Annotated in this window: 49 protein-coding genes and 7 pseudogenes (1 of these 56 running past the window's edge); 31 read left to right on the plus strand and 25 right to left on the minus strand. The window is 71.6% G+C overall.

The features are described 5' to 3' along the window. Nucleotides 1–162: 162 nt before the first annotated feature. Together ACFYOB_RS32750 and ACFYOB_RS32755 are read right to left on the minus strand one after the other, a co-directional pair. Complete coding sequence (locus tag ACFYOB_RS32750; RefSeq protein ID WP_388566218.1) at nt 163–1509, minus strand: tetratricopeptide repeat protein; 1347 nt, start codon at nt 1507–1509, stop codon at nt 163–165. An 85-nt stretch (nt 1510–1594) separates the two neighbouring features. Continuing rightward, nucleotides 1595–4441, minus strand: a complete 2847-nt coding sequence (locus ACFYOB_RS32755) for a CHAT domain-containing protein (protein ID WP_388566221.1) — start codon at nt 4439–4441, stop codon at nt 1595–1597. Between the two features lie 49 nt (nt 4442–4490). Here ACFYOB_RS32755 and ACFYOB_RS32760 point away from each other — a divergent pair, with 49 nt between their 5' ends. The 11 genes from ACFYOB_RS32760 (at nt 4491) to ACFYOB_RS32810 (ending at nt 18455) form a co-directional block, all read left to right on the plus strand. Next, nucleotides 4491–4847: a hypothetical protein gene (locus ACFYOB_RS32760; protein WP_388566224.1), complete on the plus strand. Its 357-nt coding sequence runs from the start codon at nt 4491–4493 to the stop codon at nt 4845–4847. A gap of 2 nt (nt 4848–4849) precedes the next feature. Beyond that, nucleotides 4850–5812 carry a hypothetical protein gene (locus ACFYOB_RS32765; protein WP_388566227.1) on the plus strand — a complete coding sequence of 321 codons (963 nt, stop codon included), beginning with the start codon at nt 4850–4852 and terminating at the stop codon, nt 5810–5812. Nucleotides 5813–6392: 580 nt separating this feature from the next. Next, nucleotides 6393–6545, plus strand: a complete 153-nt coding sequence (locus ACFYOB_RS32770; protein WP_280918985.1) for a thiazolylpeptide-type bacteriocin — start codon at nt 6393–6395, stop codon at nt 6543–6545. 186 nt (nt 6546–6731) lie between these two features. Next, on the plus strand, nt 6732–9194 hold the full coding sequence (locus ACFYOB_RS32775; protein ID WP_388566230.1) for a lantibiotic dehydratase: 2463 nt from the start codon (nt 6732–6734) through the stop codon (nt 9192–9194). Further along, nucleotides 9188–10201, plus strand: a complete 1014-nt coding sequence (locus tag ACFYOB_RS32780) for a lantibiotic dehydratase C-terminal domain-containing protein (protein ID WP_388566233.1) — start codon at nt 9188–9190, stop codon at nt 10199–10201. Before ACFYOB_RS32775 ends, ACFYOB_RS32780 begins: the two co-directional genes overlap by 7 nt. Nucleotide 10202: 1 nt before the next feature. Then, nucleotides 10203–11726 (plus strand): hypothetical protein, encoded by a 1524-nt coding sequence (locus ACFYOB_RS32785; protein ID WP_388566236.1) that lies wholly within the window; start codon nt 10203–10205, stop codon nt 11724–11726. Continuing rightward, the gene (locus ACFYOB_RS32790; RefSeq protein ID WP_388566239.1) at nt 11723–13672 is read left to right on the plus strand and encodes a YcaO-like family protein; all 1950 of its coding nucleotides are present in this window, start codon (nt 11723–11725) and stop codon (nt 13670–13672) included. Before ACFYOB_RS32785 ends, ACFYOB_RS32790 begins: the two co-directional genes overlap by 4 nt. A 49-nt stretch (nt 13673–13721) precedes the next feature. Further along, nucleotides 13722–15110 carry a hypothetical protein gene (locus tag ACFYOB_RS32795; RefSeq protein WP_388566241.1) on the plus strand — a complete coding sequence of 463 codons (1389 nt, stop codon included), beginning with the start codon at nt 13722–13724 and terminating at the stop codon, nt 15108–15110. Further along, complete coding sequence (locus tag ACFYOB_RS32800; RefSeq protein ID WP_388566244.1) at nt 15107–16105, plus strand: thiopeptide-type bacteriocin biosynthesis protein; 999 nt, start codon at nt 15107–15109, stop codon at nt 16103–16105. The genes ACFYOB_RS32795 and ACFYOB_RS32800 overlap by 4 nt, the downstream gene beginning before the upstream one ends. Next, nucleotides 16102–16821: an ABC transporter ATP-binding protein gene (locus tag ACFYOB_RS32805; protein ID WP_388566247.1), complete on the plus strand. Its 720-nt coding sequence runs from the start codon at nt 16102–16104 to the stop codon at nt 16819–16821. The genes ACFYOB_RS32800 and ACFYOB_RS32805 overlap by 4 nt, the downstream gene beginning before the upstream one ends. After that, nucleotides 16812–18455, plus strand: coding sequence for a DUF6297 family protein (locus ACFYOB_RS32810; RefSeq protein ID WP_388566250.1), 1644 nt, complete (start codon nt 16812–16814; stop codon nt 18453–18455). Before ACFYOB_RS32805 ends, ACFYOB_RS32810 begins: the two co-directional genes overlap by 10 nt. A 325-nt stretch (nt 18456–18780) precedes the next feature. Here ACFYOB_RS32810 and ACFYOB_RS32815 read toward each other — a convergent pair whose 3' ends face one another. Continuing rightward, nucleotides 18781–19833: a ferritin-like protein gene (locus ACFYOB_RS32815; protein ID WP_388566252.1), complete on the minus strand. Its 1053-nt coding sequence runs from the start codon at nt 19831–19833 to the stop codon at nt 18781–18783. A gap of 391 nt (nt 19834–20224) precedes the next feature. Between ACFYOB_RS32815 and ACFYOB_RS32820 the strand changes: the two are divergent. The 3 genes and pseudogenes from ACFYOB_RS32820 to ACFYOB_RS32830 form a co-directional block, all read left to right on the plus strand. Further along, nucleotides 20225–20735, plus strand: a pseudogene (locus ACFYOB_RS32820) (transposase); the annotation flags it as partial. Between the two features lie 99 nt (nt 20736–20834). Beyond that, nucleotides 20835–22190 carry a tyrosinase family protein gene (locus ACFYOB_RS32825; RefSeq protein WP_388566541.1) on the plus strand — a complete coding sequence of 452 codons (1356 nt, stop codon included), beginning with the start codon at nt 20835–20837 and terminating at the stop codon, nt 22188–22190. 1 nt (nt 22191) lies between these two features. Further along, the gene (locus ACFYOB_RS32830) at nt 22192–22692 is read left to right on the plus strand and encodes a hypothetical protein (RefSeq protein ID WP_388566255.1); all 501 of its coding nucleotides are present in this window, start codon (nt 22192–22194) and stop codon (nt 22690–22692) included. Between the two features lie 560 nt (nt 22693–23252). Here the strand turns inward: ACFYOB_RS32830 and ACFYOB_RS32835 are convergent. Continuing rightward, a complete protein-coding gene (locus ACFYOB_RS32835) occupies nt 23253–24299 on the minus strand; it encodes a GlxA family transcriptional regulator (protein WP_388566257.1) in 1047 nt (348 codons plus the stop codon). Nucleotides 24300–24639: 340 nt separating this feature from the next. Further along, complete coding sequence (locus tag ACFYOB_RS32840; RefSeq protein ID WP_388566260.1) at nt 24640–26355, minus strand: PKD domain-containing protein; 1716 nt, start codon at nt 26353–26355, stop codon at nt 24640–24642. A gap of 615 nt (nt 26356–26970) precedes the next feature. Here ACFYOB_RS32840 and ACFYOB_RS32845 point away from each other — a divergent pair. Continuing rightward, the gene (locus ACFYOB_RS32845) at nt 26971–27261 is read left to right on the plus strand and encodes a hypothetical protein (protein WP_388566262.1); all 291 of its coding nucleotides are present in this window, start codon (nt 26971–26973) and stop codon (nt 27259–27261) included. 233 nt (nt 27262–27494) lie between these two features. On the opposite strand, the gene ACFYOB_RS32850 is transcribed toward ACFYOB_RS32845, so the two are convergent. Together ACFYOB_RS32850 and ACFYOB_RS32855 are read right to left on the minus strand one after the other, a co-directional pair. Further along, nucleotides 27495–28343: a MurR/RpiR family transcriptional regulator gene (locus ACFYOB_RS32850; protein ID WP_388566264.1), complete on the minus strand. Its 849-nt coding sequence runs from the start codon at nt 28341–28343 to the stop codon at nt 27495–27497. After that, nucleotides 28340–29011 (minus strand): nitroreductase family protein, encoded by a 672-nt coding sequence (locus tag ACFYOB_RS32855; protein WP_388566266.1) that lies wholly within the window; start codon nt 29009–29011, stop codon nt 28340–28342. The genes ACFYOB_RS32850 and ACFYOB_RS32855 overlap by 4 nt, the downstream gene beginning before the upstream one ends. A gap of 68 nt (nt 29012–29079) precedes the next feature. On the opposite strand from ACFYOB_RS32855, the gene ACFYOB_RS32860 reads away from it, so the two are divergent. The 3 genes and pseudogenes from ACFYOB_RS32860 to ACFYOB_RS32870 all read left to right on the plus strand — a co-directional run. Next, nucleotides 29080–29502 (plus strand): winged helix-turn-helix transcriptional regulator, encoded by a 423-nt coding sequence (locus ACFYOB_RS32860; RefSeq protein WP_388566269.1) that lies wholly within the window; start codon nt 29080–29082, stop codon nt 29500–29502. 19 nt (nt 29503–29521) lie between these two features. Next, nucleotides 29522–29989, plus strand: a complete 468-nt coding sequence (locus ACFYOB_RS32865) for a GNAT family N-acetyltransferase (protein ID WP_388566272.1) — start codon at nt 29522–29524, stop codon at nt 29987–29989. A gap of 43 nt (nt 29990–30032) precedes the next feature. Next, nucleotides 30033–30125 (plus strand): annotated as a pseudogene (locus ACFYOB_RS32870) (transposase family protein); the annotation flags it as partial. A gap of 431 nt (nt 30126–30556) precedes the next feature. On the opposite strand, the gene ACFYOB_RS32875 reads toward ACFYOB_RS32870, so the two are convergent. After that, the gene (locus ACFYOB_RS32875; protein ID WP_388566274.1) at nt 30557–31195 is read right to left on the minus strand and encodes a TetR/AcrR family transcriptional regulator; all 639 of its coding nucleotides are present in this window, start codon (nt 31193–31195) and stop codon (nt 30557–30559) included. A 145-nt stretch (nt 31196–31340) separates the two neighbouring features. Between ACFYOB_RS32875 and ACFYOB_RS32880 the strand changes: the two are divergent. Continuing rightward, nucleotides 31341–31982, plus strand: a pseudogene (locus ACFYOB_RS32880) (DsbA family oxidoreductase); the annotation flags it as partial. A gap of 106 nt (nt 31983–32088) precedes the next feature. Continuing rightward, nucleotides 32089–33024: an NADP-dependent oxidoreductase gene (locus tag ACFYOB_RS32885; protein WP_388566277.1), complete on the plus strand. Its 936-nt coding sequence runs from the start codon at nt 32089–32091 to the stop codon at nt 33022–33024. A gap of 476 nt (nt 33025–33500) precedes the next feature. On the opposite strand, the gene ACFYOB_RS32890 is transcribed toward ACFYOB_RS32885, so the two are convergent. The 3 genes from ACFYOB_RS32890 to ACFYOB_RS32900 all read right to left on the minus strand — a co-directional run bounded on the left by ACFYOB_RS32890 (nt 33501) and on the right by ACFYOB_RS32900 (nt 36947). Next, nucleotides 33501–34631: an FAD-dependent oxidoreductase gene (locus ACFYOB_RS32890; protein WP_388566280.1), complete on the minus strand. Its 1131-nt coding sequence runs from the start codon at nt 34629–34631 to the stop codon at nt 33501–33503. A 382-nt stretch (nt 34632–35013) separates the two neighbouring features. Then, a complete protein-coding gene (locus tag ACFYOB_RS32895) occupies nt 35014–35610 on the minus strand; it encodes a cysteine hydrolase family protein (RefSeq protein WP_388566283.1) in 597 nt (198 codons plus the stop codon). Nucleotides 35611–35705: 95 nt separating this feature from the next. Next, a complete protein-coding gene (locus tag ACFYOB_RS32900; RefSeq protein ID WP_388566285.1) occupies nt 35706–36947 on the minus strand; it encodes an MFS transporter in 1242 nt (413 codons plus the stop codon). 138 nt (nt 36948–37085) lie between these two features. Here ACFYOB_RS32900 and ACFYOB_RS32905 point away from each other — a divergent pair, with 138 nt between their 5' ends. After that, the gene (locus tag ACFYOB_RS32905) at nt 37086–38048 is read left to right on the plus strand and encodes a LysR family transcriptional regulator (protein ID WP_388566288.1); all 963 of its coding nucleotides are present in this window, start codon (nt 37086–37088) and stop codon (nt 38046–38048) included. A gap of 174 nt (nt 38049–38222) precedes the next feature. On the opposite strand, the pseudogene ACFYOB_RS32910 reads toward ACFYOB_RS32905, so the two are convergent. Further along, nucleotides 38223–38681: pseudogene (locus ACFYOB_RS32910) on the minus strand (site-specific integrase); the annotation flags it as partial. Nucleotides 38682–39620: 939 nt separating this feature from the next. Here ACFYOB_RS32910 and ACFYOB_RS32915 point away from each other — a divergent pair. The 3 genes and pseudogenes from ACFYOB_RS32915 to ACFYOB_RS32925 all read left to right on the plus strand — a co-directional run bounded on the left by ACFYOB_RS32915 (nt 39621) and on the right by ACFYOB_RS32925 (nt 41595). Beyond that, nucleotides 39621–40238 carry a hypothetical protein gene (locus tag ACFYOB_RS32915; protein ID WP_388566290.1) on the plus strand — a complete coding sequence of 206 codons (618 nt, stop codon included), beginning with the start codon at nt 39621–39623 and terminating at the stop codon, nt 40236–40238. Nucleotides 40239–40308: 70 nt separating this feature from the next. Further along, nucleotides 40309–41211 (plus strand): annotated as a pseudogene (locus ACFYOB_RS32920) (IS5 family transposase). A gap of 36 nt (nt 41212–41247) precedes the next feature. Then, nucleotides 41248–41595 carry an ASCH domain-containing protein gene (locus ACFYOB_RS32925; protein ID WP_388566292.1) on the plus strand — a complete coding sequence of 116 codons (348 nt, stop codon included), beginning with the start codon at nt 41248–41250 and terminating at the stop codon, nt 41593–41595. Between the two features lie 42 nt (nt 41596–41637). Here ACFYOB_RS32925 and ACFYOB_RS32930 read toward each other — a convergent pair. The 4 genes and pseudogenes from ACFYOB_RS32930 to ACFYOB_RS32945 all read right to left on the minus strand — a co-directional run bounded on the left by ACFYOB_RS32930 (nt 41638) and on the right by ACFYOB_RS32945 (nt 44703). Continuing rightward, nucleotides 41638–42656: pseudogene (locus ACFYOB_RS32930) on the minus strand (IS630 family transposase). Between the two features lie 249 nt (nt 42657–42905). Next, nucleotides 42906–43442, minus strand: a complete 537-nt coding sequence (locus tag ACFYOB_RS32935; protein ID WP_388566294.1) for a YcxB family protein — start codon at nt 43440–43442, stop codon at nt 42906–42908. 190 nt (nt 43443–43632) lie between these two features. Then, nucleotides 43633–43773: pseudogene (locus ACFYOB_RS32940) on the minus strand (DUF1963 domain-containing protein); the annotation flags it as partial. A gap of 78 nt (nt 43774–43851) precedes the next feature. Continuing rightward, nucleotides 43852–44703 (minus strand): LysR family transcriptional regulator, encoded by an 852-nt coding sequence (locus ACFYOB_RS32945; RefSeq protein ID WP_388566296.1) that lies wholly within the window; start codon nt 44701–44703, stop codon nt 43852–43854. Nucleotides 44704–44783: 80 nt separating this feature from the next. On the opposite strand from ACFYOB_RS32945, the gene ACFYOB_RS32950 reads away from it, so the two are divergent. After that, complete coding sequence (locus tag ACFYOB_RS32950) at nt 44784–45290, plus strand: cupin domain-containing protein (RefSeq protein WP_388566298.1); 507 nt, start codon at nt 44784–44786, stop codon at nt 45288–45290. Next, nucleotides 45287–45649 (plus strand): DoxX family protein, encoded by a 363-nt coding sequence (locus tag ACFYOB_RS32955; RefSeq protein ID WP_388566301.1) that lies wholly within the window; start codon nt 45287–45289, stop codon nt 45647–45649. Before ACFYOB_RS32950 ends, ACFYOB_RS32955 begins: the two co-directional genes overlap by 4 nt. 96 nt (nt 45650–45745) lie before the next feature. Here the strand turns inward: ACFYOB_RS32955 and ACFYOB_RS32960 are convergent, their stop codons facing one another. Together ACFYOB_RS32960 and ACFYOB_RS32965 are read right to left on the minus strand one after the other, a co-directional pair. After that, nucleotides 45746–46849, minus strand: a complete 1104-nt coding sequence (locus ACFYOB_RS32960) for a winged helix DNA-binding domain-containing protein (protein ID WP_388566303.1) — start codon at nt 46847–46849, stop codon at nt 45746–45748. A 167-nt stretch (nt 46850–47016) separates the two neighbouring features. Further along, a complete protein-coding gene (locus tag ACFYOB_RS32965; RefSeq protein ID WP_388566305.1) occupies nt 47017–47439 on the minus strand; it encodes a VOC family protein in 423 nt (140 codons plus the stop codon). A 164-nt stretch (nt 47440–47603) separates the two neighbouring features. Here ACFYOB_RS32965 and ACFYOB_RS32970 point away from each other — a divergent pair, with 164 nt between their 5' ends. Next, nucleotides 47604–48575, plus strand: a complete 972-nt coding sequence (locus tag ACFYOB_RS32970; protein WP_388566308.1) for a helix-turn-helix transcriptional regulator — start codon at nt 47604–47606, stop codon at nt 48573–48575. A gap of 337 nt (nt 48576–48912) precedes the next feature. On the opposite strand, the gene ACFYOB_RS32975 is transcribed toward ACFYOB_RS32970, so the two are convergent. After that, nucleotides 48913–49257, minus strand: coding sequence for an STAS domain-containing protein (locus ACFYOB_RS32975; RefSeq protein ID WP_388566310.1), 345 nt, complete (start codon nt 49255–49257; stop codon nt 48913–48915). A 275-nt stretch (nt 49258–49532) separates the two neighbouring features. Between ACFYOB_RS32975 and ACFYOB_RS32980 the strand changes: the two genes are divergently transcribed. From ACFYOB_RS32980 to ACFYOB_RS32990, 3 genes are all read left to right on the plus strand, one after another. After that, a complete protein-coding gene (locus ACFYOB_RS32980; RefSeq protein ID WP_388566313.1) occupies nt 49533–49733 on the plus strand; it encodes a hypothetical protein in 201 nt (66 codons plus the stop codon). 168 nt (nt 49734–49901) lie between these two features. Next, nucleotides 49902–50366 (plus strand): ATP-binding protein, encoded by a 465-nt coding sequence (locus tag ACFYOB_RS32985; protein WP_388566315.1) that lies wholly within the window; start codon nt 49902–49904, stop codon nt 50364–50366. 67 nt (nt 50367–50433) lie between these two features. Next, entirely contained in the window at nt 50434–50556 is a 123-nt protein-coding gene (locus tag ACFYOB_RS32990; RefSeq protein WP_388566318.1) for a hypothetical protein, read from the plus strand. A gap of 25 nt (nt 50557–50581) precedes the next feature. Here the strand turns inward: ACFYOB_RS32990 and ACFYOB_RS32995 are convergent, their stop codons facing one another. Both ACFYOB_RS32995 and ACFYOB_RS33000 read right to left on the minus strand, forming a co-directional pair. Then, the gene (locus tag ACFYOB_RS32995; RefSeq protein ID WP_388566320.1) at nt 50582–51661 is read right to left on the minus strand and encodes a mechanosensitive ion channel family protein; all 1080 of its coding nucleotides are present in this window, start codon (nt 51659–51661) and stop codon (nt 50582–50584) included. A 157-nt stretch (nt 51662–51818) separates the two neighbouring features. Further along, nucleotides 51819–52412 (minus strand): VanZ family protein, encoded by a 594-nt coding sequence (locus ACFYOB_RS33000; RefSeq protein WP_388566323.1) that lies wholly within the window; start codon nt 52410–52412, stop codon nt 51819–51821. Between the two features lie 127 nt (nt 52413–52539). Here ACFYOB_RS33000 and ACFYOB_RS33005 point away from each other — a divergent pair, with 127 nt between their 5' ends. Further along, nucleotides 52540–53460, plus strand: coding sequence for a YihY/virulence factor BrkB family protein (locus ACFYOB_RS33005; RefSeq protein ID WP_388566325.1), 921 nt, complete (start codon nt 52540–52542; stop codon nt 53458–53460). 3 nt (nt 53461–53463) lie between these two features. Here the strand turns inward: ACFYOB_RS33005 and ACFYOB_RS33010 are convergent, their stop codons facing one another. The 4 genes from ACFYOB_RS33010 to ACFYOB_RS33025 all read right to left on the minus strand — a co-directional run. Beyond that, nucleotides 53464–53946, minus strand: a complete 483-nt coding sequence (locus ACFYOB_RS33010; protein WP_388566328.1) for an ATP-binding protein — start codon at nt 53944–53946, stop codon at nt 53464–53466. A gap of 235 nt (nt 53947–54181) precedes the next feature. Continuing rightward, nucleotides 54182–55216 (minus strand): iron-containing redox enzyme family protein, encoded by a 1035-nt coding sequence (locus tag ACFYOB_RS33015; protein ID WP_388566331.1) that lies wholly within the window; start codon nt 55214–55216, stop codon nt 54182–54184. Further along, nucleotides 55216–55437 carry a CDGSH iron-sulfur domain-containing protein gene (locus tag ACFYOB_RS33020; RefSeq protein ID WP_388566544.1) on the minus strand — a complete coding sequence of 74 codons (222 nt, stop codon included), beginning with the start codon at nt 55435–55437 and terminating at the stop codon, nt 55216–55218. Before ACFYOB_RS33020 ends, ACFYOB_RS33015 begins: the two co-directional genes overlap by 1 nt. 31 nt (nt 55438–55468) lie before the next feature. Then, nucleotides 55469–56021: the 3' portion of a HemK2/MTQ2 family protein methyltransferase gene (locus tag ACFYOB_RS33025; RefSeq protein ID WP_388566334.1), read on the minus strand. It continues 134 nt past the right edge of the window; only the last 553 of its 687 coding nucleotides appear in the window; its start codon lies beyond the right edge, outside the window; it ends in the stop codon at nt 55469–55471.

The raw sequence follows: 56021 nt of genomic DNA on the forward strand, positions 1-56021 counted from the left end.
GCGACCACAGTTCATCCGACACGATCCACGGCCGCGACTGACGTTTCCCCACGGCCAAACCAACGAACATCCGAACCGAAGGTCACATGATCAACGGCTTCTGTTAGGACCTCTAAGCCGCCGCCGTCGACCTCGTTGGCGACTACCCGTACCCGTCGCCGATCACGTGCCGTCCAGGAGGTCCAGGGCGGCTTGGGCGTCGGCGTCGCCGGCGCGGGCGGGGACGCTGAGCCAGTCGGCCACGGCGGCGAGGTCGGGCACGTCCGGGTGAGCCGTGGCGGGAGGAGTGGGATCGGCTGAGCCTGCGACGGACCGAGCCCAGCGATCGGCCTCCTCCGCACGCCCCCTGCGCATCAGGGCCTCCGCGAGATTGATCTTCGCAGCGGCGTGGCCTTCTGCCCCGGCACGGCGCCACAGCCGCTCGGCCCCGTCCCAGTCGCCGCGACTGGAGAGGACGGCACCGTAGCTGACCAGGGCGTCGGTGTTGCCCGCGTCGGCCGCATCGCGCCACCAGCGTTCGGCCCCGTCCATGTCGCCGCGCTGGCGCAGGAGGTTCCCCAGGTTGTTCATGCCGGCGGTGTCTCCCGCCTCGATCGCCTTGCGGTAGTACGACTCCGCGCCGTCGAGGTCGCCGCGCCTGCGCAGCAGGACGCCGAGGTTGACGTAGGAGTCCACGTGGCCGGCATCGGCGGCGAGCCGGTAGTACCGCTCCGCACGCTCCACGTCGCCGGTCTCCGCAAGCAGCGCTCCCATGGTGTGCCGGGCCACCGGATGCCCGGCGTCGGCCGCCCGCTGGACATGCTCGCGCGCTCCTTCGAGGCCGACCTCGGCCACGTGCATCTGGGAGATCCAGAACAGGACGTCGGAGTCGCCGGAGTCCAGCGCGGCGGCGAAATGGGCTCGGGCCTTGCCCCAGTGGCCTTCGTGGGCCTCGAGTACGGCCATGGCCATGTGCACATGGGGATGGCCGTCGTCCAGGTGGAGCATCAGCTGTCGGGCGGCCCATTCGACGGCGGACTCTGGCGGGGTCGCCGGGGCGGGGCCGACGGTCGGCGCCTGCGTGGGCCGTGGGGGCTGGGCGGGCTCCGGGGGGCTGGTGCGGGCCGCGGCGGCGCGTAGGGCCCGCAGTTCCTCCAGCGCCTGGCGGGCCATGGCGTTGCCGGTGTCGGCCACCGGTCGGAAGTACCGCTCCGCGTCGTCGAGGTCGCCCCCGTCCATACGTATCGTGCCCAGCACCATGGAGGCCATCGGGTCACCCGCCGCTCGCGCCCGCTGGAGCCAGCTTTCCGCTTCGGCCATGGCTCCCCTGTTGCCGAGCCCGATGCCGTACACGGTCATCGCCTCGACGTTACCGAGCTCCGCCCCCTCGCGTGCGAGGTCTTCCGGTATCGGAAGGCCCTGGTGGTAGGCCGCGCTGATCAGTTCGTCCCGGGTGGCCGGACGGCCGCCCGCTCCCCGGCCCGTCGTTCCGCCGCGGCCTTCTCTGCGTCTCTTCCACCACGCGCTCATGGCCCTCCCCGTCCGACACCGTGCCGTCATTGTGGCCTTCCGGGCGCCCCGTACGAGGCTCGGAGCAGGTTTGGCTCGAATGAGTTCACGGTCCGGCGTGCATGTGGGCCGCCCAGAGCGAAGGGGTCGTCGGATACCGGTCACGCATCGCCCGGACGGCCGCGCGCACGGCGTACGCGGCGCGGTCGGCCACCGGGTGCGGAGCGCCGAGGCCCCCGTACACCCGCTCGGCGATCCGTACGGCCACCGTGTCGTCGATGGCCCACGAAGTGCCCACCACATGGCGGAATCCCGCGAGTTGGAGGGCGCCGGCGAGGTGGAGCGCCTCGTCCATGACAGTGAATCCGGTGCGGGCCGTTGTACATGCGGACAGGTAGGCCAGCTCGGCCTCGGGCAGGTCGAGGCGGGAGATCCCGGCGACGGTGAGCGGATGGTCGAGGTGGTCGTGGACGAGCAGCCGGCTGCCCGAGGGCGTGGCCGGTTCGGCGGTGCCGTGGCCGCAGAAGTGCAGCCAGGCGTGGTCGCCGAGGCCTGCGACGACAGCGTCCCGGGTGGCCGCTTCCCCGGTGAGCCGGCGTGCTCCGGGCAGCATGCGGGCGAGGACGGCGGCCTCCTCGGAGGCTCCGGGCAATGGCCGGGCCGCGGGTGCCTCCGGCACGGCTACCACCAGGAAGGAGGACGCGGAGCCCGCCGAGCGGCGGCGGGCCTGCGCGAGGGCGCGCACGGTGGGGGCGTAGGACGGCACCGTCCGGTCGAGCACCGTACGTCCGGCCCCCTCTCGGTGGTGCCCTGCGGCGTGCAACGGGAGGAAGGTCAGCGGCCCGGTGGGAATCCACCACACGCGAGGAGGCTCGGTACCGGACGTGCCGGTGATGCCCAGGGCGTCGAGCACCGGACCGGTCAGGCGGTCCCACAACCATCCGAGGTGCCCATCGATCTCGTCCTCGTCGGACACCTGGGCCGTGAGATCTGCGCCGTCCGGTTCGTCGAGCCGGCCGAGAGCGCCGAGGAAGGCCGCCGCACGGTCGACCACCTCGGCCAGGGTCAGGCGGGGAAGCGGTACGACGCGCAGGCCCCCGGTATCGATCACCAGGGCGTCGCAGCGGAAGCGGCTCACGTTGGCGAGAACGACGGGGCCGTGTGCGCCGTGCGGCAACAGCCTGGCAGGGCGCGGTGGCCGCAGGAAGTCCTCGAAGCCGTCCCTGGCCCGGACCTCGGCGAGGAGGCAATCCCACTCGGCCGCCAGGGCATGACGCTCGTCGGACGTCCCCGCACCGCCGACGACGTCGAGTCGGGTGCGCAGCCACGCGAGGCGGTCGGCCGTCTCCGGCGCGTGGGGCCGCAGTTCGGCCAAGTCGTCGTGGTGTTTCATACCCTGTCCGAGCAGCACGCCGCGCCCCAGCTCCAGCAGACCGAGCGCCCCCATGGCGTCCCCGGCGGCGAGCGCGCAGGCCGCGGCGTCACTTGCCAGCCCGCGGGTTTCGGAGAGCGCCTGCTCGGCATCGGCGGGGGCCAGGTGGCGGGGCACCAGGGCGGGCAGCTGGGCGACCGCCTGTGCGTAGGCGGTGACGGCCTCTTGCGGGAGCCCCGCCTGCATCGCTCCCAGACCCCAGGCGTGGGCCGCCCGCAGCCGCAGCCGGGGCGCGGCGACGGGATGGAAGGCGGCGGTCCGCAGACAGGCCGCCGCTCCGGGGCGGTCGCGAGTGGCCAGCATGCGGCCGAGCTGGTACTGGATCGCGGCCTGGAGCGGGTGCCCAGCGGGCACTGCGGCCTCCGCGGCGCGCAGCAGCTGCTCGGCGCGGGCCACGTCGCTGTCCCGGGGGGTCAGCTCATACCGTTCGCACAGCGCGGAGGCCAGGTTGAGCACGGCGCCGGGCCACGGTCCCAGCCCGTCCAGTTCCGCGTCGGCCGGTCCCGCGCCGTCCAGTCCCGCGTCGGCCGGTCCCGCGCCGCGGGCGTCGTGTGCCGCTGCCGCCCCGACCGCCGCCTCGAGGGCGTCGACGCGCGCCCGGAAATCCTCTTCGTCGGCAGTGAGTTCGAATCGTACGCGGAGCGCGCCGGCCAGGCCCTGCTGGAGTAGGGAGTGGTCGCGGTGGCCCGGCGGGGTGAGCGCGACGGCCTCACGGTGTGCGGAGACGGCCTCCGCCAGGTCCGACGGGTCGCCCGTGCGTTCATGGCGCACCCGGAGTGCCAGACCGAGATTGTGGAGCCGGCCCCCGCGGTCGGTTTCGCCGCCCGCCTCCACGGCCGCGCGGGCCACCCGTACCGCCTCCAGCAGGTCCTCCAGCGCCCCCGTGCGCTCGTGGCGTTCGCGCAGTGCGGCGCAGAGGCCCGACAGGACGGCCGCCCGGTCGGGGTGACCGCTGCCCGCTCCGGTCTCGGCCTCGCGCAGCGCGGAGATGGCGTCGCCGAGGTCCCGCGGGTCGCCTTCGCGCTCGTACCGAAGCCGCAGGGCCCGACCCCACAGGGCCAGGGTGGACGCTCTGAGCGGCCGGGCATGCACGGGGGTCCCGTCGACCGCGGCCCGGGCCGCCCGGAGGGCCAGCTCCAACAGCGCGGTGTCCCGGGAGCGTTCGGCCGCCGCGACCCGGTCCGAGGCCTCCTCGTACAACGAGGTCACGCGCCGCACGGTCTCCACGGCCCCCGCCGCCGACGCCCCCTCGGGGCCGGCATACCGTGCCAGAGCGGCGGCGATGGCGGCGTCCTCGCGTCCCTTCTCCTCCCCCAGCAGCAGGCTCCGGCAGAGGTGGAGGTCGGCAATGGCCCGGACCGCCTCCGGATCGGTGGAGGGATCGGTCACCAGCCGCATCAATTCCCCGACTTGCCAAAGGGCTTGGGGTGCCAGTACGGCGTCGCGGTCCATGGACGACCGGAACAGCAGGACACGGGCGGCGAGAGCCCGCACCAATTCGTCCCGCGCCGCAACCGCCATAAGGGTTACGGTACTTGGCGGGGACGGCGCCGAGCGAGGGGGCAGACGGATGGTGGAACACAGGCACCGGCTGGCGCGGTTGTGCGAGCAGCTCGCCGATATCCGTGTGGTCGTGGACCGGGCGGGACAGCTGGCGGTCCTGGAGGCCATCCTGACCGAGTTGCGAGCGGGTGCCGATACCGCGGAGTTGACCAGCGGAGCCGATGAGTTGCTCCGCCGTTGCGGGGTCGCCCGCGGACTCGGGGACCGTCGTTCCCCCGGAGGGGGCCGGCTCCCCTACCTGGGCGGCGGGCACCCCGTGGAGGAAGCCCGTGTGTGCCCGCTCGACCGCTGCGACCGCGTGGCGCTCGACGGCGGTGGGACGTGCCGGCTGTACGGTGAGCCGCTGCGCCCGGTGCGGCTCTGAGCATGACCGCGTTCCTCGCCACGCTCGGTGGCAAACTCGCCGACACCTGGCTCTCGTTGCTCGTCCTGCCCGGTCTCCTATACCTCGCCGTGATGTCGGCGGCCTCGGTTCTCGGCCATGGCCACGCCTTCGACCACGGCCGACTGACCGGGCGGATCGACACCCTGGCCGGCGGTCCCGCCGCCCACTCGCCCGGCTCCGTCGTCCTGGTCGCGGCTCTCGTCCTGGCGGCCTCCGCCGGCGTCAGCCGGCTCGCCGCCGCGCTGGGGGGCGGAGTCGAGCGGCTGTGGCTCGGTGACTGGCCGGCGCCGCTGCGGCCGGCCGCCCGTGCCCTGACCCTGCGGCGCGTACGGCGGTGGATCACGGCGGACGACCGATACCGTCAGGCGCTGACCGCCAGGGCCCTGCGGGCGGCCGCCGACCCCCTCGGTGTGCACGTACCGGAGGCGGACGAGGACGTCGCCCCCGGTACGCCCCGGAACGAGGGGGCCGTCGACACCGTGCAGTTGAACGAGGCCCGCAACCTCATCGCGCTGACCCGCCCGGCCCGCCCCACCTGGATGGGCGACCGGTTGATCGCAGCCGATGCCCGTGTCCACGAGTCGTACCGGATCGACCTCACCGCGGCCTGGCCCAGACTCTGGCTGCTCCTGCCCGACACGGTGCACCAGAACGTACAAGCCGCCCGAGCCGCGCTGACCGCGGCGGCCCGCCGAGCGGCCTGGGGCCTGCTCTACCTCCTGCCCGCCCTGTGGTGGTGGCCGGCCGCCCTGATCGTCGCCGTCACCTGGGCCGGAGCGTGGCGGCAGGGCCGCCTGGCGGTCGACGAGTTCGCCGAACTCGTCGAAGCCGCCGTCGACCTGCACGGCCGGGATCTGGCGAACGCCCTCGGCGTTCCGTGCGAGGAGCGACTCACCACCGCCGAAGGCCTGGAGATCACCCGAATCCTCCGCAAGGGAGCCTGACCGCCCGGCGCAGGACCCGCCACGCCTCCCGTACGCCACCCGCCGGGCGTGGCAGGTCTGCCGCAATGAAGCCATGACGGAGGCTCAGGCTGCGGTGACGGAGGGCGGGTAGACCGCTCCCCCGGGCCTCTCCACGCTCTGGCTGCACCTGCCAATTCGCGGCCGGGGGCAAGACGATCTCCGCCACCTGACCCCCGGGAGGCCACGACCTCCGAACAGGTCCGGTCGGACCGGAGCCGGCAGGAGACGACGGCCGCCCGCCGGCCGGCGCCTGGAACACGGGGCCTGCACCGGATCCCCGAGGAGACAGGCGCGACATATTCGCCTGTCCGGGGCAATGCGTTTTTTCCGGCCAAACGACGTGTCGTCGACCGCCGTTGTCCCGCATGGACTCAGGGATGTCCGCCTCGGTCCGGCCGCCCGCTGGCGGGGTGGAGCCGGGCGTCAGGAGTGGCCGAAAGCAGGCTGGAACGTTCTGATCAACCGTTCATACGATCGAAATGTACCCACCAGTTCTGGTCATTCGGCCGGGCGTCGACAACCTCTGACGTGTCCGGCCGACCGACGAAAGGGAGGCGTTATGAACGCGCTCGACATCGATTTCGAAGAGTTCTCTCTTGAGGAAATCTCCGTGGAAGACGTTCCCGACACCACTGGTCTTCCGGTGATGGGGGCTTCTGACGGCGCTTCTTGCTGCCGCGCCAGCTGCTCCTGCTGCAGCAGCAGCAGCTGATCCGTCGCCGGGGGCCGCACGGCGGCCTCCGGCGTACCGGACGGCACGGAACGGAAAACGGCCGGCCGCCAAGGGCGGCCACGTCGAGCAAGCAAGAAGGGCACCGCCTGCATGCGGCGATCGCGGCGATTCGTCATGGCCGAAACGGCCACTACACGGGTCAACCCCATGCCTTACACGCCCCTGGTGAGCCCACCGGCAGCGGCCGCCTGGGACCGGCTGCTCACCGCGGCCGCCCAGACCCTAGCCGCTGCCCGCGAGGCGGACGCCGAGCTGGAGGCCCGTACGGGGCAAGAGCAGGACGAGGCCCGTGTCGCCTGCCTGCGGATGCGGCGCAGGATCCGGGACAAGCCGCTGACCCCGCCGACCGGACCGGCGGCGGACGCGATCGGCCCGGTACCGGCCGTGCACCGCTGGGCCGCGGCGGCACGCGCCTACCGGAGCCTCCTGCTCTCCGTGACGCGCGAACGCGAGCACGCACTGATCCATGAGCGACTCGTCCTGAGCGGCTTGTGCGCAGACCCCGCACTGTCTTCCTCCATCGAACTTGTGAGCCCCGACATGGGTGCCGCCGTACGCCGCTACGCCGCCGGCCGGGGCTCCGTGGACCGGGCCGACCGCAAATCAGAACCCCGCATCACCGCGTACGTCCTGCGCGGCATGACCCGTACGAGCCCGCGGTCACGCTTCACCGCCGTCGCACACTCCGCCCTACCCGACGACGCCACAGCGGACGGCACAGCACGCTGGGAGGCCGCGCCGCCGTCGGAACTCCTGCGCGGCGTGGATGTCCAGCGCGGCGCACTGCTGTCCGCCCTCGAAGCGGGCCTCGAAGCCGACGCCGACGCTCCCGGACACGTACGACTCGCCCCCCTGTTGACCGCCGGGCCCTCGGAGCTGGCCTTCATGGCCATCACGCCGGCGCACCCCAGGCCCCGCAAGGTGACCCTTCGCCGCGGCCGTGAACTGACCGAGCTGGTGGCCGCCGCCCGCTTCGGCGTACACGACTGGGCGACGCTCGTGGACACCCTCGCCACCGCACTGGACTGCCCGCCCGGCCGGGCCCGGCAAGTGATGCGCGCCGCGCTCGGAGCCGGCCTGCTGGCCCCCGCCCTGGCGGTGGACGACCAGGACCCGGACTTCCTGCGTGCCTGCCTCGAAGCGCTGCCCGACGGCGGCGGACTGCGCAGCGTGGTGGCGGAGATGGCCGAGGTGGCCGATCGCCTGGCCTTGGACGACGTGACGACACGGCCCGATCTGCACGGGCGTCTGCGCACGGCGGCCGCCAGGCTGCCCCACGCGGACGCGCTGGCCCCCCAGGTGTACGAGGACGCCGTCGCCACCCTGCCGGCCGCCCCGCGCCCAGCGGCCTCGCTGCGTTCCGCCGTGGAGCTGCTGCCCGTGCTCCGGGCCTTCGACCTCAAGGCCGACTTCCGCCTGGCCCTGCAGGCCGCGGTCCGCGCACGCGGCGGGAAGGTCCGGCTGCTGGACGAGGCCGAGGGCCTGGCCGAGGAAGCTGCCCGGCTCGCCACCGCGGCGGCGGCCGGCCAGGCGCTGCCCGACCCGGACACCCAGGCGGCCATGGCCGACCTGTGGGGGTTCCGGCACCGGGTCCTGGCAGACACGGCCCAGGTACTGGCGTCGGCCTCCGCCACGGGCGACGGCGTCGACGCCGTCCTCGGGGAGGAGCTCGTCCGCACGTGGACCGCGAACCTGCCCGCCTGGCTGGACGAAGAGAGCACCTCCTACGCCCTGATGGCGCAGCACGCGGCGGGGACCTGGGTGGTCAACAGCTGCTTCGGCGGATACGGCGCCACCGCATCGCGCTTCCTGCGGCTGGACGGGGCCGCGGGCGGCGACGCCACCGACCGGTTGCGCCGACGGCTTCGGCGCGTCCTGGGCCCGGGAGTGGCCGAGGACCGTGCCGCACACGGCTTCAACACCGGCTGCCACCCCCGGCTCCTGGACGAGACCATGGAACCGGCCGACTGGTCGGGTACTTTCCTCGTGGATGACGGATCCCCCGGCCGTCTCGGCTGGCACACCCCGCGCGGCCTGCGCCCGATGACCATCACCTCGACCCGGTGGGACCTGCTGCCCGCGCCCAGCCGGATCGTGCTGTGGCTCCAGGGTGGCGGTGCGATCAGCTGTGCCTACGACCACTTCTTCCGCGAGAGCGCCCGGCCCGGCCCTGACGGTGTCGTGGCGGTGCCCCGCCTGCTCTACGGGGATCTGGTGCTCCAGCGGCGCCGCTGGTACCTCCCGGACACCGACGTGCTGACGGGGGCGCATCGCGGCACGGCCGACGACCTGCACCGGCTGGTCCGGGTGCTGGCCGAACACGGCGTACCCGCACGGTTCTTCGTCAAACAGCTGCCGGCCTGGCAGCGAGGCGAGGCGCTCGTACCGGATGTCACGACGCGCCCCGCACCCCAGCCCAAGCCGCGGTTCGTGGACACTGCCGGCGCACTGGGCCTGGCTTCGTTCGCCAAGGACGCCGCCGACTTCACCCACCCGTACCTGGAGGAGTGCCTGCCCGAGCCGCTCCCCGGCCGATCCGTCCGCGAGGCGGTCTACGAGTTCGACGCGGCGGAGGCACAGGCGGAGGCGGACGCGGGCGCGAACGCGGAACAGGAGCCGGGATGCTGACTACGGTACGGGTCCACGACTACCGGACGGACCCCTTCCCCCTGCTCACCGCCGGAGTGCTGCCCCTCCTCGCGCAGCTCGCCGATGAGCGTGCCCTGACCGTGTGCTTCCCCACCCGGCACTGGGACGGCGGCCCGCACCTCGCGCTGCACCTGGGGTACGGGGAGCCCGCGCCGACCGCTCTGACGGCCGTCCGCGAGCGGCTGGCCGCGGCTGCCGGAACGGGCACCGCCTGGTCGCCCGAGGAGTACCGCCGGCGCGTGCGCGCACTGGCACGGGCCGAGGGCGCCGAGGTCCGCCAGCCCCTGCCAGAGCCGCACGCAGCCGTGGCCGTCACCACCGATCACGCCGCCGTCACCCCGCTGGAGACCGTACGGCACCGGTTCCTCAGCGGGCTGGTCCGGGACCTGCCCGACGCGCTCACCTCCGACGCGACCACAGCCCGGTCCCGCGCGCCCGGTCTCGCCCTGCGGTGGATGTCGGCCGTGGCGGCCGCGTACCCGGGTGGCGCGCGGTTCGGCTCCCTGTCGTTCCACTCCCATGCCGAGGCGTTCCTGGCCTCCCGCCCTGACGGCGAGGAACTGCGGGCGCGCTTCACCGAGGCGGCAGAGCGCCACCGGCCGCGAACCGACCTGCTGGTGGACATGGCGCTGAGCCGGCCGGAGGAGCTTCCCGGCTACACGGTGTGCCGGACCGCCCTGGAGGACCTGGGCGATCCGGCGCTGCGCGCGGACCTCGACGCCCTCCTCGCCCCCGCGGGGCGAGGCCCCGCGACCGGGCGCCCGCCGAGCCCCTTCCACCAGCGCCTGGCCGACCTGGGCTTCGCCGAGCACGCACCGGACGGTTTCGCCGCCTTCCGGACCGTCGTGAACTGGCTGTACGAGGCCCTGCAATGGATCGGCGTCACCCCCCTCAACCGCTACCTCTACTGCCACTGCCTGGCCAACGCCGTCGACACGCGACTCGGCGAGCCGTGGCAGGACCGACTCAAAGCGAGGCCCGTCTGACATGCTCGTGAAACTCCGCCCCAGCACCGTCTACGGGGCCTTCGCGGGCGGCGTGTTCGTCCAGACGCCGCGCGAATCCTTCACGCTCAAACTTCCCCCGCCCCTGGTCGAGCCGGCCTGTGCGTGGATCAGGGCGCTGGAGGAGCCCCGTACGACCGCCGATCTGGTGGCTGCCGCCGGCAACCCCAAGGCGGCGCCGTTCATCGAACGGGTGGTGGCCCAGTTGCGCGATCACGGCGCGCTGGTGGACGCGTACGACGTGCCTTCGGGTGTGCCGGCGGCCGCGGTGGCGTATGTGGAGAGCTACAGCGACCGGCCCCAGGACGCGCTGCGGGCGCTCGTGGCGGCCCGGGTCACGGTCACGGGCCCGGAGCGTCTGGCGGAGGTGGCTCGGGCGGCCCTCGCCGGACGGGGTGTGACCGCGACGACCGCACCCGAGGAGCGCGCGCCGGGCGCGGGAGAGTGGGAGCTGACCCTCACCCAGCCGGGGCTGTCCGTGCGCCTGGAAGCCGCCGGGAACCGGCTGTGGATCGCCTCCTCCGGTCTCGACGATCCCGCGCGGCTGGCCGCTCTGCGCGCCCGCCTCACCGCCTCGTCGCCGCCGACCGCCGCGTCGGCGGTACCGGATGCGGTGGCGGCGGACCTCGCCGCGCAGCTCGCCGCCGAGCAGTGCTTCCGGGAGCTCGCCGGGCTGGGCGACGACGCCGTGCACACCGTGCACGTCGTGGACTCCCGCCCGCTGGGCTGGCGTTCGCTGGAGCTGCGTCCTGCTCGGGAGCCCGCTGCCGGCCCCGCAGCGAGCGGCCCCGACGCGACCGAACTGGTCGGCTGCCACCGCCTCGACACCCCTGGCGACTGGCCGCAGCTGCCGCTGTGCCTGAGCCGCGTGGTACCGGGTCCGGGGCTTCCCGACGCCGCGCAGGCCGCGGGCTGGGGCCGCACCCGGGCAGAGGCCGACCACGAGGCGCTGCGGACGTTCCTGCGCGGCGGCGATCCGGCTGCCGGAGCGGGCGCGACGCCGGACGCGGCGCTGCTCGACGCGGCACTGCGGCTCGCGGCGGAGCGGCTGGGCCACGCCGGACCGCAGTGGGCAGCGGGCGGGCTCGACGGGTTCGCACAGGACGGCGCGTCCTGGCGCCACCGGGTACACGAGCCGGTGCAGGGGCTGGTGTTCGCGGAGGTGGAGTACCGCCCCGCCGCCGATGGGGAAGGCAGCGGCGGCGGGGCGGTCGCCTGGCCGGCCGGAGCCTGGGGACAGGACCGGTCCGCGGCGCTGGCGGCGGCGGTCGCCGGCGCCCGAGCGCGCGCTCAACTAGGCGCTAGCGAGGCACAGTTGTCGTCATCACTCAGCGTGGACTGCCGCATCACCGAGGACGTGGCGGACCGGGTTCCCGATGTCCGGGCCGTCGCGGCCGGCCTCGTCGGGTACGCGTGCGAGTTCCACCCTGCGGAGCCTGATGTGCTGCTGGGTGCCTTCCCGCTGGTGCGCGGGACGCTGGTACGGGTCCCGCGAGGTGGGCGATGACGGCGCTGCTCGCGGTCCACGACGCGTGCCGGACGTCGCAGCGGGGCACGGACCTGCTGGAGGAATTCGCCTCCGGCCAGGGTGCCCTGGTCATGGTGATCACAGGGCACGACGCCGCCTGGGAGCAGGAGCGGATGGCGGAGGCCACCGCATCGGGACTGCCCCTGCTGCCCGTACGCCTGTGGGGCAACGGGGTCGAGATCGGGCCGCGGTGGCAGCGGGGCGCGCCGGGCGGCTGCCCGCTGTGCCAGGTGGCCGCCCACCTGCGGACCAGGGGCATCAGCGAACCGCCGCGCAGGCTGGACGCGGGCGCCGGGCAGGCGGAGGCGGCCGGTTACGCGTTGGCCGCCGCGATCACCCTGGCCGAACGGGAGCCGCTGGGGCCGGGCGGCACGGTACTGGTGTCCTCCCACGGCAGCTCACGGCACCGGGTGGCGCAGCAGACCGGCTGTCCGGCGTGCGACCTGCCGGACGGCGCGGGTTCTGACGCGGCCCCCGACGCGGACCGGCGGGCCACCGACGGGGAGCGCACCCCGTACCCCGGCCCCGGCCCCGGCCCCGGTGCGGACCCGTACCCCGCCCCCGGTGCGGACACGGAGCTCGACCTCGACCTCGGCCTCGACGCGGACCTGCGGCAGGTACCCGGCCCCGACCTCGCGCTGCGGACACTGACCGGTCTCCTCGTGGACGGCCGCTACGGCCCGGTCGTGGGCCTCCAGTCGGTCCCCGACAGCCCCGCCTCACTGGTGGCCGCCGTACACGCGCGGGACGGCAAGGCCTCCGAGGCGGCGGGTTACGGCCGCGGCCGCACCATCGAGGCGGCCTCCCGACTGGCGCTGCTGGAGCGTCTCGAACGGTCGGGCTCGGAAGCGGTGGTGCGTGCCGCCCGACCCCTGCACAGCGCCTACCACGCGCTGCCGGGCCGGGCGCTGGACCCCCGCCGGCTCGGGGTCCTCGCGCCGGAGCAGTACGCGCACCCTTCTTGCCGGGTCGACCCGTTCTCCCCCGATGACGTCCTGCGGTGGATACCGGCACGGGTGTGGGGTACCACCGAGGACTGCTGGGTCCCGCTGGAGGCGGGCTCGTACCACGTGCACCCGGAGCCGCGGCCGGGCCGAACCTGGGGCCGCGTGCTGTACGAGTCCTCCAACGGCTGCGCGCTGGGCGCGAGCCTCGACGAGGCGGCGCTGCACGCCCTGCTGGAAGTCGTCGAGCGGGACGCCTTCCTGCTGACCTGGTGGGGCGGGCGGCCCGTGCCGCGGATCGACTGGTCCTCGGTCGACGACCCCACGAGCCTCGAACTGCGCGCCGCGATGCGCGCCGTCGGCTACGACGTGCACCTGCTGGTCCTCACCCGGGACGTGCCCGTGCCGGCGGTGTGGGCCCTGGCACTCAATCCCGGTTCCGCGGACAAGTACAGCCTCACGACGGCGGCCGCACATCCCGACCCGGCCAAGGCCGTGCGTGCGGCGGTCTCCGAACTGGCGCCGCTGGTGCTCGGGGACGTCGTCGCCCCGGATCCGCAGCGCGCCCGTCGGCTGCGCGCCGACCGCTGGAACGTGACGGGGCTCGACGACCACATCCAGTGGTACGCCGTCCCCGAGGCGGCGGACGCCTTCGAGCCCTATCTCGACGGCCCGTCGCTGCCCCTGGCCGAGGCCTTCCCCTCGTCGCCGCTGCGCGGCGCGCGGACCCTGGCGCAGGCACGCGCGACCATGCTGGACCTGCTGGCGGCGGCGGGCATGGACGAGGTGCTCGTCGTGGACCAGACGGGCCGCGAGCACGACGCCGCGGGCCTTCGGTCCGTACGCGTGCTCGTGCCCGGTTCCGTCCCGCTGACCTTCGGCTTCGCCCACCAGCGTGTCCTCGGCCTGCCTCGGCTGTCGGCGGCGAGGGGGCCGGAGGGCTCGTCCCTGGAACGGCTCACCGTCCATCCGTTCCCCTGACCGGCGCGTACGTGCCGTGTCCGTCCTACGAAAGAAGTGGCTGCCGTCCGTGGTCGTTCCCTCTGCCCCCGCCGGCTCACCGGCTCCCGCCCGCGCGGCCGAACTCCGCGCGATCCTCGGCGCCGCCCCCTCCGGTGACACCCGGGTGGACCCCGAGGCCCGGCCCGAGCGGCAAAGGGTGCGCGCCGCGGTGGCCGCGCTCGCCGACGGAGGTGGCCCCGGCCCCGCCCGCACGGGGATGCCCGCCCGCTGGGACCTGCTGGAGCGGACGCGCTGGCCGGCTGCCGCTCCGCCGGCCGGCGTCCCGCTGCACGAGCTCGCCGCCACGGTCTGCGCGCCGGTGCGCTTCGAAGCCGACAACCCGTACAGCGAGCACCGCGCCTACCCTTCGGCCCGCTCGAAGTTCTCCGTCCGGCTGGTGGCCCAGGAGTCGGGCGTCGCGCGTTTCCTGCTGCCGGAGGCGGGCGGATCGCTCGAAGTGCCCGCCTCGGCGGGCCGCGCGGGGGACTTCATCGAGACGTTTTCGCTGCTGTCCGCGTTGCCGTCGTTCTACGGACCGCTGCGTCCGGTGCTGGCCGGCCTGGAGACGGGGCACGTGCTGGCCTCGGCGGCGCTGCTGGGCCGCGCGCTCGGTCGTCCTCTGACGGTCGCAGGACCGGCCGAGGTCGTTCCGGCGTGGGCGGCCACGTTGCCGGAGCCCGCGCTGCCCGGCTACCTGATGGCGGACGACCAGGACGCGCCGTCCACGGCGCCCCGCACGTCCGTTCCGTCCGTTCCCGCCCCGACCTGGAACGACGTGGTCTGGAACCGGAACAGCGGTCGCGTGCCGCGCGGCGTATCCGGTTTCACCGGCGCGCACCGGCCGGCTCCGGCGGCGCTCTGGCGGGACGCGCTGGACACGCTCGTGGCCTGCTCCCGAGGCCTCGGGCCACTGCTGACCGCCCGCTCCGCCCTCGGGCTGTACTGCTGGGTACGCGGCGTCGAGGGCGTGGCGGACGGCTGCCACCGGGTCCACTTCGACGGGTCGGCCCTGCGCGTGGGCGGCCTGGAGCCTGCGCGCGGAGCCCTCCTCATCGACTCAGGCGCCGCCCCCGGCCTCGCCTTCGAACTCGACGCCTGCAACCTGGTCTGGATGTTCACCGTGGACCTGGAGCAGGCCTGCGGGACTTCGCGGGCGCCCGCTCCGCGGCTCGCCGCCGACCTGCTGGCCGCGACCGGCTGGACGGCGCAGCACCTGTCGTACGCGATGGCCGCGCACGGCCTGTTCGCGCGTCCACTGCGCAGCTACGACGGTGAGGGCGCCGCCGAGGCCCTGGGGCTCGACGCGGCACAGGTGCCGGTGTACCAACTCGCCTGCGGACCGAACCGGTTCACCGAACCGGCGCTGGACGTACGACGCTGCCCGTCCCCGTCCGGCGCGCAGGGCGGTGCGTCGTGAACGCACCGCGCCCCAACGCCGCCGGTTGGCTGTCCTGGCACGTCCACGTGCCGGCGGACGGCCTGGGAACCGACCGTCTCTCCCCGCTGGTGCGGGAGAACCTGCCGGCCCTCATCACGCCGCTGCACGAGGCGGGCCTGCTGCGCCGCTGGTTCTTCATCCGCTACTGGGAGGGCGGCCCGCACCTGCGCCTGCGGCTCCTGCCGCAGCCCGGTACGCGGTCGGCCGACCTGGACGCGGCGGTGCGGCAGGCCTTCGCCGACCTGCCGCAGGACGGCCACGCCCCACAGGACTACCTGCGTTCGGTGGGAGACCTCGCCGCCGCCTCCACGGCGAGCGACCCGACGGTGGACCGCAGGGTGGCGGCCACCGTGCTCGCGCCGGGTGTCCATCCGGCGCTCTACGAACCGGAGACCGCACGCTACGGAACCGGGCCGGCACTGGAGGCGGCCGAGGAATCCTTCATGCTGTCCAGCCAACTGTCCCTGCGCGCCGCCGGATCCGCTCTGGACGAGCTCCGGCTGAGGCTGCTGGGCCTTGAGGTCCTCCTCAAGGCCGCAGCCCTCGCCCCACGGCCGGAGTCGTCCGGTGACCCGGTCGAGCGCCAGCTGAGGCTGCACGCCGCCTACTGGCGCGGCTGGTCCCGGTCCGCTCCCCGGGAGGTCTTCCCGGCGGGGGAACTGGCCCGCAGAGCGGCCGACTGGGCCGGAGTGCTCACGGGACGCGCCAAGGTGAGCGCGACCGCGCTGGCGGGGCGTACGTCCGCGGTGTCCCCGTGGGCGCGCTCCCTGGCCACGGCGCTGCCGCTCGCGACCGCTTCCCTGGGCGACGACGCCACGCCCGGCCTGATCGTCTCCCACACCCACATGACGCTGAACCGCCTGGGTATATTCGTGCACGATGAATATATTTTGGCGGAGGCGGCCGCTGGGCTCTGCGCCGCGCAACGGGAAGCGGCCGGACGGGCGAACGGGCATGAAGGCGACCGGACATGAGCGATGAGGCGGACACCGGTCCGGCGGCCGTGCTGCGGGCCACCGGCATTCACATCGCCTACGGCGACGAGATCGTGCTCGACGACGTGAACCTGGATCTGCGAGCGGGCCACTGCCTGGCCCTCGCCGGCGCCAACGGCTCCGGCAAGTCGACGCTGCTGCGCGTCTGCGTCGGCCGGCAACAAGCCGACGAAGGTGAGGTGTTCTTCGCCGATCGACCACCGCGCGAGGCGGACGCCGCCTTCCGGCGCGACGTCGCGCTGCTGCTCGACGGGGCCGAGTGCTTTCCCGACCTGACGGTCGGTGAGCACATCCGCATGGTCGCCACCGCGCACGGCATGGGCAAGGACGCCGGGTCCGCCACGGAGCGGGTGCTCGCGGAACTCGGACTGGACCACCGGACCGACGCGTTCCCCGACGCGTTGTCTGCGGGACAGCGCCAGATGCTTCTGCTCGCCGCGGTCCTGGTGCGTCCGGCCCGTCTGATCGTCGTGGACGAGCCCGAACAGAGACTGGACACCGGCGCCCGGCGCCGACTCGCCACCGCACTGCGGGCAGCGAAGGCGGTCGGCACGGCGGTCCTGCTGGCGTCGCACGACCGGGCGACCGTGGAGGAGGCCGCCGACCGGGTCCTGCTCCTGGACCGGGGACGCGTCGCCGCCCTCGGCACGCCTGCCGAAGTCACCGGTGCGGCGGTGGCGTCGCCATGGCGGTGACCACCGGCCTCGCGAGGGACGAGGAGAACGCCACCGCCGATGCCATGGCACAGATGGCACGTGCTCGGCGGGCACGCGGTTCGGGACGGCCGCGTTTCGACGACGTGTGGTCGTGGGTGTGCGTCGCCGTCTCGACCGTCGTGGTGCTCGCCGGTCTGGTACGGACGGCCCCCGCCATCGGCCAGGCCCTCGGCACCCCCGGAGGCGCCGCCACCCGTGCCGTCCTCGTCGCCTCGGGTCTGCTGCTGTGGGCGGGCCAAGCGGCCACATGCATACGACTGGGCCCGGTACTGCTGGGCACGGCCGAGATCACCTGGCTGCTGCCGCTGCCCGGCGACCGGGGACGGCTGCTGCGCCCCCGCCTGGCACGCGCCGTGGTCGTCGCCACCGTCGTGGGTCTGCTCACCGGCACCCTGACGGCCGCCCTCGCGCTGCTGCTCGAAGGCCGCCCGCGGTTCACCGCCCTGCCCGTGGCCCTCGGTGCGCATCTGGCCCTGGCCTGGCTCGCGGTGGCCGTGGGGACGCTGATCGAGGTCCGGCCGGACCTGGCCGGGCGGGCCCGCGCCCTCGGCACCTGTTCGGCCGTCGTCGGCTGCGCGATCGTCTTCGTCGGTCCGGCCGTTCCCTCCGTCACCCCACTGGCCGCCCTGTGCGGGCCCGGGGGGTGGGCGGCTTGGGCGACGGCCGGCGCGGCCCAAGGGGACCTGCTCGCCTGGTCGGTGGCGCTCGGTGCCCTCTTGCTCTGCGCGGCCGTCGCGCTGCGGGCGGCCTTCGGAGCGGCTGCGGCCATCCCGACGGCCGAGTTGCTCCTGCGCAGCCGCACCAGCCGCCAGGCAGCCCAGGGCGCGACCCTGCTGGACCTGCGCGCGCTGACGCTCGTCCTGCAGTCCGCTGGACGGCGACGCGGCCGCCTGCGCATGCCGCGGTCCCGGTGGGCGGTGATCGTGTGGCGGGACGCCGTCGTGCTCCTGCGCCACCCCGGGCGGCTGATCGCGTCCCTCGCGGCCCTGGTCGCCGGCGCCACCGCGACCCACCTGCTCGCCCGATGGCTCACCGAAAGCTCCCACGGTCCGGTCGGGCCGCTCCGGTCCGCGGCGATGGGCCTGATCCTGGTCGTGCCCCTCTACCTGGCGGCGGTCGCTCTGGCCGAGCCCGCCTACCAGGACACCGACCGGCCACGGCGCGCCCTGCTGCTGCCCTTCCCGCCCGGTGTGCTCGCGGTCGGACACCTGGCGGTACCCGTGCTCCTGCTGTGGGCGGCGGCCGCGGTGACCTGGTCGGTCGCCCACCTCCCAGGCATGCCCACCGGTGACCTCAGCGCCTACGCGACGGCCCTGCTCCTGGCGGGACCGTCGCTCGTCGGCAGCACGCTGGTCGGCGCCTATCGGGGCGCGCCCCGATACGACCTGCTGGCCCTGTCTCTCGACTGGTACGCCGCGGTGCCCTTCGTCCTGTGGCGGCTCGCCCCGGCCCTGGCGGCCGGCTTCGTCATCGCCCCGTGGCTGTGGCACACGGTGTCCGCCGCGCCCGGCGCCTCGGACGGCGCCGCGATCCTGTGGCTCGCCGCCCGCTCGGCCGCGGTGCTCGCCTGGTCGGCCCACCGCGTCAGCCGCCAGGCGCGTGACCTGTCCTGAACGGCCCTGAACCGGGGGCGGTTCACCGCCTTGCCGCGCATCGCCACCACCGGACGGGGCGCGTCAGGCCGGGTCCGCCGACTCGGGCGGCCGCGGAACACTGCTCTCCGCCTACGCGCAGGGCCGCCCCGGGCCTCTCCGGCGACGCCCGACGGGTGCTGCCGGCCGCGGCGGGCGTCGCGGTGGACGGGCGGCTCCCGCGAAGGAGCACGCCGAACGACTCCTGTCGCTGCGGCTCTTTGCCCGCGCCGGCTGTCCGCCCCGGTCGGCTCCCTGTCCGTCGGACAGCGGCAGCGGCTGGCCCTGCGGGAGGCGGTGGAGCATCTCACTCCTCGACGTACAGGAACTCCGGCCCGTAGGTCTTCCCGCTGCCGTCGGGCAGCTCCAGCTGAACGAGCTTCCGCGCCTCGGTGCGCATCCCGCCCATGTGGGAGATCGCCGGGAACAGCAGGTCCGAGTCACCCGTCAGCCAGGCTTCCTCCAGCGAGCGCAGCATCGCGCTGAAATGCGTGTTGAACGCTCTGAGCACCTGCTGGACCTCGGGCGTGGGCGCGTTCGGCCCGCCGTTGGCCCAACCGCCCTCGGGCACCCGTCCCATGGGGAAGGCCGGGGGCAGCGGGACGTCGTCGCCCTTGAAGTCCCAGACGACCGGATTCTCCGACACCTTGATCAGTTTCTTGCCGTGGAACATCTCCCGGAACACGTAGAAGTGCGCCAGCTCGCCGGGCTTACCGGGGAAGGGGTTCTCGGGTGAGGCAGAGGTGCCCTCACCCTGCTCCTTGATGATCTCGATCGCGGCTCGCACCTTCTCGATGCTGTCGAGCGGAACGATCTTGTTGCCCTGGCCGTGGCTCTCAAGGGAGAAGTCGATCTGCCGGTCGCCGCTGATCAGGCCCTGGTGCGTCTCGAACGCCTCCTCGATCGCGGCATAGAAGGCCCCGATGGTGGCGAAGGTCTCGAACTGGGCGACCGGGTGCTCCGGGCGCTCGATCTCGGAGAACATCTCGACCGAGTCCTTGGTCAGCCCCTCCAGGAAGACGATGAGTTCGGGCCGCACGCCGCCCGGCAGCGCATGCTCGTACTTCGGCACCACCTTGGGGTCGGCGAGGACTGGCGTCCCTCCGATGGTGGTGAGCATGTTGCACACCAATCCCATATGGGTCATCTCATCGAAGATGATCTCCCGGATGTCCCTGGCTACCGCCGCGTTCGACTCCTTGATCGACCACAGGGCACTGGCGTACGGACCGATGGTCGCGATCTCCACCATGATCGCCTGCTGAAGGGAGTTCTTCAGCCACTCCGCATCGCGGTCCGCCGGGAGGACGCTCAGCAGCTCGACGATGGCGTTGCTCTCATACTCAAGGACCTGGGTCATGCCACACCTTTCTCATTTCTATACAGACGGGATGAAACGCTATCCATCCGGCAGGCCGTTCGAGCGAGGTGCGGGCGAGCCCCCGGACGGTCCACCCGATCGGGGCAGGCCGCCTCGAAGCCCGCGACCAGGAACCCACCTCGGCTCGCCCCCTCCATTACCGTCTTCGTCGGCCTGGCAATGGGAGTCCCGGCCGCCCTCCCTGCCGGCTTGTTCGCAGGTCAGGAGGTACTTCGTACTGTGGATGTGGCGATCGGTGCCGTGGGTGAGGCCGGCGAAAGCGCGACCGGAGGACGCAGGTGATCGACACCGGCGACATCGACCTCTGCCTCGGCCTGGACGTCGGCAAGGGCGAACACCACGCCGCCGCCGTCACACCGGTCGGCAAGAGGGCGTTCGACAAACGCACCCGGCCGTCCCGGCCCTGCTCGAACGGTTCGGGTCACCGGCCCATATCCGCAAAGCCGACTGACGCCGGCTGGTCACGCCGCTGCAACCGAAAGCACCGCGGATGGCCGAGCGCCTGATCGAGGCCTCTTCAGCGCCCTGGACGAACAGACCTGGCGTGCCTGGCACCGAAGCAGCCGCACCGATCCTCCCGAGCCTGGTCGGCTCCCCCTCGCCGCCGTCCTTGACCAGCGCAAACTCCTGGCTGGGCGAATAGAGGAACTGCTGGAGGCCCACCCTCTTTCCAAAGTCCTGATCTCGATGCCCGGAGTCGGCAGCAGAACCGGAGCCAGGATCCTCATCGACGCCGGCGACGGCAGCAACTTCCCCTCCGCCGCCCACTTCACCGCCTATACCGGGCTCGCCCCGGCAACCTCAACCCAGACTCCTCGATCCGCGGCGAACGCCCCCGCCACCCTCGCCGCCCTGCCTCCAGGGCCCACCACGACAAGAAAGCCCCCCTGTGCCTCTTCACGCGGACACGCCACAACTGTGACACGCGCCACAGCGCTCCTGCTGATACGTATAGGGAGAGCCGAACCGAAGGTGGAGCGATGGTCAGAAGCCGACGGGACATCAACTCCCTGAGCCCGAGCGAGCTGAGCGACTACATCCACGCGATCGAAATCCTGCGCGCACGCTCGGCCGCCGATCCGGACGACGCGAGCGGATACGACTTCCAGGCTGCGCTCCACAACGACGGGTCCGTCGGCCCGTGCGAACACGGCAGCGACCTGTTCCTGCCGTGGCACCGGGCTCACCTGCACTACTTCGAGAAGCTGCTGCAGGCGGCGGACCCACCCAGAACGGCGAATGTCACCGTGCCGTATTGGGACTGGATCCATCCCCAGGCGACGGGCAAGTTCCCGGCCGCGTTCTCGCAGCCCGGGCTGGACTCCAGCCGTAACGAGAACCTGTCGACGCCGCTGCCGGCGAACACCCTCGACATCGTGCTCCACGAGAACAACCAGGCCGAGTTCGGCGGCTACGTGAAGGGCTCGCCGATCGGCAACAAGGGCCGGCTGGAGCGGGGCCCGCACGACTACATGCATCCCAACTTCATCGGCGGCCTGATGTCGGTCCCGACCACGGCCGCGATGGACCCGATCTACTTCAGCTTCCACTGCTTCATCGACCTGCTCTGGGCCGAATGGCAGCGGCGCCACGCGATGCCCGCCCCGACCTCTCCGCAGAGCAAGCTGCGCGGCTTCCTGACGCAGCCCAAACACAAGGTCGCGGACTTCGCCGACACGCTCGCGCTGGACTACCGGTACGAGTACACCGATCGGCTCAACGCCGCGTTCGACGTACTCGCTCCGCCCACCCCGCTCCCCCTCACGCCTCCGCTGCTGGAGACGGTCCCGCTCACTCCGGTGTCCGACGCCGGTCTCGTAACGGAGCTGCGCGAGAAGGGGCGGGTGCAGTTCGGCATCGCGGCGGCCGCGTCACACGCGGCACGGGGCAGGCGCGTGGGCCTGTGCCTGGAGAAGGTGAAGATCCCCCTGACGGGGAGCTATGTGCTGCGGGCGTTCTTCCATCCGGTCGACATCCCATACCTGCGCGACGAAGAGGAGTTCGCGAAACGCTTCGACATCGGGTACCTGGCGATGTGGCAGGCCCACCCGCACGGCGAGGGCACCGGACACCCCGGACACGACCACGGCCACCCCGGGACGGACACGCACGACCACGGCCACCCGGGACACGGAACGGAGCCGCACGACCACCCGACCGTGGTCACCGCGCGCTTCGACGTGACGACCGTGCTCGCCGCCACGGCCGAAGCCGAGGAGCACTTGCTGACGCTCCAGTACACGGCTTCACCCACGCCGCAGGGTGAGCCACAACAGCCACCCGAGCTGATCGGGGAGATCACACTCAACAGCGTTCTGGTGGAGGTGTACGGCTAGCATGCGCACTCCCGTGTTCGAGCTCCACATCCAGCCGATGTTCCGCGCCACCGACAAGGCCCACATGGGCTTCGCAGTCGATCTGTGGGACTACGACGACGTCGTGGCGAATGCCGACGCCATCCTGGCGCGGCTGCAGAGCGACATGCCGCCCACAGCGACCGGCGGCCCATGGCCGGAGGAGTGGATCACGCTCTTCCAGCGCTGGAAAGACGGCGCCCGCAAGCGTCTGGACCTCGGCACAGCCGCCTTCGCCTTCCAGCAGGGCACCACGAAGACCACCATCACCGCGACCGGTACCTTTCCGGCTGCCGGCGTCGTGGGCTGGCTGCAGCTGGAGAGCGAGTCGGTCACCTCCAAGACCTACGTCCTGTACTTCGAGGCCCCGGACGCCCCCGCGGGCGGCACGCCCCAGGCCTTCACCATGAAGGAGAGCTACCGTTCCACCGACACCCGGTCCGTCTTCGTCCACGACAGCGCCGGCACCCAGCAGCTTCACTGAGAGCTCCGCCCAGGCCTGCTGAGCATGGGATCGAACGGCACTGTCACGTTGACTGCCGGGCGTGGGATGATCTTGTGGTTGCACACAGAGCCACCGGAACTCGGTGGAGGTCATCTCCCACTGCGTGTGGCTGCACTTCCGGTTCCCGCTCAGCCCGACTCCGAACACGCCGAGGCCAACACCCCGTGGAGATCACGACCGGCCTGGGACGCCTGGACGTTGCAGCACCGGACCTGCGCTCCCGCATCGAGCGGACCCTGGACAGGTCCTGGCCGCGTTTGGTCGGGAACTTGGACTCGACGACGGCCCGGATGCGTCGAAGTAGCCATCCACCCCTGGAGCAACCACGAGGGCCGCGACGCCTTCGAGCAGCACGCCGACTCCCTCACCGACACCAGCGACTGGTACTACCGATGGGCCGAAGCCGACGGCTGCGTCACGGTCAAAGCCGTACCACGGCTCCCGAGTGCGCCGACCTGGCCCGCCACTCCCCCGCCGCCTTGGCCCCCGCCTTCGCCTCGGACTGCCTGCCCTCCGCCGTCGAACACTCCTCACCGTCCCTAGCCGCCGCTGTCCGGGGAGGACGCCCGCTCCGTGCGGCGGAAGGCAGCCCGGTAGGCGCTCGGGCGATGGCCGGTGTGGCGGGCGAAGAGAGCGGCGAAGGTGCCGGGGTCCTGGTAGCCGACGGCCGCCGCGACGGCGGCGACGGTGCGGTCGGTGGTCTCCAGAAGATGGCGGGCGCGGCGGACCCGTGAGGCCTGCAGATGGGCCAGCGGGCTTCGTCCGGTCTCTTCGGCGAAGCGGCGCAGCAGCGTGCGGGTGCTGACCCGGAAGGCGTCCGCGAGGGTGGCGAGGTCGTAGCGTTGGGCGAGGTTCTGGTCGAGCCGCCGCATGACCCGCTGGGAGAACTCCCGGCCGGGTTGCGGGAGGAGCCGAGGGTCGACGTACGGGGTCTGTGAGGTCCGCGCGTCGTCGACGAGCGCTACCCGGGCAGTGGTCCGGGCCACCCGGGCGCCGTTGTGCCGACGGATCAGGTCCAGTGCGAAGTCGTACATGGCGCTGAAGGCGGCCGTGGTCGTCACCCCTGTGTCGGTGACGACCAGGTGCTCGGGCCGTACGTCGGCGTCCGGGCAGCGCGCGGCCAGCTCGCCGGCGTGCAGCCAGGAGGTGGTGGCCCGGCGCCCGTCGAGGAGCCCGGCCTCCGCGAGCAGGAACGCGCCGACGCAGAGGGAGACGACGGCGGTGCCGGCGGCGGCCTGCGCGCGGATCGCCGCGATCTCGGGGGCGAGCCGGGCGAGCCGCGCGTCGAGGTCCGTATCCGGGTGCAGTTCGAAGCCGGGGACCACGAGGACGTCCAGCTCGTGCAAGGGACGCACGTCCAGGCTCGCGCCGCCCGACGCGGTGACCCGGCGGCGCGGCGAGATGACCGACACCAGGTAGCCGGGCGCGTCCGGTCCAGCGACGTGCCCGGCCATCGTCAACAGGTCGGGGACGCCAAACACTTCGGACGCGAAACAGCCCGGGTACGCCAGGACCCCGACCCGCAGCGCACCCGGTCCGGAGCCCGGACCCACGGCGTCCTCCGCCTGCGGCGCTGCCTGTGCCATCGCTCCCGTACCCCCTGGTCGCCGGCCGGACGCCGCTCGCGCACCTCGCGTGTGGCGAGATTACCCCCGACCTTGGCGAATCCCGCCCCTCAGCCGGCAGCCGACCCCAGGGACCAGGCGGCCCGCGCCGAGGACCCCACCTCCACTGTCATCGGTGCGCCGCCCGGGGCGTACAGCGAGACGTCCCCGTGTCCCATCAAAGGGCCATCCTGTACGCCGCGTTCGGGTGGGTCTGCGAAGGAGGGTCTCCGAGCCGGTCCTTGAGGGCATCACCGTCGTGAAGCTGAACCGGCGGCCCCGGCCCCGTGGGCGGCACGCACGGGCGTGCCGCCCGCGGGGATCACTTCGACTGGTAGACGCCGAAGACGTCGAGCACCAGGTCGGCGTCCTGATAGCCCTGGTTCCAGAAAGTGATGACGCCGTGGTCGCCGTCGCTCGCCTGCACCAGGTTCGGGACGGTCTCGCCGGACGTCCAGTTCAGGGTGGAGGAGCCGGGGCGCGGCCCGGCGGGCGCGGCGGGCTCGCCCTCCGCCGGCAGCGGGTAGGGGCTCGGCGCCACCGAGAGGTATCCGGTGCCGCCGGTCTCGGTGACGGTGGTGTTCAGCACGTACGCCTCGACACCCGTCGCTGCCTCGGGCGTGAACCCCTGCGTGATGTACTCCCGGGCCCGGAACCGGCCGCCGGGCCAACCGTAGGCCTCCACGCGGGTGTCGAGCGTCCGGAACGGGGTGAAGGGCAGGAAGGCGGCCCTACTGTCCTTGCTGTAGTAGCCGACGACGTCGACCACCACGTGGGCCGGCATCCACGACCCGTTGAAGACCTTGATCGTCCCGTCCGCGGCCACGGGCACGATCACAGCGTTGGCCACCGTCTGACCGGGCGCGAAGTTCAGGTTCGACGCCGTCGGGACCGGCCCGTCGCCGGAGAAGACGGTCAGGTGGCCCGGCCCCTCGGGTTCGGTCACCGTGAGGTTCAGCGCCACGGCTGTGATGCCCTGGGGCACCCCGCGCAGGCCACCGATCCGGGTCGTGAACGCGCTGCGGGCGGGGAGCCTGCCCACGGGCGCGCCGAGGCCCTCACGGGTGTCCACGAACCGGGCGGGCGTCATCGAGGTGTAGCCGCCCGCCGAGGCCCGGGTGAAGTAGCCGGTGACGTCGGCGATCAGGTCGACCGGCTTCGGTCCTCCGTTGTAGAGCTCCACGTAGCCGTCCTCGCCGACCGGCACGATCACCAGGTTCGGGATGGACCGGCCGGCTGTGTAGTTCAGGTTCGAGGTCCCCGGGCGGTCGTAGCCCGCGCCGGGCCACGCGGTCACGTACCCGCTGTCGACGGTCTCCGTCACCGTGACGTTGAGGGCGACCGCGGTGACGCCCGCCGGGACGGAGGCGTTGCCGGCCACTTTCACCCGGGCCGACCCCTGCCCGGCGACCTTGCCCGCGGGCGCGCCGGTGCCGTTGCGGGTGTCGAGGAGCCGGGTCGGGGTGTGTGGCGTGAAGTCGGAGCCGGGGGTGAGGAAGGCACCCCCGTTGGCGGCCTGGACGGCGTTGGCGGTGTCGGTCACCGTCACCTTCACCTGGTACTCGCCGGACTTGTCGTACGTATGCGAGTGGTGCAGCTCGGCGTTGCCCTGGGCGGTGACCGTGTCGGTCTTCCCGTCGCCCCAGTCGATGACGACGTCGAGCGCGAAGTCGGCGCTCGTGATCAGGGCGGTGAGCTCGATCCCGTGCGCGGTGTAGCTGGTGCCGCTGACGTCCACCGCGAGTGCGGGGTTGGCCCCCGCGTCCGGTGCGGCCTGCGTGGTCTGCGCGGTCTGCATGGTCTGCGCGGCCTGCGTGGTCTGCGCTGTCCGCGCGGTCTGCGGTGCGGCCGTCTTGGCGTTCCCCTCGGCGGCGGGCAGGGCGGTACGGATCGTGCGGTCGGCCGGGCTGTGAAAGCCCTCGGATGTGGATGCCTTGGCTATCGCCTCGGCCACGCCAGCCGCGACGGGTACGGGATCCGCCGCCTGCGCGGTGCCCGGGATGATGCCGAGACCGGCCGCCACGAGGGCAGCGGTCATTACGAGTCGGTGGTTGCGCACCGGCCCCCCAGTTGTGGTGATGAGCGAAGAGGGGCCAACGTACGGAAGGTCCCGGCCGAGGGTCACGGGCTTCTGGGCGATTCACCCCCTAAGGGCTAAGGCTTTACCGGCCGTGCGGTTTGCGATCGACAGGAGGCCGCCGCAATGGCGGCCCTGCGGGTGGGCCTGGGCGTACTGCCCGGTTGACCACGACATCCTGATCGCGCTGGACGCGGGATAGGGCGCACCCCGCATCGCCCGCTTCCTCAGCGACCTGCCCGCTGAAGTCCTCGGCGAAGTCCTCGGCCGGCGACGCCCGGATTGGGCCATGCCCGGCCGACGCACCCCCGCGTCTACGACTTCAAGGGCGGTCGACAACCGCCATCGAAGTGACCTGGGCCCGTCGATGCGGCCTCGTCACCGGGGGCGAAGAGGAAGCGAAGATCCTGAGGGCCTGGAGCGGTGGCTGCATTCCGTGGCGTCTGAGGCATGTGGATGGGGCGGGGCGGGCTGACCCGCGTGGGACGGCAACGCCGTGAATCGGTGCGGATGCAAGCGGTCCATCGGTCCGGCGGCGCTGCTAGCCAGGCGGGTCTTGCCGCTTAAGATTCAGGAGTGGAAATCGAACTGTCTGACTATATGAACGAACTGATCGGGCTGCAGGAAGCGAGCGACGAAGCGCATGCCGCGGTGAAGCGCCTTCAGGAGGAACGCGACGACTCGGGTCATCAGACCGAGGAGCAGCGCGTGGCCTTTCGGGACGCGTGGGAAGAGTGGCGTGAGGTCTGGGAGCCGCTGCAGGACACCCTGACCTACTACGCGGAGACGATGGGTCTGGACCGCGGCGAGCTGGAGGCCGCGGTGCAGAAGGCGGCAGGCCACGTCCCGCTGCCAGTCGAGGACTGACGGGCCCGCCGGCGGTCGAGGCCTGACGCGCGTTGCTCCGTACGCAGCCGCCGCGAAGGGGCGGTGACACCCACGGTGCCGCCCCGCTACCCGGGCCGGTAGGAGCCGTTCCAGATGACTGGAACGGGTCCCCGTCGGCGTCAGCGGTGCGCTGGGGACAGACCGCTCGCGAATCTGAGCCAGCAACAGGTCCATGAACTCGCTGTAGCGGTGCACCCCCATGCCTCGCACCGTCAGTACGAGTGGTCGACCGTGACGTCGGCCGACAGCCGCAGCGCCGCTTCGGCCGGCGCCCCGCGCAACCCCAGCAGGGTGAGGGCGACGGCGTCGATCACCGTGAGGTGGGCCAGCCGGCTGGCAACGGTTTCGAGTCCGAACACCAGGTCCTGGCCGCCGGCAACCAGCGTGCAGTCGCTGGACTCGCTCAGCGGCGAGCGGGCGTAGCTCGTGAGGGCGACCACCTGGGCCCCGGCCCGCCGCGCGCCCCGGGCGGCCTCCACCGTGCTGCGCGTGGCGCCCGTATGACTGATGGCCAGGCAGGCATCGGCGGATGTGAGTTGCGATGCGGCCAGCTGCGCAGTCAGCGGGTCGGCCGGAGCGTCGACCGCGCAGCCGAGCGCGCGCAGCCGGTAGGCGGTATCCAGCGCGACCGCGCCGGACAGTCCCGCGCCGACCACCAGTACCCGAGCGGCCGCGTCGATCAGTCCGGCCGCAGTGCGCAGCCGTTCCGGGGTCACCGTCGCCGCCACCCCGTCCAGCGCTTCCCGGGCGGCGCGGACCGTGTCGGCCAGGGCGCGGGCGGCCGGGTCCCGGTCCTGGGAGGGCTCATGCGCGGGTGCCTGCCGGGCGGCGGCGATCTTCAGCTCCTGGTACCCGCGGAACCCCAGTCGCTGGCAGGCCCGTACGACGGAGGACGGCGCGGTGCCGGCCAGCGCCGCGACATCGCTGACGCTGAGGTGCACCAGCTCCGAACCCTTGTCCAGGACGACCTGCGCCACCCGTGCCTCGGTGTCGCGCAGCTCGGACAGGTGGGCCCGGATGTGAGCGGCGAGCACCCCTCGCGTGCGCGCCGCCGACGTCATCCGTCCTGGGACGGCGTTGCAGCGGCTCCGTACGACTCGTAGAAGACGGTGCGCCGCCGGGGGCGCCGGCCCGGATGAGGCCGTTCCTGGGCCGGGTAGCCGACCGATACGAGCAAGGCGACGGCCAGGTCGTCGCGGTCGGCGATCCCGATCACCTTCTTCACTTTCGCCTCGTCCCAGCCGTTCATGGGCGAGGTCGCCAGGCCCATCCCGGTGGCGGCGAGCATCACGAAGGATGCGGCTATCACGGCGTCCTTGACCGCGTACTCCCGCAGCAGCCCACGCCGGTCCAGATCCTCCTGGAACGCCTGCGACGCGGCGGAGAACCCCGCAATGAACTCGTCGTTCCACGCTCCGCTGCGCCGCGCCTGCTCATATACGTCGCCGTGGTCCTCCCGCCAGGCCTGCGGCTCGGCGACGAAGACCAGGACGACCGGGGCCTCTTGGGGCTGCGGCTGGCCCCCGGTGGCCCAGGCCAGTCCTGCACGGCCCTCGTCACCGGACACCGCAACAATCGACCGGTCTTGAAGGTTCCAGCTGGTGGGAGCCTCGACGGCGAGATCGAGGAGCTCGTCGAGCATGCTCTGCGGGATGGGGTCGGGCAGGTAGTGGCGGACTGTGCGGCGGGTACGGATCGCTTCCGCGACGGACATCGTGTGCTTCGTCATGCCAGTAACTATTGGAGAGTCACTCCCCAACAGGAAGAAGGCACTTATTTGTGCGTTACTCTCCCCGCATGGAGACCACGGTGGAATCATCCGGGCTGCCGGCCGACGTCTACTCCGCGAAATGCCCTACACGCCAAGTCCTCGATCACATCTCCGGCAAGTGGACCATCCTGGTCGTAGATGCCCTCATCGAGGGAACCCTGCGCTACACCGACCTGCGCCGGCGCATCGAGGGCGTTTCACAGAAGATGCTCACCCAGACCCTGCGCTGCCTCGAAACCGACGGGTTCGTGACCCGCACCGTGTATCCCACCATCCCGCCCCGCGTCGAGTACGCCCTGACAGACCTCGGCCACAGCCTCGCGGAACCCATCACCTCACTGCGCCAGTGGACAGAAGCCCACATCAACGAGATCGAGCGAGCCAGGGCCCGCTCCAACACAGCGACCCCGACCAGCGGCCGCGAGTGCGCGGCGAGCACAGTTGCGTGACTGTTCGAGGGGGCACCACATGACGCAGCAAGGGACCATCACGATAGAGCTCTTGGACGGATCGGCCGCTGTGCAGGCCGGGAACGCGTTCGAGCTGATCTACGCCGAAGCGTTCGCCGAGCCTCCTTACAACGAGACCGACGACGATGTGGCCGCCGCCTTCCGCCGCTTCCCCGTACAGGCTCGCAATCCCACCTTTCGCGCTGCCTTGGCCCGTACCGAGGACGGCGAGCCGATCGGCATGGCGTACGGCCACCCGCTCGGGCCCGCCACGGTGTGGTGGGACGAACTGACCGAGCCCGTGCCCGACGACATGCGGCGCGAGGACGGGCAACGCACCTTCGGGCTCATGGAACTGAACGTCCACCCGGCGGGCAAGGCGGCGTCGGCCGCTTACCGGGCTTGGGGATACCGCAAGATCGGCGAGGCACGGCCGTGGGGCGAGGGCGCGGACCTCCATGACGTGATGCTGCTCGATCTGCACTGAAAGCAGTCCGTGAACTCGTGGTCCGCAGCCACCCGTCCACGTCCTGCTGGTCGCCGCATACTGGCGGACGAACCTCAGCTTGCGGCAGCTGGCCACGCTGTTCGGAGTGTCGAAGTCGGCCGCCTACCGCATCGTCGGCCGGCCCTTGCGGAGGGTGGCGGGTAGCTCCGCGTGATGTCCGCGGAATCCGATGCTGCGACACGGGTCTGGCTTCCGGCCAGGTGGATGTCGCGTACGGCCTCCGGTCCTCCTGGCGGGGGCTTGGCCTGGCTACCCGCGCGGTCCTCCTGGCGTCCCAGTACGCGGCGAGCGAGGGCGGGGAGGAGGCAGTGACCCAGGTGGAGCCGGGACCGGAGCCCCGGAACACGGTCACCGAGGAGGCGGTGACGAGCAGGCCGGCTGCCCTGCCGGACCGGTCGCGGCTGGGCGGTCCGTTCCCGGAGCGGGCCGACCCGAGGCGACGCTCGATGTACGCCACGGCACCTGGCGATCACCCCCGCAGGGTGACACGAGACGGGCCGGCGACGGGTGCGACTCAGCGCTCCGGGTGTGTTGTCCGCCGGGAGGCTACGTCGCCGTCGAGGACATGACCGAGCCGTCGCCGGGTGCCGCGACGGTGTCCAGCGGCCGGGTCAGCAGGGCGAAGGTGGAGTCCAGGCAGGCCGCGGCGCGGGCCGGATCGGAGTCGACCTTGCGCATGATCTGCAGGCCCTGGACCAGGTTGAGCAGCAGCTGCGCGCCCTGCCGCGGGGTGACGGCCGGAGCGAGCTCCCCGTCCCGCGCGGCCCGCTCCAACTGCGTCGTGAACGCCTCCTCGGCGTACCGGAGGTTCCGCCGGGCCAGCTTCGCGACCTCCTCGTCCTGCGGCAGCAGCTCGGCGATGCTGTTGACGCTGAAGCATCCGGCGCTGCCGGAGGCCGCGTCAGCGGCGAGGAGCCGGCCCAGGACGTCCCGGAGCCGAGGGAGCGCCGGCCCCTCGTCGTCGAGCGCGGTGCCGAGCAGCCGGGTCTGGTGGTCCAGGTAGCGGCCGAGGGCCCGGATGAACAGCTGGTGCTTGTCCCCGAACGCCGCGTAGATCGATCCGCGGCCCAGCCCCAGCTCCGCCACGAGGTCGCTCATCGCGGTCGCCTCGTAGCCCTTGTGCCAGAACAGGATCATCGCCCGGTCCAGGGTCGCTTCTTCGTCGAACGTGCGTGGTCTCGCCATGCACCCCACGGTAGCGAAGGTCGGCGGCCGGGGCAGCACATATTTGACCGCTCGTTCCAGAATGGGCTACGTTATGGAACGAGCAGTCCGGAACTCCTGAAGAGGAACCGGACCCACCCGCAAGACAGGCCCGTCAGGAGCGAGCGTCGTGAAGGTCGAGATCTATTCGGACCTGGTGTGTCCGTGGTGCTACATCGGCAAGCGCCGATTCGAGAAGGCCCTGGCCGCCTTTCCGGAGGCGGCGGGCGTCGACGTCGTCTACCGGCCGTTCCAGCTCAACCCCGCGGCCTCCGAGACGGCGGAACCCTCCGCGCACGTGTACGAGCGCAAGTTCGGTCGCCCCGCAGCGACCATCTTCGGCCCGCTGACCAGGGCCGCGGCCGCCGAGGGCATCACGTTCCGGATGGACGACGCCCTGGCAGCCAACACCTTCCAGGCGCACCGGCTGCTGTGGTTCGCCCGGCGGCACGGACGCCAGGCCGAGGTGAAGGAGCGCCTGCTGGCGCACTACTTCACCGACGGCGGAAACCTCGGCAACCGCGAGGCGCTCGCGGAGCTCGCCGAGGCGGCCGGCCTCGAGCGCACCGCGGCGCTGGCTTTCCTCGCCTCGTCCGAGGGAGCTGACGAGGTCCGCGCCGAACTTGCCGAAGCCGCCGCTCTCGGCGTCACCGCGGTCCCCACCTTCGTCATCGACGGCACCTTGGTGCTCCAGGGCGCCCAGAGCCCCGAGGTCCTGCTGGAAGCCCTGAAGAGGGCCGCGGCCGACCGCAGCGCCACCACCGCCTGATCCCACCGCACACCAGCACCCCACCACCTCGGTGCGCCCCCTCCAATTCCCCCCACCCAGCCCGGCTGCTCGGCAGCCCGGCACAGACTTGATCAAGGAGCTCCCCATGAAGGCAGCAGTCATCAACCAGTACGGCCAGGTCCGCGACGTCGTGCGGGTCACCGACGTGCCCGTCCCCGCCGTCGGGCCCCGCGACGTGCTCATCGAGGTCCGCGCGGCCGGGGTCAACCCGGTGGACCACCTGATCGTCAAGGGCTTCCTGAGCGCGGGTGAGCCGGCCCAGCCGCTGGTCATCGGCAGCGAGCTCGCCGGTGTGGTGAGCGAGGTCGGCGGCGAGGTCACCCGCTTCACCGTGGGCGACGAGGTCTTCTCCCGCGTCGACCCCCGCCTGGGCGGCGCCTTCGCCGAGTACGTTGCCGTGGACCAGTCGCTGGTCGCCGCCAAGCCGTCCGGCCTGACGTTCGAGGAGGCCGCCTCGCTGCCCCTGGTCGCGCTCACCGCCCTGCAGGCCCTGACCGAGCAGGCCGACGTACGGGCCGGGACCCGCGTGCTCATCCACGGCGCCGCCGGCGGCGTGGGCTCCGCCGCCGTCCAGATCGCCAAGCAGCTCGGGGCCGAGGTCGTGGCCACCGCCAGCGCCGGCAGCGTGGAACTGGTCCGCGAGCTCGGTGCCGACCGAGTGATCGACTACCGGGCCGAGAAGTTCGACGAGGTCGTCTCCGACGTCGACGTCGTACTGGACACCATCGGCGGCGAGACCCAGGAGCGGTCGTTCGGGGTGCTCAAGACCGGCGGCACGCTGGTCTCGATCGTCCCCATCGCGGACGCCGAGGCCAAGAAGGCGCAGTGGAACGTCGAGGCCCGCAGCTTCTTCATGCGCCCGCACGGCGAGCAGCTGGCCCGCCTCGCCGGCCTGGTGGAGTCCGGACAGCTCCGGCCGATCGTCGAGACGGTCTTCCCGCTCGACGAGACCTCCGAGGCCCTGCAGAAGGTGGAGCGAGGCGGCGCCCGCGGCAAGACCGTCATCGGCGTCCGCGCCTGACCGCGCCCCCGATCGCGGAGGCCGCCTACCGCCCCACGGTCGGCGGCCTCCGCGTTGCCCTGCCTGCGGCCCTTGCAAGGCGCTCAAGGAACACCCTCCTGAACGCCCGGGCCGTCGCCGACCCGTACGGCACCTTCCGGCTGGACATGGATAGGCGGCTCAACCTGCAGTTCGCGGTCGTGCCTCCCCTCACGGACACCGCCGGGCAGCCAGCCGCAGCGGTGCACGGCCCTCAGGTAGCGACCCCGGATCTGGGACCTTGCGATAGGGGCCGTCCCCTCCGCTGTCGTGCTGCGGCGTGTCGAAGGTGACCCAGTACAGCAACTCACCATCGAGCGCCTGGGCATGTTCGTTGGCGAGAATTGCGAAACCGTTCGTGGAACGGTCGCGGTGACCGTTCCACGAACTGAAGTCATTGAGTGCGTGAGGCAGTTGAGCAAGAGGTGGCAGCCACCATCGTGACCTCGGCTAGCGGCTCATTGGCCCTTCTCGGTGGTCATGGCGATCAGGCCGTGGGCGGTGTTTTCGGCGGAGAAGATCTCGGACATCTCGACCCCGTTGAAAGTGACGTCCTCGGCGCTGCGGAGGAACATGGCGTGCTCGTACTCGGTGAGGGCGGCCTCGATGGCGTCGGGGTTGGCGGCGAGGGCCTTGGCGAGTTCGGCGCCGTCGAGCAGGGCGAGGTTGGCGCCTTCGCCGTTCGGGGCCGCGAGGTGGGCGGCGTCGCCGATCAGGGTCACCCCCGCCACCCGGTCCCACCGGTGCCCGGTCGGCAGAGCGTAGTGGGGACGCAGGACCGGCCCGGTATCGCCGTCAGTTATGAGCGCGGTGAGCTCCGGCGCCCAGCCGTCGAACTCCTGCGCGATCCGCGCGGTGGCCGCTGCGGCGTCCGTGAAATCGATGGCAGCGAACCAGTCCTGCGGCCTGGCCAATGCCACGTAGGTGTGCAGCGTGTCGCCGCTTTCCCGGTGGGCGAAGATCTCCCTGCCCGGCGCGGGCGCGATCAGCATCCCGCCGCCGACCGCCTTCGCGGCGGCCGGGTGTCGGGTGTCGGCGTCGAACAGGTACGTCTCGACGAACGACGTGCCGGTGTACTCGGGTGTGGCAGTGGAGAGCAGCGGCCGAACCCGTGACCACGCGCCGTCCGCGCCGACCAGCAGGCTGGTGACGAGGGTGCCTCCGTCGGCGAACGTCACCTCGTGGCGCCCCTCGCCGATGGCGCGTATGCTGCTGGCCTTGCGCCCCCATCGGACGGTGCCGGCCGGGAGCGAGTCGATCAGGATCCGGCGCAGTTCACTGCGCTGTGCCTCTGGGCGTCCGCCCGTGCCGTCGTCGGCTTTGTCGAGCAGGACGGTCCCGTCCGGGTCGAGGACCCGCATCGCCTCACGGCCTTCCAGGACGATGGCGTGGAACTCGTCCATCAGACCGGCCTCCTTGAGGGCGAGCTGCCCGTTGTAGTCGTGGATGTCGAGCATCCCGCCCTGCGGGCGCGCCGTCGGGGACGGCTCCGCCTCATAGACCGCGGCAGGGATTCCGTGGACGTGAAGGACGCGGGCCAGCGTGAGTCCGCCGAGTCCCGCGCCGATGATCGTGACGGGCGTGTACATGGTGGCTCCTTCGGGATCCGGCCGGCCGGTGAGTTCCGGGCGGCCGTTTCACGAAAGGTTCCAGGGCGCGCCGACGAGCCACCGACATCGGACCGACACCCCCGACAGATGACTGACATCGCGGCTCTGGCAGCCCATCACCCTGACTCAGAGCGCCGATCAGTCGAGGAGGCGCAGCGCAGGATCTGATACGTCGACTTCGTGCAAGGGGCGCACGTCCAGGCTCGTGCCGCCCGAGGCGGTGACCCGGAGCCGTGGCGAGATGACCGACACACGGTGGCCGGGCGCGTCCGGTCCAGCGACGTGCCCGGCCATCGCCAACAGGTCGGGGACGCCGAACACTTCGTACGCTGCGGCGGCCCGCGTCGGCTCATGGTTCGAGTCAGTCAGTCCGGAGCAGGGCGTGTAGCTCGGCGGTGTCGATGAGGTGGGCCCGTGAGGGGAAGACTTGATGGAGCAGGACGTTGTGGAGGTCGGTGTCTGGGTCGGCGACGCCGTCGGACAGGACGTAGAGCTGGTAGTCGCGGTCGGCGGCGTCGATGACGGTAGACAGGACGGCGCCGCTGGTACTGATGCCGGAGACGACGAGAGTGGTGATGCAGCGCTCGCGCAGCTGCTGGTCGAGGTCGGTGGTGGACATGCCGCCGTAGCGAACCTTGCGCACGGTGATGTCGCCCTCTTGGGGAGCCAGGCGCTCGTGGATGGCGGTGGCAGGGTCCTCGTGGTGCATTACGCGGTGTTGGGCCAGCGGACCGAAGGACTTGTTGACGGCCGGGATCGCGTCCCAGTCGGCCTCGGTGAAGCCGACGCGTACGTAGGCGATGGTGCCGCCTTTCGCGCGAACGTGGGCGATGGCCCCTTCCACGCGACCGAGCAGGGCTTTGCCGTCCCCTTCGGGCACGAGGGCCAGGATCGCGGGCTGGTAGTCCATGACGAGAAGAGCGGTCTGCGCGGGGTCGAGGGCGGGGACAGGGCTCACGTAAGAGTTCTCCTTACTGGTGTGTGTCTGGTCGACGCGGACACGCGTCGGCGGGCCAGCTGCGGCTTGCGGGCGTCAGCGGCGAGTGGGGTATGTCATGAATCGCTACGGGCCAGTTCCGGCTCGGACGCGACGTGGTCGTGTCGCGGCAGCAGGAGCGGGGTGGTGAGGATGAGCAGTCCCGCGACCGTGAGAGCGGTACGTGGGCTGGTGACGTCGGCGAGCAGCCCGCCGAGCGCGGTGATGAGGGCGATGGACGCCTGCTGGCCGATCGACCAGGCCGTCAGCGTGCGGGCGACGAGATGCTTGGGGGTGTGTTCGAGCCGGTAGGTGGCGAGCACCGGGGTGTAGAGGCTCATGTTGATGATGATCGCCAGCTCGACAGCGATCACGGTGACGAGGCCGACGACGCCGGGGCGGACGAAGACCAGGCCGATCAGCCAGATGACGCGCAGGGTGCCGACGGTCCGGAAGACGGCGTGCCGGCCGTAGCGGGCCACGACACGGCGGGCCAGCCGGGAGCCGATGAGTCCGCCGACGCAGGGGGCGGCGAAGGCGAGGGCGTACTGCCAGGGCGGGAAGCCGAGCTGGCGCAAGAGGAGCACGGCGAGCAGCGGCTCGGTGGCCATGATCAAACCGGCGACGAGCATTTGGTTGAGGTAGAGCGCCCGCAGACCGGGCTCGCCCATGATGTGACGCCAGCCTTCGGCCAGCGCGCCCGCCCGGACCGGGCTCTTGTCGCTTGCCTGCGGCGCTTCCTCCCGGCCGCGGATCGCGGTGATGCTCAACGCGGAGACCAGGTAGCTGAGCGCGTCGGCCACCACGGTGGTGACCGGCCCGAACAGGTCGATCGCCGCTCCGCCCAGCGGGGGCCCGACCGCGATAGAGCTCCAGTTCGTGGACTCGAACCGCGCGTTGGCCACGAGCAGGTCATCCGGCCGGACGAGGGCCTTGAGGTAGGCGCCGCTGGCCGCGTTGAACGCGATCTTGGCCGCAGCGACCACCGCAGAGACCACGAGCAGCTGGACGAAACCGAGCCGGCCGAAGGCGTAGGCGGCCGGGATCGTCGCCATGGCCGCGAAGCGGGTCAGGTCCATCGCGATCATGACCGGGCGCTTGCGCCGGAACTCCATCCACGGCGCGAGCGGCACCGCGATCAGCGCGCCCACCGCTGGCCCCGCCGCGGACAGCGCGGACACCTCGGCGGGGCCAGCGTGCAACACCAGCACGGCGACCAGTGGTAATGCCCCGAACCCCAGCCCGGACCCGTACGCGCTCACCGCGTACGCCGCCCACAGCCAGCCGAACTGTCGGCCCAACGCTCTCCTGCCCAGCATGCTCAGCGCGCCCCTCGCCATCCCACTCGAACAAACCGACGTTGACCGATGAGAGCTAAGCGAGCAGCACAACCACAGGTCAAACAACTGCAATGCCGTCTCTCCACAACCGTCTGTTGTTCACTAAGGTGGGTCGGCATGGATCTCGAAGCTGTACGCACCTTCGCCGCCATCGCGGATGCGGGCCAGTTCCAGAAGGCCGCCGCCGACCTGTCGATCACCCAGCAGGCTGTCTCCAAGCGCATCGCCGCGCTGGAAAGCAGCCTCGGTGTGCGGCTGTTCACCCGCACACCGCGGGGCGCCGAGCTCACCATCGACGGGCAGGCGTTCCTGCCCCACGCGCGCGATCTGCTGCGCGCCGCCGAGCGCGCGGTCGCGTCCGTGCGCGCCGGCCGCCGTCCGCTGCGCGTTGACGTGATCGCCTCGCGCGGCGCGGCGTCGGGCCTGATGCGCGGCTTCCACCACGCGCACCCCGAGATCGACCTCGACGTGGTGATGCTGCTCGACATCGAGACGGCCGTCGCCTCCATCCGGTCGGGTGAGATCGACGCGTCCTTCCGCGCCGTCGCCGCGCCCGGCCGGTACCTTCCCGAGGACATCGAGTCCGTCCGGGTGCTCGACGAACCGCTCCAGCTCCTCGCCGGCTCCGCCCACGCGCTGGCCGCTGCCCGGTCCGTGACCCTCACCCAGCTCGCCGGACACCGGATCTGGATGCCCGGCATCGTCCCCGGTAGCGAGTGGGCCGCCTACTACGACGACCTCGTGGCCGAGTTCGGCCTCACCATCGAGGCGACCGGCCCCAACTTCGGCTCCGACGCGCTCCTCGACACCGTCGCCGACACCCCGGCCCTGGCCACCTTCATGGGCGAGCACACCCGCCTCGTCTGGCCCGCCGGCCACGGCCTGCGCCGCATCCCGGTCACCGACCCCACCCCTGTCTACCCGCACTCGCTCCTGTGGCACCGCGACAGCCCCCACCCAGCCCTGGCCACCCTCCGCGCCCACCTCACCGCCACAACCGCCACAACCGCCACAACTGCCGCAACTGCCGGCGACGACACCGCCGGGACCTGGGTACCGGGCTGGGTGACTCCGCGCTGAACGGCTCCGCGTCTTCGATCGTCGTGGTCGGGATCGACGGACGGTAACTCAGGGGGCCGGCATGGGCGGCCATCGGCACGCTCCACTCCTGCTCTCCGCCCACCGCGAGGTACGGCGACACCGTCTCTGACCTGCTCACGCTCGCCCGGGTTCGGCTCTGTCGGGCGCAGGCGGTCAACGGCGGGCGTCGCCGGGGGCGAGCAACCTGGTCAGCCCGGAGATCGCCTCCGGGGAGGGCTTGAAGTAGCGGCGGGCGTTCTCCGGCTTCTCGTGCCGGGACTTCGCCATCAGCATCAGCAGCGAGGCGCCCTGTTCCCCGAGGTGGGTCAGCGAGGAGTGGCGGTACTCGTGTAGGTCCCATCCTGTCCTCGGCCCGCGGATGGAGGGGGGCTCGTCCAGCAGCGCGCGGGCCTATCCGTACGACAGGCGGGCCAGCCCGCTGTCCGGGCACGCGGCGCGGGGCGGACGACCTTGCCCGGCCCCGGCCGGCGATGGGTAACGAACACCGGCCCGCGTGTACGGCCCTTGAGGAGCCTGGGCAGCAGCCGGGCGGTGCCCGTCCCAGTAGACGCTCTCCGGCACGTAGTCCTCACGCGCCAGGCTCGGGCGGCGGGCCATGGTCCGGGCGCCTTGGAAGCGCCGAATGAGCCTGCGGAGCGTGACGAGGCGCGCGGCGAGGTAGACGTAGAGGTCCACGACCCTTCCGCTCCGCTCTGTGCAGCGTCGGAGCGAGTGGTCCGCGGCGAACTCTCCCCGAGCGGGCAGGAGTGCAGCGAACTGGTCCCCCAGGGAGTTCGAGCAGGCAAGCGGGCTCATCGTCAGCCAGTTACTCCTGCCGGGCCGTCGCCAGGAACTGGTCTCCGCTGACCAGAACCGCTTCGGTCAGGACCCGCCCGAAGCCGCCCGCGGACCCGCTGGTGATCAACCTTGCGCAAGTCACCTCAAGCTTGAGACCCATCGGTCGTCACCGTCACCTGCGATGTGTCGATGTATCCGCCGCGCATCAGTCATATTGTGCTGAATCAACGATGCCGGCCAGGGGTGATGGCCGAATCCGTGCAGGTCAGCCAGCACCGATGTTCGTGGATGGGTGAAGCTCCTCCGGGAGGGACCCATGCCGGAGGTAACATGCCGCACCACGCGAAACCCCAGCTACTCGGGCGGAACCGGGAGCTGGAGGCGCTGGACCGCCTGCAAGGGCTTGCCCAAGGTCGCCTTCGGCTTACCCGGTCAGGTCCGCTGACAGAACAGGGTGCGGCGGGGCTTGCCCGGCTTCCCTGGGCGGAGGAACCTCCGAGGTACCCGGCCTCGTCACCAGCCGCCAGCGCACCGAGCAGATCGTGGCACAGACCCTCGGCACCCCTTGCGATCCCTGACAGCCGCATGCCGCCGTCCAAGTACCGAGAGCCGCAGTACCGATGTTCCCAAGCTCCGGGCCGGACAAGGGCGAGATGCAAGAGGTGCGTACTGGATCAGCAGTCGTCGGCACCCGACCAACCGGAGGACAGGTTGCCGCTGTAGATCCATCCGTGTTGGATCTTCGTCCGCTGTCGGCTGTGGCAAGGTGCTCGCATGTCCAACCCCATCGCGTACCCGATCTTCCGCACCACCGATCCCGTACTGGCGCTGCACGTGGCGCGTCAGCTTGTGGCAGTGGGCGACCGGCAGTACACGGAGGTGTCAGTGGACGTCGAGCTGTGCACCGTCCCGGAGGTGTTGCGGATACGCGAGGCGCTGCCGGATGCCTGGTTCCGGAAAGAGGATGTCGAGGACTGGGCGCGGGATCCTTCCGACCCGACGGGTTTGCACGGCGGAGTCCACGCGCCCGAGCTTTCCATAGATCCGGACTTCCTCTCCCCGCACCTGCCGCTCTGGGCGTCAATGGAATACCGGCCCGTGGGCAGCGTCGAGGAGGACTTCGCTGCCTTGGTCGGCCCGAACATCGGCGAGATCTGGTGGTCCAGCTTGATCTGGCCCGATGTACCGGACCGTGGCATCCACGGCGAACCCAACAACGCCCGGGTCTCTTTGCTGTTCAACTGCCGAGCCCAAGGCCCCGACCAGCGCTCCGATGACCACACTGTGCTCGTCCACGTGCGCCGCAGGAATCGCGACGGGTCCGAGGAACGGCACGCCTCCTGGCTGGCAGAGCAGATCGGTCAGTCCGTCATCGGCCCACCCCAGGAGTAATCCCCCGATCGGCCCAGACGCTCCAGGTCGATCACGTGACTGTTCCGGCCACGCATCATTTCAGCTGGACATGGGGCGGGGCGGACTGAGTGATGCAGAGTGGGAACGGCTGCGGCGGTTCCTGCCAGTCAGTAATGGGCGTTGCGGCTGGTGGCGTGATCACCGGCAGGTGATCAACGGGATTCTTCACGGGGTGCGGACCGGGGTGCAGTGGCGTGACCTGCCCAAACGGTTCGGGCCATGCAAGACGGTCTAGATCGACTGGGACATCTCGGTGGACTACACCATCGCGCGAGCGCATCAGCACGCGGCCGGCGCCCGCACCGACCCGCCGCCAGCCGTCACGCCAACGGGGGTCGAACCGCAAGAACATCAGGGCGAAACCACCGGGCAGCGTCGGCATGCCCTCCTGGTGGAGGTGGCTCGGCAGGTGAGGCTCTGGGCCGCTCGCGCGGCGGGTTCACCACCAAGCTTCGCCTGAGCGCGGACGGCCGATGCCGCCCGCTGACACTGATCGTCACACCAGGGCAGCGGGCAGACTGCACCCAGTTCCAGGCCGTGCTGGATAAGATCCGCGTCCCGAAACTCGGGGCGGGCAGGCCCCGCAGGAAGCCCGACAACCTTGCGGAGGACAAGGCCTACCTGCGAAAAACGCGGCATCCGGAACACCATCCCGGAGAAGACCGACAGCCAGGCCGCCCGCCTCCGCAGAGGCTCACGCGGCGGACGGCCGCCTGGCTTCGAGGGAGAGCGGTACAAGAAACGCAACACCGTCGAACGAGCCATCAACCAACTCAAGAACGCCCGAGCCGTTGCCACTCGCTACGACAAACGCGGCTACGTCTACCTCTGCACCGCAACCGCCGCAGGTCTCGTCATCTGGCTCCCGCACGTGATCGCCCGGACAGGTCCTAACGCTGTGACCGGAAACGCTCACCGGCCCGGGGCCCGGGGCATCCACCGGATTTTATGACACGGAGGGTTTGCTCGTTCCGTTAGGGTGCGCCGAATGGACGACAGCACTTCATGGCAGCACTCAACGACGACTCAGACCCTGTACTTCCATCCTGACTATCTCGATGCAGTACGCGCCGAACAGAAGACGACCACGGTACGTTTCCGTGACCCGGTGGAGACGGGCCCGGTGAGCCTGGTGTTCGAGTTGGACGACGAGGTGGCACTACCGGGTGTCGTCACGCAGGTCACTGCTAAGACGATTGCCCAGCTGAGCGAGTCGGACGCCCGAGCGGACGGCTTCCGTGATCTCGCCGAGCTTCACGACAGACTGCGGTTTCACTACCCCCAGATCGAGCCGACCGACACCATCGCCATCGTGCACTTCCGGTTGGCGAAATGAGTGAGTGACCTCAGGCATCGACTGGAGTGCCTCCCCGCGTGATCACGCCGCTTCGGGACGTGGCCGGCCCCAGCGCTGCTGACGTTCACTGCGGATGCGGGCACGTTCACGGCGCTGGGCGGCCAGGACGTCGGGGTGGCGGGCATTGTTGTTGCGCCGGCTCAGGTAGGCGTGCAGGACCCGAGTCTGGGCGGTGTGGTTGGGATGGTTCGAGTTGGCCAGGGTGAACTGCCGCAGCGGTCCGAAGTGGGCCTCGATGGGGTTGGCCCAGGACGCGTAGGTGGGTGTGAAGCACAGCTCGACCTTGTTCTTCACGGCCCACCTGCGGATTCTCCAGTTCAGGTGGGCGGAGAGGTTGTCGAGGATCACCTAGACTGGGGCGCCGTCCGGACGGGCAGCTCGGATCGACCGGAGGGCGGCCCAGGTGCGGTCGATGCCCTTGCGGCGCCGGTTGACACCTCACAGCTTGTCGTCGCCGACCGAGTAGCAGCCGTGGAAGTAGGTGATTCCGTGGGTGCGGCGGTAGGTGGCCGGCAGCCGGTCGGGCCGGCCCTGTTTCTGCCAGCAGGAGCCGGCGGTGGGGCGGATACCCAGCGGCCCGAACTCGTCGAAGGCGAACGTGCGGTCCGGACGCTCGCTGACCGCGTACTCGATCCGGGCCAGCTTGGCATCGAACGGCGGATCCGGATCCGGGACTCCTTCCAGGTCTTCGTGCGCTGGAAGGAGACCCCGCGGCGGGCCAGGAGGCAGCGCAGGGCCTCCCGGCCGATCCGGACGGGCCGGGAGATGTTGCGCCGCAGGTGATCAGCGAGTTTGCGGATTGACCAGCGGGTGAAGGGCTTGCCCAACACGGTCGGGCGGGTGGTGGCCGTCTGGACGACGAAGTCCTCGTCGTCACGGTTGAGAAGGCGGGGACGACCTCCCGCCCACCGAGGGTTGAGGCATGCGAGACCGATCTCGTTGAAGCGGTGAATCACATCGCGGACGGTGTCCTCGTCTGCCTGGACCAACCGTGCGATCACCGGGACCGAGTTCCCGCCGGCCGAGGCCAGCAGCATCATCGCCCGCCGGAACCGCACCGAGCTCGTGCTGCCCCGCCGAACGATGTGCTCGTACGCAACGAAACACAGCAGGTCCCGGAGTCGGAGAAGCAGTTGCGGGCAACCGTGGTCAAGCTCAGGGCGAGCGTCGCGAACCAGCGGGCCGAGAAAAGAGTTCCGCCAGCTGGTGACCAGGCCCCAACAGAGGCTGCCTCCACGTCCACAAGCAGACTCCGGCCGCTGTCAGTGCCGGGCCGGAGGATCAATCATCTAGCGGCCTTGTGTCCGGCGGGTCTTGGAGCCGCCGACCCGGGTCTCCAGCAGTACGCCCATCAGCTCGGTCTCGCCGGGCCCGGTGAGCAGCCGCTTGGGCACGATCAGCAGGCCGGCCTTCCAGCCGAGGCGGCCGGTCACGACGTAGACCCGCTCCGTCTCGTAGGAGCGGTGAATGGTGCGCCACGGCATCCGCATGAATTCCTCGCCGCCACGGGAGACGACGAAGCCGGCGTCGTCAATGACGGCCTGCTTCTCTCCCGTGGCCTGGTCGGCGCGGAACGCGCGGCTGGCGAGCAGCGGGGGCAGGAACGTGCCGAGCGCACCGTAGACCAGAGCGAGTGTCAGCAGGCCGGCGTTGACCGGGCCGCCGTGAGCGGAGGGCCTCAGGCTCAGCGCCGCCATCAGGACCGCGGCCACCACGATGAGCCACCGCAGGCGCCGGAACCACCCGGTGGCTGCAACTGCCTCGTCGAATTCCTCCCGCGTCAGGATTCCGCTGAAGGTGATGGTTGCCTGTCGTATGTCGTCCACGAGCGCGGAGCCTACAGGTACGCGCTCGACCCGCTCCGCCATCCGGTACTGCCTGGCCCCGGTCACCGAAATGGCAGCACCATCACCCACGGCGAGGTGGTCTCCCCTGACGCCCGAGAAGACGCGCTGAACCAGGACCGGCAGCGGATCGCGGAGCAGAAGCGCACCGCCGCCTCCCCTACTCGCCGGGGAGCGGTCCTCCGACGGAACTGTCGTGGCAGGAGGGGGAGCCCGCGCGCGGGTGCAGGCGGACGGATTCACGGCGGAAGGGGATCAGCTCGGGGAAGAGCTTCTCCACGTCCACCGGGCGGGCTGGGGTATGACGGGGCATGCACCGAACTCTAGGAGCGGGGTACGACAGCCACGAACCGGCCAGTGCGCGAACCGTGCCGGCTGGTCGGTGGGGCGCTCAGTCGTGGTAGGCGGCGGTCGCGAGCTGGACGAACGAGCGGATCAGTGGATTCGTGTCAGCCTCGTTCCATGCCGCCACGACGTGGCTCGGTGGCATGTCGGTCAGGGGCAGCACGGTGAGCCCTTCGGGCGGCTCGTGGTCCAGGAGAGTCATGCCGACCGTGCCGTTCCAGAGGACGGCCTGCCGGCATTCGACGACGGCGCGCACCACCGGACCCTCACGAGCTTCTCCTCCGTTCCAGTACGACTGCCAGGCGGAGTCGGTGCCCTTCGGGAAGACGAACCAGCGGCGGTCGGCCAGGTCGGACAGCTTCAGGGTGTCACGACCGGCCAGCGGATCGTCGGTGCGCAGCAGTGCGCCCACCGGGTCGGCACGCAGTTCGTGCACGGTGAGGCCGGTGCCGTCGAACGGCCCACGGGTCAGGGCGACGTCGACCAGTCCGGCGCTCAGCCCGCAGGTGGGATCTGTCAGGTCGGACTCCCGGATGCGGACCTCGACGTGCGGGTGGCGTCGGCGGTAGGCGCCGGCCAACCGCGTTATGCCTGGGTCCGTGCTGTCGCCCAGGATGCCGACGGTGATGGTAGCGGCGCCGGCCGCCGCGGCCACGCGTTCGCTTACCCGATCGGCCTGGTCGAGAAGGGCGCGCGCCTCGTCGAGCAGCACCGCCCCCACCACAGTGAGCGTGACACCGGCGGACGATCGGTCGAACAGCGTGGCGCCGACCTCTTTTTCCAGCCCCTTGATCGCCCGGCTCAGGGGCGGCTGACTCATGTGCATCCGGGCGGCGGCCCGGCCGAAGTGGAGTTCCTCGGCGACCGCCACGAAGTAGCGCAGCGTGCGTAGCTCCATGGTGCAACGATACCCAGGGGGTATCGAGGTCGTGGAACGGGTCTTGGACAGTCGCGGCGCCCAGGCCGTGAAATCGCAGCATGACTGACGAACCAACGGCCAGTGAGCCGATCGCAGCCCCCTCCGTGTCCGTGGTGGGTCCGGGCGAAGGTGAGACGATCCTCCTGGGCACCACGCGAATGCGCATCCTCGAAGACGGCAGCAATACCGGCCACCGGCTCGGGCTCGCCGAGTCCGTCCTCGCGCCGCACACGCCCGGACCGCCGCAGCACCGTCACGCCCGGCACGACGAGGGCTTCTACATCATCTCCGGCACGGTGCGGTTCACCGTCGGGGAGAACGATTACGAGGCGACGCCGGGCACGTTCCTGATGGTCCCGCCCGGAGCCCCTCACACCTTCGCCAACACGACCGGCCAACCGGCCGTCATGCTCAGCACGTTCACACCGGACCTGTACGTGCAGTACTTCCGGGACCTGCAGGACATGATCGCCGGCGGCCAGGCGATGACCCCGCAAGCGAGCATCCGAACGATGCGCCGCTACGCCACCGAGCCCGCCACGCGCCACCTGGGACGGGAATCGTGAACGTCGCATACTGGATCGGCGCCGGCCTGCTGGCCCTCTTCTACCTCTACGCGGGCGGGCTGAAGGTGGTGCAGGGCCGTGAGCAGCTCCGACCGATGATGGCCTGGGTGGACAGCACGCCGATGCCGGCCGTCAGGGCCATCGGGCTGATCGAAGTGCTCGGCGCGATCGGCCTGGTCCTCCCGCCGCTGACCGGCGTCGCGCCGTGGCTGGCCCTTGCTGCGGCCATCGGGTTCGCGGTCCTGCAGATCGGTGCGACCAGGGTTCACCTGAGCCGCGGTGACCGCCGGATCGCCCTCAACATCACGCTCCTCCTCATTGCGGGCGTAACCATCTGGCCGGCGGCGGCACGGTTGTGACGCCATCCAGCAGTTGTCCGCCGACCTCCACAGAGTCGCTTCGGTTCGGTGCTGCGCGGCAAGGCGCGTGGGGGCGCCGAGACGGCGCATGTGCCGTCAGTTGTCGGCTCCGGCGACTGTGATCGGGGCGTGGTCCATGCCTTGGTCCAGGAAGGCGGCCAGGTCTTGGGCCTCGGCGTGGACGGCTTCCCGCTCCGAGGCGACGAGGGGTCGCAGTGGGGTGATGTGGAGGTGTTGGTCGCGCACAGTCCAGGTCGCGGCGACTCGTCCGTCGACGAGGACCGCGCGGTGACCTGCGACGGACAGGCCGAGGTGGGCGTCGTCGATGAGGCGGTTGCGGTCGTGGTAGCCGAGGATCGCGTTGTCGAAGGCCGGCAGGAACCGAACGGGGGCGGGTGTGTCCGGGTGCGGGCGGGGTGCGTCGGGCAGGTCGAGGAGTTCGCGGCCACGTGCGTCGCGGAAGGTGACGAGCTGTTCGCGGACGGCTTTGACGGCTGAGGGAAGTCCGGCGAGGCCGCACCAGGCACGGAGGTCCGCGGTGGCCGCGGGCCCGTGGGCGGCGAGGTAGCGGCGCACCAGCCGTTGCCCGACCTGATCGCTGCCATCGGCAGGAAGTGGGTCGATGTCCCGTCCGAGCCAGGTGGCCAGGGGCAGATTGCGTACGCCGGCCGTCTTGTGCCACAGGCCGCGCGGCGGGAGCTGGGCCATGGGGATGAGGGCTGCGACGAGGAGTTCGCCCAGGACGCGGCGCGGCGGGCCGGGCCAGGGGCCTTGGAGGGGTTGGACGAGTTCGGCCATGGTGCGGGGCTGGTGGTCGGACATGACCGCGCGGCCGGCGGCGGCGACCTCGTCCAGGTCGATGCCGGCGAGTTCGCGTCGGTAGGTGGCCAGCACCCGCTGACGCAGCATGGCGTCGTGGCGGGCCCGCCAGGCCAGCGCGTCATCGGCGGTGACGAGGTGGATGGTGCGGCGCATCAGGTGGGTGCGGACCACCGTGCGGCCGGTCAGCGCGTCATCGAGTTCCTCGGGTTGAAAGGCGTGCAGTCGGGACCAGAGGCCGACGAACGGCTCCTGCGGTTGTTGTGCCTGCAGGCCGCACAAGTGCGCGACCGCATCGCGCACCGATGTGTCCGTTCGCTCCAGCAGGTGCTGGCGGGCGAGGGTCGCGCGGTTGAGAGCTCGCGCGTCGAGGACGGTCACGGGGTGCTCATGCTGTGGTCGGTTCGTCGGGTCGGGCGTCGGCGCAGGCCCGTGAGCGTGAGGGACATCCTGGCTTTCCTTTCCTTTCGTCTACGGGTTCGCCGCGTGCCCGTCCGGGCCGCCGCGCGGTTGCGGCGGCCCGGACGGTCCGGTGCCAGTCGGCTGGATCAGCCGTTGTACGGGACGGCGACGTCCAGGACCCAGGTCACGCCGAACCGGTCGGTGAGCATGCCGTACAGCGGCGCCCACTGCGCGGGTTCGAGCGACCGCACGACCGTCGCGCCCTCGGTGAGCTTGTGCCACAGGCCGCTGATCTCGTCGGCGTCGTCGCCGCGCACTGAGACGAAGAACGGGTTCTCGCCCTGGCTCCAGGGCAGCTGCGAGGGCACGTCGTAGGCCATGACGTGGAAGCCGTCGTCCCCGACCACCTCACCCCACATCACCCATTCCGCCTCGTTCTCGTTCTGTATGTTGCCGGCGTCCTTGTAGGTGACGGCGACCGCGCGTCCGCCGAATACGGACTGGTAGAAATCCAGCGCCTCACGCGCGGCGCCCCGGAAGTTCAGGTGGGTGGTGGTCGTGACGGACATGGCCTTGCTCCTTGCCTTCGATTCGACGAATGAGCCCCGCTGCACCGGCCGAGCCCACGGCTCGGCGACCGTGCCTGAGGCGCAATGCCTACTCGGTGGCTCGGAAAACAACTTTCCACGGGTAGAGGACAGGGACTGTCCTCTACTGCGCCACAATGTGAGACATGCAGAAGACGTCCTCGCGACTGCTCGCCCTGCTCTCACTGCTCCAGACGCGACGCGACTGGTCCGGCGAGGATCTGGCCGAACGGCTCGGCATCACCACGCGTACGGTCCGCCGCGACATCGACCGCCTGCGCGAACTCGGCTATCCGGTCGTGGCCTTCAAAGGGCCCGCCGGGGGTTACAGGCTCGACGCCGGCACGCAGATGCCTCCGCTGTTGTTCGACGACGGCCAGGCCGTCGCCCTCGCCGTAGCTCTGCAGTCCGCAACCACCACCGGCACGACGGTCGCCGACGATGCTGCGCGCGCCCTGTCCACCATCCGCCAGGTCATGCCACCCCGCCTGCGTCACCGCATGGACCTGCTGCGCATCACAGCCGTCCAGCCACCCGAAAGCCGCGGCGCGGCCCAGATCGATGCCCAGGTCGTCATGGACCTGAGCAGAGCCATCCACGCTCGTGAGGAACTCCGCTTCGACCATGCCCAGGGTCGAGGAGCGCCGGCGGAGCGGCCCCGCCGGGTACAACCGCACCACCTCGTCACCTGGCAGGGCCGCTGGTACCTGGTTGCCTGGGACCTCGACCGTGAGGACTGGCGGACCTTCCGCGTCGACCGCGTCCTCCCCCGCACACCGACCGGACCCCGGTTCATCCCACGCCCTCTCCCCGGCGGCAGCGTCTCCGCCTTCCTCACCAGTCGCTTCCGCGGCAACGACGGCACCACCACCGATTGGCCCTGCCAAGGCGAAGTCGTCCTCAACCTCCCGGCCGGCGAAGTCGCCTCTTTCGCCCGGGACGGACTCGTCGAAGAACTCGGCCCCGACCGCTGTCGACTCACCCTCGGCTCCTGGTCATGGACCGGCCTGGCCGCCACGATCGGCCGCTTCGACACCGACATCGAAGTCATCGGCCCTCCGCAACTGACCACCGCATTCGCGGACCTTGCTGTCCGATACGCCAACGCCGCGCGCTGACGGCTACCTGCCGGGCCGTTCGGGACTGCTAGTACGTGGGACCGCCCTCGCCCTCGCCCTCGCCCGGCACCAGTGGAACCCCGCTCGGTGAATCCGTGCCCGTCCGCTCGGCCATCCGCCAACCTCACTCTCGACGGGTCCGGCAAAGGCTAACGCCGCCGAGGAGCCGACAGGCCACGGTCAATCACACCTCGGTCCGGCTCATCCGCAGCTCAGGGGAAGGGACATGGCCGGGAGGCCACGCGCGTACTGACCGAACGCACGGCACACCGGCAGAAAGGAGGTGAGGGCCATGGCGGTCAAGGCAGTGGGCTGGGCACGTTCGCCCCGCGCGAGTTCACGCCCCGAGGGCGTCTTCGACATTCGCGTGCAAGGAGAGGACCGTGTCGGCACCGGTCACGGCGAAGAGCCGTCGCAACTGCTGGCAGGGGGCGGCGACACGCAGGTCGGTGAGGTGGTGCAGGCGCAGAAGCAGGTTCAGGAAGGAGGAGTCTCCGAAGGTGATGCAGCCGGCGTCCAGAACCACCAGCGGATGCCGGTCGGCGGCGGAGGTCAGAGCTTCCTCGAGAGGGGCCAGCGTGTCCTGGTCGAGCTCCCCCTGTGCCGGCACCACCCATCCTGCGCCCGCCGGGTAGCCGTCCCCGACCACGCCGTGCTGGTGTGCGTCCTTTGCTCCGGTCATGTCCACCTCCCCGGATTCGCCACCTGTACGTCCTCTTCAAGGGAGTATGCCTGCTCGTCCCGCCGGCGCGGGCGCCCCCCGGGCGCGGCGCCGCCCCCTTCGGTCGCACGGCACGGCCCGAAGGGCAGACCGGGACCACGAAAGCGTGTAGGACCGCGAAGCCGGGGCAGAAGCGCCCGGCTTCGCGGTCAGCCAATCGGGAGGGAGCGGCCACCATGTCTCGCTCGGCCACCGCGACAGGCCCGGCAGGGGTTTGCGCGGACTGCGATCTCCCCATGCCCGAATACGTCAGCGAGGTGTCCCGGCTCGAGTACTCCCACGGAGGGCCGGCCGAGGTGCGCGAGCATGCCGAAGGCTGGGCGCGCACCACGGCCCTGACCCCGGCACGGCGTGGCGACCTCGTCCTGGCCGACCCCCTGGCGAGGCGCCGCCGCCCTTCCCTGGCATCGGCCCGGGGCGCCGTGGTCTGTGGATGATCCACCAGCTCTGCGATCTGGTCGGGGTCCGCACCACGGAGAGCGGCTTCATCACGCTGCGGCCTCACAGCGCAACGCCCTGAGACCGGCGGTCCCCTAAACTGTCACGGCCAAGTGCCGGGAGCAGAGACGAGCAGAGACCAGTCAACGTGGGGGTGAGAGACCACAGTGGAGACCATCGGTCCGGAAACGGGCGGTCCCGTGCGGGTCGGCCTTCCCCTCGGGGGACAGCGCCGGCGACTCGCCCTGACGGGCGTCCGAGGCCCTGTGGCCAAGGGCCGCGACTTCACGCGTCAGGCTCTGCGGGACTGGGGCTGGGACGGGACCGAGACCGCCGAGGACAGCCTGCTCCTCGTCTCCGAGCTGCTGACCAACGCGTCACTGCACGCGGACGGTTGTCACGAACTCGTCCTCACGGCCGGGGATTGCCTGCGCATCGAGGTGTGCGACGGCACGACGACGCTGCCCCACCGCCGCCCGGCCCCGCAGCGCGGCATCCCGGGCGGCCACGGTCTCCACATCGTGGAGCGTCTGTCCGATCGCTGGGGCGCGCACGCTCTGGAACACGGGAAGGCCGTCTGGGCCGAGATCGAGGCCTCCCGGCTGGTGTCCGGCCGGCCCACGGGCCGGTGACCGGTCGCCCGGCCCGCCATCCCCGGACAGAGGGCGTCAATCCGGCTCCAACGGGCATGCGCGCATCATGGACTCACATCAGCTCACCGCTCTGTCCCTGGCCCCGGCCCCCGGCCCCGCCTGGGTGCACCTGCTCGTCATCGCCTTCGCACTGATCGTCCTCGTACGCACCCTCGCCCGGCACGGATAGCGGGCTTCGACGAGGTGTCGGTCGCCTACGGCTGAGTCGGGCGCTCGGCCGCGGCGTTGGCGTTCTCCGCTCCCGATGCCGGGTCCAAGAGGATGCGCGGCAGGGCCTCCGGGTGCTTCTCCACGAGCCAGCCGATCAGCTGCTCCCGTACGGCACAGCGCACCGTCCACAGGTCGTCGGCGTCCTTGGCCGTGACGATGGCCCGCACCACCATGGTGGAGGGCGTCGTCTCCGTGACGGCGAGGTCCCACCCGCGGCCGTCCCACTCCGGGCAGGCGTGCAGGATCTCGTGGACCTTGTCGCGCATGAGGTCGACGGGCGTGCTGTGGGCGCAGTGGAGGAAGACGGTCCCGGTCATCTGGACGCCGCCGCGGGACCAGTTCTCGAACGGGCGGGTGGTGAAGTACGAGACGGGCATGGTGATCCGGCGTTCGTCCCAGGTGCGCACGGCGAGGAAGGTGAGGGTGATGTCCTCGACCACCCCCCACTCGCCTGCGACCACGACCGTGTCGCCGATGCGCACCATGTCACCGAAGGCGATCTGGAAACCGGCGAAGAGGTTTCCGAGGGTGGACTGGGCCGCCACACCGGCCACGATGCCGATGATCCCGGCGGAGGCGAGCAGGGAGGTGCCGAGCGCGCGGAAGCTCGGGAAGACGAGGAGCATCGCGGCGGCTGCGACGACGGCCACGACGACCGTCACGACCCGCATGATCAGCGTCACCTGGGTGCGGACCCGGCGCACCCGGGCCGGGTCGCGGGTACCGGTGGCGTAGCGGGCGTACCCCGACTCGACGACGGCGGAGACCACCGCCACGATCAGCCAGGCTCCCGCACCGATCAGGGCGAGCGAGAGTATCCGGCCCACGATGGCCGCGTTGTCACGCAGCGGCGGCCATGCGATCTGCTGGCAGGCGCCTTTCAGCAGCGCGGCGAGCAGCACGATCTGCAGGACGCGGCGGCAGCGCCGCAGCAGGTTCCACAGGGGCGTTTCGGGATGCCGTGCGTCGACTCGGCGCAACAGCAGGTCGACGGCCCGTCCGGCCACGACGGTGACCAGGACCGAGCCCGCGAGGACGGTCGGCAAGAGAAGAGCGCTGTTCATATCTCCTCGGCGGATGTAGGCGGCATGGACCTGCACGCGCCTGCCCCGCGGGAGCGAGCTGACACGAGGGCGCGGACACCGCGGGGCCGCGGTGTGCGCAGCAGCAGGTCGGCGAGGGCATGGCAGCCACCGCTGTCACCGCTGGGGCGTGCGGTACTCACGAGTCACGAGGCGTCGGTGCCGCAGGGCGCCCGGGCGGGCGGCGGCGGGTCCAGCGGTGCCACCAGTGCCTGCGGCGCGGGTGCACGGCCCTCCCCAGCCGCCGGCCGGCCAGCAGGTAACCGAGGAGCGCTCCGGCCGTGTTGAGGATGACGTCGTCGATGTCGAAGACACGGCCCGTGACGAGGGCGCCCTGGGTGAGCTCCACCAGCGTCATCAGACAGACCGTCACGGCGGCGACCCTCAGCAGCCCGCGGGCCGGGGGCAGCAGGACGGGCAGGAGCACGCCGAACGGCAGGCCCAGCAGCAGGTTCCCGCCCAGCTGGCGCACCGCTTCGGTCGTCGACGTCCCGTTCAGGTAGGCGCTGATCGAACGGCCGGGTCGGACATTGCTGTGCACGAGGGCCGCCGAGGCGGCGGACGGTTCCAGCGTCGTCCGGGCCAGGACCACGCTGAACATGACGGTGCCGACGAAGGCGGCCACCATGGCCAGTGCCCGGACGGCCGGATGCGCCGGACGGCGTCGCCTCCCGACCGTCGGGATGGCGACTTCCTCCGCCCGCTCACCGCGCCGCGCGTACCTCCACGTCATGCGGGCGCGTGTACCCGGTGGAGGGCCCCGTACGCGGCCGGTGGACGGACCCGTACGCGTGGACCGCTGACGGTCCGCCACGGAGGGGTCCGGCCGTGCGGGCGTCGGTACCCGGGTCCGCGGGCGCATGCGCACGGGCCGTGCCGGGCACGTGCACGGCGTGACCGACATCTCCCGCACAGCATCACGTCGAGGCAGTCCGTCCGCCGCCGCCCTCGTGGCGCGCACACGGGCCGAGCTGCGCCGTACGGCCGTCCACGTCTGGACCGACAACCTCGCCGACCACGCGGCCGCCCTCACCTATTACGCCGTGCTGGCGCTCCTGCCCGCGCTCGTCATCGCGGTCTCCCTCGTGGGGCTGCTGGGCGGGGGGACGAGGGACCGACTGATCACCGAGCTCACCTCGTACGCACCGCCCCAGTCGGCGCAAGTACTGCGCGAGGCGCTCGGCGGCCTCGCGGCGGAGCATTCATCGATGTGGGCACTGCTGATCAGCGGTGTACTGAGCGCGCTGTGGTCGGCGTGCAGTTATCTGGCGGTGTTCCGCCGCGCCCTGCACACGATGCACCGGGTGCCCGATGTGCGACCTCCGCTTCGTGCGGCCCACGCGCTGGTCGTCAACGCCGTGCTGCTGCTGATCCTGCTCCTCGTCGGCGCCGTGGGACTGGTCGTGTCCGGGCCGCTGGCCCGATGGCTCGCACGGGCCGCCGGTGGGGGCAGCCCGGACGGCATCATGCTGTTGCGCTGGCCCGTGCTGCTGGTGGTCGTCACCCTTCTGGTGCTGGTCCTGTTCCGTACCGGCCCGGCCCAGAGCCGGGGCACCCGCCGCGGGCTGCCCGGCGGCGTACTCGCGGCCCTGCTCTGGATGGCCGCCTCGGGACTCTTCACGCTGTACACGGAGCTGGACACGTACGGCCGGCTCTACGGCTCGCTGGCCGGCATCGTGGTCTTCGTCGTCTGGCTATGGCTTGCCAACCTGGCCCTGCTCACCGGTGCCCGGTTCAACGCCGAACGGGCACGGGAGCCGGATACCCGGCCGCGGGCCTGAGTCTCAGCGGACGGGGGGCCGGGGCTTCGGGCCCGGACGCCCGGTGGCCAGCCGGGAGGCCTCGATCTCCGCCCAGACGACCTTGCCGGTGGCGAGGGCGTAGGAGCCCCACCGGTCGGACAGACGCTGCACGATGTGCAGGCCGCGGCCGCCGGGGACGCCCGGCCGGGGCACGGCTCGGGAGCGTGGCAGGGTCCTCGCGCCGTCGAGCACATCGATGCGCAGGACCTCACCGGCGGTCAGTACGAGCTCGTGGCAGCCACTCGCGTGCACGGCCGCATTGGTCACCAGTTCGGAGACGACGAGCAGGGCGTCCTCGGTGCTCTCGGGGCGGTCCCACCCCCAGTCCCGCAGGGTCTGGCGAGTGAAGTCACGGCCCTTGGCGACGGCGCCCCGGACACTGCGCAGGGCGAGTCGGCGGCACTGTCCCGTGGTCGGCGCTCGCGCATGCCGAGGATCGCCGGTGGCTGCTCCCGTCGTGTTCACTGCCGCCTCACCCCGACCGTTGACGCTGCTGTGTTGGATGGAGGCGGGCGGCTCCGCCTGCGAACCGCCCGGACGGCCGTCCTGCGACCGTCCCCGTCACGCGTATGCCCGTCCTGATCGCCCGGACACGTGAGCACCGCCATCGGCGTACCGGGGCCCCCGCGTTCCTTGGCGTCCTGCGCGGCCCTGCCCTGCATCAGCCGCGATACCAGCGCGTCGGCCTCGGACACCGGGCTCACGCCTCCGGCAGGGGCGCTCGCAGCGCGCTGCGCCCCTGGTCCCAGGCTTCGCGGAGGTGGACCGCGAGGCGGTCCTCCAGCCGGACGGTCGCCGCGCACCCGAACGCGATGTCCGACTCCAGGTCGGGCTCGTCGGCCAGCAGGCCTCCGATGACCTCATGGCGTACGACCTGTTCATGCACGGCGTCGGCCTCGACGTGCTCGGCGTAGAAGTGCTCGGCGGCAGGTCCCGCTCCGCAGCGCCGCATGGCCTTGACCAGGCGCCTGGACCCGGGCGACGAGGTGACCTCGACGCACGCGAAGTGGCCGACGAGAGCGCCGCGCATGGCGCGGTGGAGCCCGAACAGGGACATCAGGTTCACGGTCGCGAGCAGGGGCGCCGGCGCATGGTCCAGGTAGCGGCCGTAGGCGGGATCCAGGTCCAAGTCGGCCATGAGGTCCGCGAAGAGCCGCGCGTGGATGCGCTCGGCGCGGCCGGCGCCGAACTCGTCGTACTCGATGGCGACCATGGCTGCCTTGGCCCGCCCTGTGAGCCGGGGGATGACCCAGGCGTGCGGGTCCGCCTCCTTGAGGTGATAGAGGGAGCGAAGGGCCGCGTACTCGCGCAATTGCCAGCGCCGGCCCTCGGTTTCCAGGTGGTGGCTGAGGCTGCCGGAGAGGTCGACGGGCTCGACGAGGAGCGGGGCGAAGGCCTCCTCGACTGTTCGGGAGGCGTCGGGCAGTTCGGTGCGCAGGGCGTGCAAGAAGCGGGTCTCCAGCGACTGGCGCAACCGCAGCAGTTCCGGGTCCCATTCGCGCTCGTCGTCCACGCCGTCGAAGCCGCGGTAGTGCAGTTCGTACAGGAGGTACAGCGCGAGCTGGAGGTCCTCACCCCACGGGTCAGCCTTCAGCACGGCCCCGGTGGCGTACACCGGCGGGCAGCCGGATCGCAGAGCCTCCGTCACGGCGCAGGACAGCTCGCCGCGCCCCTCGACCAGGCCGGGGCCGGGAGTCGGCGTCGCCGTGGTCGGGCGCGGGCTCGGAGCGGGCATCACGGGTTCCTGTCCTCGGCGGGCGGCGAGTCGGCTCGCTCACGACGGCGGTGGCTGGTGTCGCACCAGGGGTAGGTACGGCTGCGGCGGCATGTGCACACCGCGACCATGAAGCGGTCGGACCGGGTGACCGTCCCGTCCTCCAGGACGATCTCGACCGGGCCCTCGACCAGGACCGGGCCCTGCGGGTCCACGGACACCCGGCGGGCGTCTGCCCGCAGGGAAGCCCGGGACCGGGCAGTGCCGGAGGAATCAGAGGGACTGGGCACGGATGATCACCAGCTCGTCCCGCTCCTCGGCTTCGGCCGCCAGGCCCTGACGCTGCAGCCAGGCCCGTCGCGAACGCAGGACCGGGCCCCACGGCACGGAAGTCCTCGCCGTGACCCCTGCGGCCAGGCCCGCCCCGGTCAGCCGGTCCACGGTCTTCTCGGGCCCGCACATTCCCGAATGCACCATGAGCAGGACTCCGCCGGAACTCAGCAGGGCCTGGGCACTCGTGCAGATCCGGTCGATGACACCGCGCCCGTCGGGACCGCCGTCCCAGGCCTGCTCCGGTCCGTGCCACGGCAGCCGGGCCCCCGGGGCCGGGACGTACGGCGGGTTGGCGACGACCAGGTCGAAGCGGCGCCCGGCGGTGCGTGCGACGAAGTCCCCGTGCAGGACGCGCAGGGGCAGTCGCTGACGCAGCGCGTTCAGCCGTGCCGTGGCCACAGCGGGCCAGGAGATGTCGACCGCCGTGACCCGGGCTCCCCTGCCCGCGGCCTGCAGGGCCAGCGCGCCGGTGCCCGTGCCTATCTCCAGCACG

Source organism: Streptomyces sp. NPDC006463 (assembly GCF_042870715.1).
Taxonomy (GTDB): Bacteria; Actinomycetota; Actinomycetes; order Streptomycetales; family Streptomycetaceae; genus Streptomyces.

Excerpts from the sequence above, each read along its gene's own strand:
- ACFYOB_RS32750 (WP_388566218.1), bottom strand. The coding sequence starts at position 1,509 with ATGAGCGCGTGGTGGAAGAGACGCAGAGAAGGCCGCGGCGGAACGACG.
- ACFYOB_RS32755 (WP_388566221.1), bottom strand. The coding sequence starts at position 4,441 with ATGGCGGTTGCGGCGCGGGACGAATTGGTGCGGGCTCTCGCCGCCCGT.
- ACFYOB_RS32760 (WP_388566224.1), top strand. The coding sequence starts at position 4,491 with ATGGTGGAACACAGGCACCGGCTGGCGCGGTTGTGCGAGCAGCTCGCC.
- ACFYOB_RS32765 (WP_388566227.1), top strand. The coding sequence starts at position 4,850 with ATGACCGCGTTCCTCGCCACGCTCGGTGGCAAACTCGCCGACACCTGG.
- ACFYOB_RS32770 (WP_280918985.1), top strand. The coding sequence starts at position 6,393 with ATGAACGCGCTCGACATCGATTTCGAAGAGTTCTCTCTTGAGGAAATC.
- ACFYOB_RS32780 (WP_388566233.1), top strand. The coding sequence starts at position 9,188 with ATGCTGACTACGGTACGGGTCCACGACTACCGGACGGACCCCTTCCCC.
- ACFYOB_RS32785 (WP_388566236.1), top strand. The coding sequence starts at position 10,203 with ATGCTCGTGAAACTCCGCCCCAGCACCGTCTACGGGGCCTTCGCGGGC.
- ACFYOB_RS32790 (WP_388566239.1), top strand. The coding sequence starts at position 11,723 with ATGACGGCGCTGCTCGCGGTCCACGACGCGTGCCGGACGTCGCAGCGG.
- ACFYOB_RS32805 (WP_388566247.1), top strand. The coding sequence starts at position 16,102 with ATGAGCGATGAGGCGGACACCGGTCCGGCGGCCGTGCTGCGGGCCACC.
- ACFYOB_RS32810 (WP_388566250.1), top strand. The coding sequence starts at position 16,812 with ATGGCGGTGACCACCGGCCTCGCGAGGGACGAGGAGAACGCCACCGCC.
- ACFYOB_RS32815 (WP_388566252.1), bottom strand. The coding sequence starts at position 19,833 with ATGACCCAGGTCCTTGAGTATGAGAGCAACGCCATCGTCGAGCTGCTG.
- ACFYOB_RS32825 (WP_388566541.1), top strand. The coding sequence starts at position 20,835 with ATGGTCAGAAGCCGACGGGACATCAACTCCCTGAGCCCGAGCGAGCTG.
- ACFYOB_RS32830 (WP_388566255.1), top strand. The coding sequence starts at position 22,192 with ATGCGCACTCCCGTGTTCGAGCTCCACATCCAGCCGATGTTCCGCGCC.
- ACFYOB_RS32835 (WP_388566257.1), bottom strand. The coding sequence starts at position 24,299 with ATGGCACAGGCAGCGCCGCAGGCGGAGGACGCCGTGGGTCCGGGCTCC.
- ACFYOB_RS32840 (WP_388566260.1), bottom strand. The coding sequence starts at position 26,355 with ATGACCGCTGCCCTCGTGGCGGCCGGTCTCGGCATCATCCCGGGCACC.
- ACFYOB_RS32850 (WP_388566264.1), bottom strand. The coding sequence starts at position 28,343 with ATGACGTCGGCGGCGCGCACGCGAGGGGTGCTCGCCGCTCACATCCGG.
- ACFYOB_RS32855 (WP_388566266.1), bottom strand. The coding sequence starts at position 29,011 with ATGACGAAGCACACGATGTCCGTCGCGGAAGCGATCCGTACCCGCCGC.
- ACFYOB_RS32860 (WP_388566269.1), top strand. The coding sequence starts at position 29,080 with ATGGAGACCACGGTGGAATCATCCGGGCTGCCGGCCGACGTCTACTCC.
- ACFYOB_RS32865 (WP_388566272.1), top strand. The coding sequence starts at position 29,522 with ATGACGCAGCAAGGGACCATCACGATAGAGCTCTTGGACGGATCGGCC.
- ACFYOB_RS32875 (WP_388566274.1), bottom strand. The coding sequence starts at position 31,195 with ATGGCGAGACCACGCACGTTCGACGAAGAAGCGACCCTGGACCGGGCG.
- ACFYOB_RS32885 (WP_388566277.1), top strand. The coding sequence starts at position 32,089 with ATGAAGGCAGCAGTCATCAACCAGTACGGCCAGGTCCGCGACGTCGTG.
- ACFYOB_RS32890 (WP_388566280.1), bottom strand. The coding sequence starts at position 34,631 with ATGTACACGCCCGTCACGATCATCGGCGCGGGACTCGGCGGACTCACG.
- ACFYOB_RS32900 (WP_388566285.1), bottom strand. The coding sequence starts at position 36,947 with ATGCTGGGCAGGAGAGCGTTGGGCCGACAGTTCGGCTGGCTGTGGGCG.
- ACFYOB_RS32905 (WP_388566288.1), top strand. The coding sequence starts at position 37,086 with ATGGATCTCGAAGCTGTACGCACCTTCGCCGCCATCGCGGATGCGGGC.
- ACFYOB_RS32915 (WP_388566290.1), top strand. The coding sequence starts at position 39,621 with ATGTCCAACCCCATCGCGTACCCGATCTTCCGCACCACCGATCCCGTA.
- ACFYOB_RS32925 (WP_388566292.1), top strand. The coding sequence starts at position 41,248 with ATGGACGACAGCACTTCATGGCAGCACTCAACGACGACTCAGACCCTG.
- ACFYOB_RS32945 (WP_388566296.1), bottom strand. The coding sequence starts at position 44,703 with ATGGAGCTACGCACGCTGCGCTACTTCGTGGCGGTCGCCGAGGAACTC.
- ACFYOB_RS32950 (WP_388566298.1), top strand. The coding sequence starts at position 44,784 with ATGACTGACGAACCAACGGCCAGTGAGCCGATCGCAGCCCCCTCCGTG.
- ACFYOB_RS32965 (WP_388566305.1), bottom strand. The coding sequence starts at position 47,439 with ATGTCCGTCACGACCACCACCCACCTGAACTTCCGGGGCGCCGCGCGT.
- ACFYOB_RS32970 (WP_388566308.1), top strand. The coding sequence starts at position 47,604 with ATGCAGAAGACGTCCTCGCGACTGCTCGCCCTGCTCTCACTGCTCCAG.
- ACFYOB_RS32975 (WP_388566310.1), bottom strand. The coding sequence starts at position 49,257 with ATGACCGGAGCAAAGGACGCACACCAGCACGGCGTGGTCGGGGACGGC.
- ACFYOB_RS32980 (WP_388566313.1), top strand. The coding sequence starts at position 49,533 with ATGCCCGAATACGTCAGCGAGGTGTCCCGGCTCGAGTACTCCCACGGA.
- ACFYOB_RS32990 (WP_388566318.1), top strand. The coding sequence starts at position 50,434 with ATGGACTCACATCAGCTCACCGCTCTGTCCCTGGCCCCGGCCCCCGGC.
- ACFYOB_RS32995 (WP_388566320.1), bottom strand. The coding sequence starts at position 51,661 with ATGAACAGCGCTCTTCTCTTGCCGACCGTCCTCGCGGGCTCGGTCCTG.
- ACFYOB_RS33000 (WP_388566323.1), bottom strand. The coding sequence starts at position 52,412 with ATGACGTGGAGGTACGCGCGGCGCGGTGAGCGGGCGGAGGAAGTCGCC.
- ACFYOB_RS33005 (WP_388566325.1), top strand. The coding sequence starts at position 52,540 with ATGCGCACGGGCCGTGCCGGGCACGTGCACGGCGTGACCGACATCTCC.
- ACFYOB_RS33015 (WP_388566331.1), bottom strand. The coding sequence starts at position 55,216 with ATGCCCGCTCCGAGCCCGCGCCCGACCACGGCGACGCCGACTCCCGGC.